The 57,671-nt window shown below is 44.3% G+C and carries 53 protein-coding genes (1 of these 53 running past the window's edge); 26 read left to right on the forward strand and 27 right to left on the reverse strand.

The genetic code is table 11. The features are described 5' to 3' along the window. Positions 1–100: 100 nt before the first annotated feature. The 7 genes from R7093_RS18730 to R7093_RS18760 form a co-directional block, all read right to left on the reverse strand. Positions 101–1,204 (reverse strand): phosphoribosylaminoimidazolesuccinocarboxamide synthase, encoded by a 1,104-nt coding sequence (locus R7093_RS18730; protein ID WP_005377963.1) that lies wholly within the window; start codon positions 1,202–1,204, stop codon positions 101–103. Positions 1,205–1,407: 203 nt separating this feature from the next. After that, positions 1,408–1,800, reverse strand: coding sequence for a SulA-like leucine-rich domain-containing protein (locus tag R7093_RS18735; RefSeq protein WP_109168452.1), 393 nt, complete (start codon positions 1,798–1,800; stop codon positions 1,408–1,410). Positions 1,801–2,213: 413 nt separating this feature from the next. After that, the gene (locus R7093_RS18740; RefSeq protein ID WP_005377960.1) at positions 2,214–2,396 is read right to left on the reverse strand and encodes a hypothetical protein; all 183 of its coding nucleotides are present in this window, start codon (positions 2,394–2,396) and stop codon (positions 2,214–2,216) included. 177 nt (positions 2,397–2,573) lie between these two features. Next, positions 2,574–3,548, reverse strand: coding sequence for a J domain-containing protein (locus tag R7093_RS18745; RefSeq protein ID WP_318146778.1), 975 nt, complete (start codon positions 3,546–3,548; stop codon positions 2,574–2,576). A gap of 76 nt (positions 3,549–3,624) precedes the next feature. After that, a complete protein-coding gene (locus R7093_RS18750) occupies positions 3,625–4,284 on the reverse strand; it encodes an OmpA family protein (protein ID WP_005377956.1) in 660 nt (219 codons plus the stop codon). A gap of 217 nt (positions 4,285–4,501) precedes the next feature. Next, on the reverse strand, positions 4,502–5,197 hold the full coding sequence (locus R7093_RS18755) for a DUF2786 domain-containing protein (RefSeq protein ID WP_005377954.1): 696 nt from the start codon (positions 5,195–5,197) through the stop codon (positions 4,502–4,504). A 208-nt stretch (positions 5,198–5,405) separates the two neighbouring features. After that, positions 5,406–6,086 (reverse strand): DUF3334 family protein, encoded by a 681-nt coding sequence (locus tag R7093_RS18760; protein ID WP_262638484.1) that lies wholly within the window; start codon positions 6,084–6,086, stop codon positions 5,406–5,408. 260 nt (positions 6,087–6,346) lie between these two features. Here R7093_RS18760 and R7093_RS18765 point away from each other — a divergent pair, with 260 nt between their 5' ends. Together R7093_RS18765 and R7093_RS18770 are read left to right on the forward strand one after the other, a co-directional pair. Continuing rightward, positions 6,347–9,382, forward strand: coding sequence for an FAD-binding and (Fe-S)-binding domain-containing protein (locus R7093_RS18765; RefSeq protein WP_064368092.1), 3,036 nt, complete (start codon positions 6,347–6,349; stop codon positions 9,380–9,382). A gap of 73 nt (positions 9,383–9,455) precedes the next feature. After that, on the forward strand, positions 9,456–9,917 hold the full coding sequence (locus tag R7093_RS18770; RefSeq protein WP_033905135.1) for a methyltransferase family protein: 462 nt from the start codon (positions 9,456–9,458) through the stop codon (positions 9,915–9,917). Between the two features lie 110 nt (positions 9,918–10,027). Here the strand turns inward: R7093_RS18770 and R7093_RS18775 are convergent, their stop codons facing one another. The 6 genes from R7093_RS18775 to hutC all read right to left on the reverse strand — a co-directional run bounded on the left by R7093_RS18775 (position 10,028) and on the right by hutC (position 17,506). After that, positions 10,028–10,753 (reverse strand): DUF3581 domain-containing protein, encoded by a 726-nt coding sequence (locus R7093_RS18775; protein ID WP_017821813.1) that lies wholly within the window; start codon positions 10,751–10,753, stop codon positions 10,028–10,030. A gap of 335 nt (positions 10,754–11,088) precedes the next feature. Next, positions 11,089–12,624 (reverse strand): histidine ammonia-lyase, encoded by a 1,536-nt coding sequence (gene hutH / locus R7093_RS18780; RefSeq protein ID WP_017821814.1) that lies wholly within the window; start codon positions 12,622–12,624, stop codon positions 11,089–11,091. Positions 12,625–12,635: 11 nt separating this feature from the next. Then, positions 12,636–14,333, reverse strand: a complete 1,698-nt coding sequence (gene hutU, locus R7093_RS18785; protein ID WP_025998636.1) for a urocanate hydratase — start codon at positions 14,331–14,333, stop codon at positions 12,636–12,638. Between the two features lie 73 nt (positions 14,334–14,406). Continuing rightward, positions 14,407–15,417: a formimidoylglutamase gene (gene hutG / locus R7093_RS18790; protein WP_086046654.1), complete on the reverse strand. Its 1,011-nt coding sequence runs from the start codon at positions 15,415–15,417 to the stop codon at positions 14,407–14,409. A gap of 1 nt (position 15,418) precedes the next feature. Further along, complete coding sequence (hutI, locus tag R7093_RS18795) at positions 15,419–16,669, reverse strand: imidazolonepropionase (protein WP_318146779.1); 1,251 nt, start codon at positions 16,667–16,669, stop codon at positions 15,419–15,421. 129 nt (positions 16,670–16,798) lie between these two features. After that, positions 16,799–17,506 carry a histidine utilization repressor gene (hutC, locus tag R7093_RS18800; protein WP_005385493.1) on the reverse strand — a complete coding sequence of 236 codons (708 nt, stop codon included), beginning with the start codon at positions 17,504–17,506 and terminating at the stop codon, positions 16,799–16,801. 248 nt (positions 17,507–17,754) lie between these two features. Between hutC and R7093_RS18805 the strand changes: the two genes are divergently transcribed. Continuing rightward, positions 17,755–18,498 carry a sporulation protein gene (locus R7093_RS18805; protein ID WP_065274406.1) on the forward strand — a complete coding sequence of 248 codons (744 nt, stop codon included), beginning with the start codon at positions 17,755–17,757 and terminating at the stop codon, positions 18,496–18,498. Positions 18,499–18,504: 6 nt separating this feature from the next. Here the strand turns inward: R7093_RS18805 and R7093_RS18810 are convergent, their stop codons facing one another. Beyond that, positions 18,505–19,482, reverse strand: coding sequence for a DUF3187 family protein (locus tag R7093_RS18810; RefSeq protein WP_054576442.1), 978 nt, complete (start codon positions 19,480–19,482; stop codon positions 18,505–18,507). A 403-nt stretch (positions 19,483–19,885) separates the two neighbouring features. Here R7093_RS18810 and thrS point away from each other — a divergent pair, with 403 nt between their 5' ends. The 12 genes from thrS to pheT all read left to right on the forward strand — a co-directional run bounded on the left by thrS (position 19,886) and on the right by pheT (position 34,222). Continuing rightward, positions 19,886–21,814 (forward strand): threonine--tRNA ligase, encoded by a 1,929-nt coding sequence (gene thrS / locus R7093_RS18815; RefSeq protein WP_005395892.1) that lies wholly within the window; start codon positions 19,886–19,888, stop codon positions 21,812–21,814. Between the two features lie 3 nt (positions 21,815–21,817). Further along, positions 21,818–22,369: a translation initiation factor IF-3 gene (infC, locus tag R7093_RS18820; RefSeq protein ID WP_080276913.1), complete on the forward strand. Its 552-nt coding sequence runs from the start codon at positions 21,818–21,820 to the stop codon at positions 22,367–22,369. A 121-nt stretch (positions 22,370–22,490) separates the two neighbouring features. Then, positions 22,491–22,685, forward strand: a complete 195-nt coding sequence (rpmI, locus tag R7093_RS18825) for a 50S ribosomal protein L35 (RefSeq protein ID WP_005377932.1) — start codon at positions 22,491–22,493, stop codon at positions 22,683–22,685. 40 nt (positions 22,686–22,725) lie between these two features. Beyond that, on the forward strand, positions 22,726–23,079 hold the full coding sequence (rplT, locus tag R7093_RS18830; protein WP_004727974.1) for a 50S ribosomal protein L20: 354 nt from the start codon (positions 22,726–22,728) through the stop codon (positions 23,077–23,079). 189 nt (positions 23,080–23,268) lie between these two features. Further along, positions 23,269–23,586 (forward strand): heavy metal-binding domain-containing protein, encoded by a 318-nt coding sequence (locus R7093_RS18835; protein ID WP_005377919.1) that lies wholly within the window; start codon positions 23,269–23,271, stop codon positions 23,584–23,586. Positions 23,587–23,952: 366 nt separating this feature from the next. Further along, entirely contained in the window at positions 23,953–24,762 is an 810-nt protein-coding gene (locus tag R7093_RS18840) for a helix-turn-helix domain-containing protein (RefSeq protein ID WP_005385480.1), read from the forward strand. Positions 24,763–25,210: 448 nt separating this feature from the next. Continuing rightward, entirely contained in the window at positions 25,211–25,999 is a 789-nt protein-coding gene (locus R7093_RS18845; RefSeq protein WP_005377913.1) for a TetR/AcrR family transcriptional regulator, read from the forward strand. A 249-nt stretch (positions 26,000–26,248) separates the two neighbouring features. After that, positions 26,249–28,627 (forward strand): efflux RND transporter permease subunit, encoded by a 2,379-nt coding sequence (locus R7093_RS18850; protein WP_047100713.1) that lies wholly within the window; start codon positions 26,249–26,251, stop codon positions 28,625–28,627. 18 nt (positions 28,628–28,645) lie between these two features. After that, positions 28,646–29,437 carry an outer membrane lipoprotein-sorting protein gene (locus R7093_RS18855; RefSeq protein WP_047100712.1) on the forward strand — a complete coding sequence of 264 codons (792 nt, stop codon included), beginning with the start codon at positions 28,646–28,648 and terminating at the stop codon, positions 29,435–29,437. Between the two features lie 10 nt (positions 29,438–29,447). Then, on the forward strand, positions 29,448–30,623 hold the full coding sequence (locus R7093_RS18860) for a hypothetical protein (RefSeq protein WP_047100711.1): 1,176 nt from the start codon (positions 29,448–29,450) through the stop codon (positions 30,621–30,623). 191 nt (positions 30,624–30,814) lie between these two features. After that, positions 30,815–31,798 (forward strand): phenylalanine--tRNA ligase subunit alpha, encoded by a 984-nt coding sequence (gene pheS, locus R7093_RS18865; RefSeq protein ID WP_005385470.1) that lies wholly within the window; start codon positions 30,815–30,817, stop codon positions 31,796–31,798. Between the two features lie 18 nt (positions 31,799–31,816). Next, on the forward strand, positions 31,817–34,222 hold the full coding sequence (gene pheT / locus R7093_RS18870; RefSeq protein WP_065274407.1) for a phenylalanine--tRNA ligase subunit beta: 2,406 nt from the start codon (positions 31,817–31,819) through the stop codon (positions 34,220–34,222). A 213-nt stretch (positions 34,223–34,435) separates the two neighbouring features. Here the strand turns inward: pheT and R7093_RS18875 are convergent, their stop codons facing one another. After that, positions 34,436–35,317: an AEC family transporter gene (locus R7093_RS18875; RefSeq protein ID WP_005377901.1), complete on the reverse strand. Its 882-nt coding sequence runs from the start codon at positions 35,315–35,317 to the stop codon at positions 34,436–34,438. A 534-nt stretch (positions 35,318–35,851) separates the two neighbouring features. Here R7093_RS18875 and ihfA point away from each other — a divergent pair. Beyond that, a complete protein-coding gene (gene ihfA, locus R7093_RS18880) occupies positions 35,852–36,148 on the forward strand; it encodes an integration host factor subunit alpha (RefSeq protein WP_005377899.1) in 297 nt (98 codons plus the stop codon). A 122-nt stretch (positions 36,149–36,270) separates the two neighbouring features. Here the strand turns inward: ihfA and R7093_RS18885 are convergent, their stop codons facing one another. Next, positions 36,271–37,050 carry a phosphoribosylglycinamide formyltransferase gene (locus R7093_RS18885; RefSeq protein WP_017821825.1) on the reverse strand — a complete coding sequence of 260 codons (780 nt, stop codon included), beginning with the start codon at positions 37,048–37,050 and terminating at the stop codon, positions 36,271–36,273. 315 nt (positions 37,051–37,365) lie between these two features. On the opposite strand from R7093_RS18885, the gene R7093_RS18890 reads away from it, so the two are divergent. Beyond that, positions 37,366–38,016 (forward strand): thiopurine S-methyltransferase, encoded by a 651-nt coding sequence (locus R7093_RS18890; RefSeq protein ID WP_021707633.1) that lies wholly within the window; start codon positions 37,366–37,368, stop codon positions 38,014–38,016. 72 nt (positions 38,017–38,088) lie between these two features. Here the strand turns inward: R7093_RS18890 and purT are convergent, their stop codons facing one another. From purT to R7093_RS18925, 7 genes are all read right to left on the reverse strand, one after another. After that, the gene (gene purT, locus R7093_RS18895) at positions 38,089–39,264 is read right to left on the reverse strand and encodes a formate-dependent phosphoribosylglycinamide formyltransferase (RefSeq protein WP_047100709.1); all 1,176 of its coding nucleotides are present in this window, start codon (positions 39,262–39,264) and stop codon (positions 38,089–38,091) included. A 143-nt stretch (positions 39,265–39,407) separates the two neighbouring features. Continuing rightward, positions 39,408–40,295 (reverse strand): cytidine deaminase, encoded by an 888-nt coding sequence (cdd, locus tag R7093_RS18900; protein WP_005377892.1) that lies wholly within the window; start codon positions 40,293–40,295, stop codon positions 39,408–39,410. A 430-nt stretch (positions 40,296–40,725) separates the two neighbouring features. After that, positions 40,726–41,403 carry an LrgB family protein gene (locus R7093_RS18905; protein WP_005377888.1) on the reverse strand — a complete coding sequence of 226 codons (678 nt, stop codon included), beginning with the start codon at positions 41,401–41,403 and terminating at the stop codon, positions 40,726–40,728. A gap of 1 nt (position 41,404) precedes the next feature. Next, positions 41,405–41,779, reverse strand: coding sequence for a CidA/LrgA family protein (locus R7093_RS18910; RefSeq protein WP_005397786.1), 375 nt, complete (start codon positions 41,777–41,779; stop codon positions 41,405–41,407). 55 nt (positions 41,780–41,834) lie between these two features. After that, positions 41,835–43,256 carry an exodeoxyribonuclease I gene (gene sbcB, locus R7093_RS18915; RefSeq protein ID WP_047100708.1) on the reverse strand — a complete coding sequence of 474 codons (1,422 nt, stop codon included), beginning with the start codon at positions 43,254–43,256 and terminating at the stop codon, positions 41,835–41,837. Positions 43,257–43,412: 156 nt separating this feature from the next. Further along, positions 43,413–44,786: an L-cystine transporter gene (locus tag R7093_RS18920; protein ID WP_047100707.1), complete on the reverse strand. Its 1,374-nt coding sequence runs from the start codon at positions 44,784–44,786 to the stop codon at positions 43,413–43,415. Between the two features lie 200 nt (positions 44,787–44,986). Next, complete coding sequence (locus R7093_RS18925; protein ID WP_047100706.1) at positions 44,987–45,676, reverse strand: NAD(P)H-binding protein; 690 nt, start codon at positions 45,674–45,676, stop codon at positions 44,987–44,989. 248 nt (positions 45,677–45,924) lie between these two features. On the opposite strand from R7093_RS18925, the gene cobT reads away from it, so the two are divergent. The 8 genes from cobT to btuD all read left to right on the forward strand — a co-directional run bounded on the left by cobT (position 45,925) and on the right by btuD (position 53,990). Then, positions 45,925–46,968 carry a nicotinate-nucleotide--dimethylbenzimidazole phosphoribosyltransferase gene (gene cobT, locus R7093_RS18930; protein WP_047100705.1) on the forward strand — a complete coding sequence of 348 codons (1,044 nt, stop codon included), beginning with the start codon at positions 45,925–45,927 and terminating at the stop codon, positions 46,966–46,968. Then, complete coding sequence (locus tag R7093_RS18935) at positions 46,968–47,774, forward strand: adenosylcobinamide-GDP ribazoletransferase (protein WP_047100704.1); 807 nt, start codon at positions 46,968–46,970, stop codon at positions 47,772–47,774. Before cobT ends, R7093_RS18935 begins: the two co-directional genes overlap by 1 nt. After that, positions 47,771–48,304: a bifunctional adenosylcobinamide kinase/adenosylcobinamide-phosphate guanylyltransferase gene (gene cobU, locus R7093_RS18940; RefSeq protein ID WP_047100703.1), complete on the forward strand. Its 534-nt coding sequence runs from the start codon at positions 47,771–47,773 to the stop codon at positions 48,302–48,304. Before R7093_RS18935 ends, cobU begins: the two co-directional genes overlap by 4 nt. 11 nt (positions 48,305–48,315) lie before the next feature. Beyond that, positions 48,316–48,930, forward strand: coding sequence for an alpha-ribazole phosphatase (gene cobC / locus R7093_RS18945; RefSeq protein ID WP_017820880.1), 615 nt, complete (start codon positions 48,316–48,318; stop codon positions 48,928–48,930). A gap of 128 nt (positions 48,931–49,058) precedes the next feature. Beyond that, the gene (locus tag R7093_RS18950) at positions 49,059–50,855 is read left to right on the forward strand and encodes a M3 family oligoendopeptidase (protein WP_047100702.1); all 1,797 of its coding nucleotides are present in this window, start codon (positions 49,059–49,061) and stop codon (positions 50,853–50,855) included. Between the two features lie 274 nt (positions 50,856–51,129). Then, positions 51,130–52,158, forward strand: coding sequence for a succinylglutamate desuccinylase (locus R7093_RS18955; protein ID WP_047100701.1), 1,029 nt, complete (start codon positions 51,130–51,132; stop codon positions 52,156–52,158). An 82-nt stretch (positions 52,159–52,240) separates the two neighbouring features. After that, the gene (gene btuC / locus R7093_RS18960) at positions 52,241–53,236 is read left to right on the forward strand and encodes a vitamin B12 ABC transporter permease BtuC (protein ID WP_053306934.1); all 996 of its coding nucleotides are present in this window, start codon (positions 52,241–52,243) and stop codon (positions 53,234–53,236) included. Continuing rightward, positions 53,223–53,990 (forward strand): vitamin B12 ABC transporter ATP-binding protein BtuD, encoded by a 768-nt coding sequence (gene btuD / locus R7093_RS18965; protein ID WP_017820884.1) that lies wholly within the window; start codon positions 53,223–53,225, stop codon positions 53,988–53,990. The genes btuC and btuD overlap by 14 nt, the downstream gene beginning before the upstream one ends. Positions 53,991–54,058: 68 nt before the next feature. Here btuD and R7093_RS18970 read toward each other — a convergent pair whose 3' ends face one another. From R7093_RS18970 to R7093_RS18980, 3 genes are all read right to left on the reverse strand, one after another. Next, positions 54,059–54,634, reverse strand: coding sequence for a nucleoside triphosphate pyrophosphohydrolase family protein (locus R7093_RS18970; RefSeq protein ID WP_005377875.1), 576 nt, complete (start codon positions 54,632–54,634; stop codon positions 54,059–54,061). A 110-nt stretch (positions 54,635–54,744) separates the two neighbouring features. Beyond that, positions 54,745–55,317, reverse strand: a complete 573-nt coding sequence (locus tag R7093_RS18975; protein ID WP_206969989.1) for a DUF1415 domain-containing protein — start codon at positions 55,315–55,317, stop codon at positions 54,745–54,747. 88 nt (positions 55,318–55,405) lie between these two features. Then, the gene (locus R7093_RS18980; protein ID WP_213911011.1) at positions 55,406–56,629 is read right to left on the reverse strand and encodes an MFS transporter; all 1,224 of its coding nucleotides are present in this window, start codon (positions 56,627–56,629) and stop codon (positions 55,406–55,408) included. 106 nt (positions 56,630–56,735) lie between these two features. Between R7093_RS18980 and R7093_RS18985 the strand changes: the two genes are divergently transcribed. Next, complete coding sequence (locus R7093_RS18985) at positions 56,736–57,605, forward strand: LysR family transcriptional regulator (protein WP_182016179.1); 870 nt, start codon at positions 56,736–56,738, stop codon at positions 57,603–57,605. Positions 57,606–57,632: 27 nt separating this feature from the next. Here the strand turns inward: R7093_RS18985 and R7093_RS18990 are convergent, their stop codons facing one another. Beyond that, positions 57,633–57,671: the final stretch of a glutaredoxin family protein gene (locus R7093_RS18990; RefSeq protein ID WP_005377871.1), read on the reverse strand. Its footprint extends 192 nt past the window's final position; the window shows 39 of its 231 coding nt (coding positions 193–231); its start codon lies off the right edge, out of view; its stop codon occupies positions 57,633–57,635.

The following is a 57,671-nucleotide window of genomic DNA, read 5'->3' on the forward strand; positions in this document are numbered from 1 at the left end:
TTAAAATACAAAACGCCCGATGAAGTACATCGAGCGTTTTAGTTAAAAAGTGTCAACCCATATCAGGACGGGTCAAGCATTTAGCAATCTAGCGACAGTGCTAGTCAATCAATCCGTATTCTTTGCTCAGAACTTCGATGATTTCCGCTTTCGGATTCTCACTCAAATGAATCGGCTTGCCTGTAATCTTCTCGGCAATACCAATGTAGGTGCTCGAAATCGCCATCAAAGATTCGACGGGTAAAGCATTATCACGAGCGAGTGCTTCACGCTCTGGCATACGTTCTTTATTTAGCAAGATATCTGGGTCAGGGAAGTGGTTAAGTAGGAACTGGCGGAAACCTTCTTTTGAGTTCTCTACGATGTGACCTGCTTGGTACTCTTTAGCATCCCATATACGAGACGAGTCTGGTGTACCCACTTCATCCATGTAAATCAGCTTTTCATTGCCAGCAGCATCATGAACATAACCAAATTCGAATTTGGTATCGACAAAGATTTGGTCGATTTCTTCTAACGCTTGGCTGATAACGTTAAAGCCTTCTTTCAGCAATTTTTCGTAGAGTGCGATATCGTCAGCGCTTGAGAAGTTAAATGCTTCGTAGTTGTCTACGATGTTTTGACGAGTAATATTTACGTCATCCGCTTCTGGCACACCGGGAATGCCTTTTAGAATGCCTTTTGTGGATGGGGTCATTAGCAACTCTGGCAGTGCTTTGTCTTTTCCTAACCCTTCAGGAAGTTGGATTCCACAAAACTCGCGCTCGCCATTTGCGTAAGCGCGCCACATCGAACCCGTGATGTATTTGCGGCAGATGGCTTCGATTTTTACCGGTTTGGCTTTTTGTACAATCCAAACAAAAGGGTGAGGAATGTCTAGAATATGGCTATCTGCTAAGCCATTTTCTTTGAACAGTTTGAACCAGTGATTAGAAATCGCATTAAGCGCAGCCCCTTTACCCGGGACACCATTAAGACCACCTTCAGCATGCCAAATACAATCGAATGCAGAGATGCGGTCGCTAATTACCATGATAGCCAAAGGCGCATCTGGAGCGACATTGTATCCTTTTTCTTTGATCAGTCGGGCGCTGTCTTCTTCAGTTAACCAGTAAACTGAACGAACTTTTCCACTATGAACGGGTTTATGGGTGCGAATTGGCAGGTCGTCATTGACGGCAAGTACTTGATTAGCAAGGCTCATTGCGACATTCCTATCATCTTAATCAAACGTCAGAAAGAGAAGATATTCAGCAAAATGTGGGCGCTGAATAAATCGAATGTGGGCATCATACCAGAACTATTTTAACTCGCCAGAGAAAAAGCAAACGTTTGCCTGTTTTCTTTAATACAAAAAAAGCCCCCTTAAAAAGGAGGCGAGATGCAGGATGGATAACGTCGATCTTGTTAGTGGTACTTATTAACTCTGCCTTCGACGAAAAAGACTTCACACTGATAGCGTTGCGCCATGTCGTGCAACATCGATTGATTCATAAGTGCAATTTTATTTGATGCGACAACAGCACTGGCATTACCTGATCGGATGGCTTTGATCACGATCTCGACTTCTGAAAGCTGTTGAGAAGGCTTCATTTGAATCACGTTTCTACAGCAAATATTAGAAGCAGTGAGTTGTTCAAAGTCAGGGCGAGGGCAGTCTGCTGTAAACAAAATCCATTGTTTCTGCTGCGATAAAACAGCCAGCTTAGATAGAAGCTGATCCGAAACGGCCATGGGCTGAGTTGCTTGTGCCAATACGTTGTAACGAGAGTATGTATGAGATTGACTTTGTAACTGCATCTTACTGTTCCTTTATACATGCTGTATGTGTATACAGTAGTTTGTTTTGGCGACCTGATCAACCCGTTTTTCAAAAGTTATTTGCGGTTTTTCGAGAAGGAAATAAAAGGGTTTTATTTTAAATTGTTGAATTTATTCGGTTATTTTATATTTCTGATATGTCTAACATCAATTTAAAAATGTGAGATGAGTAGAAAATTGGACGAGATACATACAGGGGTTTACTACTGTATATACAGGTGTTTTTTCACGGGCAGTGGTTTGTATACAGTAGGAGAGGGGCTGATAACCGATGCGACATGCTATGTAGGATAGGAGGGAATACGAGATAGAGATTGGAAATAGGGCTTGGCCGATCAAAAAAGCGCCTTAAAAGGCGCCTTTGAAAATCAGTTCCGTTGATTCCGTCTTGCTTAGCTCGCTCGTTGCAAGCGTTCGCGCATTTGTAATTCGCCTTGGTTAAATAGGCGCACGTCGATTTTCGCCATATCGTAGCAAGCTTTACATGAGTAGTGGTGCTTGCCATCTAAATAATCGTGACGAGTTACAAGGCTAGGTTTTTTACACCAATCACAGGTGCCTTCTTCAGTGAACATTGATTTTCTCCCCACCTAGATTAATTTGAGTCGTTAGGTGTTATTTTGCGCCGGGCATTATGGCATAAAAGCGCGACTTAAGTTAAATGTCTGTTAATTTGTTTGAGAGGGAGATCGATTGCGGCGCTTGATTATATAGGTCTAAAAGCATGCTAGCCAAAGTATCCTGACCTATTTTTACTGTTTTGTAACATTTTGTGAGACGAGCTTAAAGGCATGATTGAGTCGCTTCATTTCTTCTTCACTGCCTCTTGTGTCAGGATGATAAAGCTTTGATAGCTGTCTATAGCGTAGCTTGATTGCTTGTAAATCAGGGATGTGTTGTGGTGTGTAGCCAAACATAGCACACGCGACGCTTAGCTTATGGTTTTCTGCCTGAGTTTTGGATTTCTTAAATTCTCTGAATACTTTCTCTAACTGACGCTTCAGTTGCTTGTTCGTAAACTCTAGCTCTTTTATTTTTTCCGCCATTCGTTGATTTTGGCTTTCCTCTTTGGCTTCACGCGCTTTTCTATTCTGCTTAAGTTTTTTGATCACGAGGAAACTTAAGCCGCTGATGATGAGGATCGCCGCTAGCCAAATCAGCCATAGAAACTGCGAGTGTTTTACTTTGGGGGTTGCAACTGTGCTTTTCTCTTCTTGTGTTTGCTCTGCTTTTTTATCGAGCGACTTTATTTGCGAGACTTGTTTAGCTCGTAGTTGGTTGAAGCGCAGCTCTAACAGTTGATTATAAGTTTGTTCTGCTGCTGGATTATGCTGAGAAGCCATTTGATACAAGGCTTCAGTCAATTGAGAAGTTGTGACCTTACCTGGATTGCGCTGAATAAAATCGGCGAGAAGAAAGCCACGATCGGTTGGGTCATTGAGTGCGATAGAGGTTAGCCAATATAACGCTTGTGTTTCATTTTTTTCGCCATTTATCCCTTTAGCAAAGTCGTTCGCGAGCTGTTTTTGTGCAGGGAGGTAACCTTGGTTGGCGGATTGCTCTAGCCAGTAGCGCGTTTCTGGTGAGGCTTCAGCTTCGTTTGATGCCAATAATTGTTGTGCGTACTCGTATTGTTCGATGGGGTCATTTGGAGCTTGAGAGGCAAGTGAGTAGCCAGAAAAGCTGAGGCTAAATAAGCAGAGTAGGGCAGACGTTTTGACAGACATTAATATGTCAGGCCTAACGATAATGGTTAGGCCTGCTCCGGTAATTTTTTATTATTACCGTTATGGTGCAACCAAATTACTTCAGTGGCAAGATCTGGATTTCAACACGACGGTTGCACGCACGACCTTCAGAAGTTTGGTTTGAGCAAATTGGGTTACGTTCGCCGTAGCCGCGTGCAATTGCACGACCAGGTGCAACGTTTTGAGATACTAGGAATTGACGTACGGACTCTGCACGGCGCTCTGACAACGTTTGGTTGTATGACTCACTACCTGTGCTATCCGTGTAACCGTCAATAACGAGACTGGTATCTGGGTACTCAACTAGGATGCGAGCAACACCGCGTAGAGTATTATGGATACTAGCATCAAGCTGGTAAGAGCTTGAAGAGAAGCCGATACCGTTTTCCATACGCAGTAAAAGCTGATTTTCACCAACACGCTGAACTTGTACGCCAGAGTTTAGCAAAGCGCGACGTAATTCCGCTTCTTGTTGGTCAAAGTAGTAACCAACGCCAGCGCCAGTCGCTCCGCCTGCGGCTGCACCAATGAGTGCATGCTGACGACGTTCTTTAGCATCATCACCCGTTGCTAGGCCGATTGCTGCGCCAGCGATCGCACCAATAAGCGCGCCTTGCGTGGTGGAGTTAGTTTCGTATTCACCCGTTGTTGCATTTTGGCGTTGAGTGGCTTGACAGCCAGTAAGAGCTAGCACTAGAGCTAGTGCAATAGGCATCTTTTTCAAGGGAAAATCTCCGTATAAAACTGAGGCGAAACCATGCCTCATAATGGGATGCGAATTATGAATAAACAAGCATTAATATTTGTTATGAGAAAGTAAGATTGATAAGAGTTTCTGTAAGAAAATTCCTATCAATACTGCCAAAGCTCTCAAAGTAAGCCCCATAGACATCGAAGTCATTGCTGCTTATGTGAATCCTTTACTATCCTGGCTATTTCGATGAATCGCCCAACATTTTGCGTGCTTGTTCGCCGCCCACTCCACGGTTAACTGAAACCTTTCTACCTTTCTTTAAGCCCACTTCGTAGTCTTCAGTTAGGTTTTTCATCGCTTCTTTCAATTGCTTCTTGAACGTTTCGCGGTCAATGTTTTGGAATTCTTTATCAATATAGTCATTAATTTTATTGGCCGACTCTTCATCTGGAGAAATAATTGGCAATTTTTCAATCGCGCCTTCCACCCAGCCAGATACAAATGAGTTCACACGGCGAGTCACTTCCTGAGAAGAGGTGCCGGTGCCAGCAAAGCTGTTTCGGAATTGTCCGGTACTTTCGTTCATCTCGCGATAAACAATATCGAAAGCAAATGCAGCAAAAATAGCGCGATCTGCTTCACCGATAAATTCGACACGTTTGAGCCCTTTGTGATTCAACAATACTGCTTCGACACCGAATTTTGTGTTAATGCCGCGAATCACTCGCAATATGGTAGAACTGATGTTCGCTGGTAGCAGATGAGAAGATTGTGTTTTTCCCATTCTGATGAACTCAATATCGTCTTTATCGAGACCATATTTAAGCATGAGGCGATGTGCCATTTTGATAGCATTGGCAGCCTCATTAACATTAGCGGAATTGCCCAGTTCTAAGCACTTGGCGATTTTTTTCAGAGCTTTTTGTTTATCCATCGACAACCAGTAACGAAAGCAGAAAATTTATGAAGTCAGACATATTACCTTTTTTGACATAAAAACGAAATACAAGGTGGGACTGAAGATAATTTCAGCACATAAAAAGAAGCCTCGCATTAAGCGAGGCTGGCGTTTTAGTTCGTCGTAATCAGTATGAAGTCGTACTTGTGTCTAAGAAGCCATTCTTCATTAAGATTCGTTAGAATTACAACCCGAGCTGGTTGAGCAAGTCATGGGCATCATCGTTTGATCCCGACGATTTAGATTCTTTCTCAGCCAACTGTTTACGTGTTGCCTCTAAAATGTCGTCTGGGTTTTCGTCTTCAGCAACTTCAAACTCTTCCAGTTGGATGAACTCAGTTTTATCCATTGCTAGTTCGAGATAGAAAATATTGTTGTTTTCGGTGGAGAACGTCACTCTGCGCGCTTGAGGGCGGTCAAGGTTGGTATCAACTTGTAAGATAACTTGCTTATTCAGCGCCAGCATTTTTGGTTGGTTTTGTGTGATGTTCGTTTGCAGGTCTTTACGAATTTTATTAGTGAAGTCTCCGACCAGTTGATTCATGAGTTCACCCAGAACATCGCCTACCTCGTCAGAAGTATGAGATATTGCCAGTTCTTCTTCTGGCATGCCCATATTACGCATGTAGTTGGTGTAGATCTCCAGTGCGGCTTTTGCCGTAAAATTAATCACAACTAGCCCGGTAAATCCGCCATCAAACAGAACAAAACAGCCAAAATCTGGTTTGAGGCTAGTCTTGTGGATTTTTTGCACCATTGCTGAATAATTTACTTGAGAAGATGTCGCCGAAGTAAGTACGCCAGAAACAGACTGGCAAAGTTTGAGAAGGATATCTTCAGTGGTCACAATTTTATTTTTTTTCATTCTGAAAACTCATCTAGAAACGCGATTCGTTCCCCAATGTAGGCATCAAGCGTGAAAAAATAAAGCATAAGTTTAATTATTGTATCGAGATTCTGATTTGCTCGTCTTTTTAAATGTTGTAAAGTGACGAAATTCAAAGAATATTACTTCACTAACTCTTTTGTGGTGTTTTTTCGCTTAGCGCCAATTTGTATGAGAAGTGAGCAAATAATTACACAACCCGCAGCTGATCGGATCAGCGTCGTAGGGGCAGGAAGCAAATGTTACCAAGATTACACTCGCAAACTGATGTCGATCCTCTTGTTCTTAGTTTTCTGAAAGAGCTTGAGCACGCCGGATTCACTGGTGATATCGAAAGCCAATATTCAAGCCGACTAGCGGTTGCCACTGACAACAGTGTTTACCAGCAACTTCCTCAGTCTGTCGTTCATCCCAAAACGACAGAAGATGTTTCTCTCCTCGGGAAACTGAGCAATAAAGAAAAGTACGAACGAATTACCTTTTCACCTCGTGGTGGCGGCACAGGGACCAATGGTCAGTCGCTAACCAAAGGTATTGTGGTGGATATGTCTCGCCACATGAACAAAGTGCTTGAGATTAATGAGAAAGAAGGCTGGGTTCGTGTACAAACTGGTGTAGTGAAAGACCAGTTAAATGACGCTGTTCGCCCTTATGGCTACTTCTTCTCTCCAGACTTATCTACCAGTAACCGTGCAACGATTGGCGGCATGGTCAACACCGATGCTTCTGGTCAAGGTTCTCTGAAATACGGAAAAACATCCGATCATGTTTTGTCGCTACAAGCGGTGTTTGCTGATGGTTCAATTTTAGAGTCGGACTTGTCCCATGGTTACCCAAAAGAAGGCGAGTTTGCTGCCAAGGCGCTACGTGTAACGGAATCCGTATGTCGTGAAAAACGCCAGCAGATCGTAGATAAGTTTCCTCCTCTTAACCGATTTTTAACGGGCTACGATTTAAAAAATGCCTTGAATGAAGACGGTGACCGTTTCGATATCACACGAGTACTTTGCGGCGCGGAAGGTTCATTGGCATTTATTACCGAAGCAAAGCTGAACCTGACGCCAATTCCGAAAGCGCGTACGTTGGTTAACGTTAAATACAACAGCTTTGATTCTGCACTGCGTAATGCACCGTTTATGGTAGAGGCGAAAGCGCTGTCTGTAGAAACCGTTGACTCAAAAGTGCTTAATCTCGCGAAGCAAGATATCGTTTGGCACACCGTGAGCGATTTACTTACCGATGTTCCAAATAAAGAGATGCTTGGCATCAATATGGTGGAATACGCAGGTCAGGACGAAGAGGAAGTTGCTGCTCAGGTTGCAGCGTTGACCGCCAAGCTCGATACCATGTTGGAAACAGAAGAAGCGGGCATTATCGGCTACCAAGTTTGTAACGATGTAGCGAGCATTGGGCGTATTTACAACATGCGTAAAAAAGCGGTGGGTTTGTTAGGCGCAGCAAAAGGTCGTGCTAAACCGGTCGCATTCGCTGAAGATACCTGTGTGCCACCAGAAAACCTGGCGGACTTCATTGTAGAGTTTCGAGAACTGTTAGACAGCAAGTCTCTGAATTACGGCATGTTTGGTCACGTCGATGCTGGGGTGCTTCACGTACGTCCTGCGTTGGATTTGTGTGACCCGCACCAAGAAGCATTGATGCACGAAGTTTCTGATGAAGTGGTCAAGCTGGTGGCGAAATACGGCGGTTTGATGTGGGGTGAACACGGCAAAGGTTTCCGTTCAGAATATGGCCCTGAGTTTTTCGGCGACGAGTTGTTTACTGAACTGAGACGTGTGAAAGCGGCATTCGATCCACACAACAAAATGAACCCGGGCAAAATCTGTACACCGCTGGATAGTGATGCAGAGCTTGTCAAAGTTACCGATACCAAACGTGGTTACTATGACCGTCAGATTGACGTTCAAGTACGTGACAGCTTTAAACAAGCGATGGAATGTAACGGTAACGGTTTGTGTTTTAACTACGATACCAGCTCGCCAATGTGTCCATCGATGAAAGTAACAGCCGATCGTCGTCATTCACCGAAAGGTCGTGCGGGTTTGGTTCGCGAGTGGTTGCGTCAGCTTACTGAGCAAGGCATTGATATTCTTGACTTAGAAAAGCAAACACTAGAAAACAAAACATCAATCAAAACCATGATTGACCGCGTACGTCATTCTATCAATCGTCGTCACGAGTATGACTTCTCTCACGAAGTGTATGAAGCGATGAATGGTTGTTTGGCGTGTAAAGCGTGTGCGAGTCAGTGTCCGATTAAAGTCGATGTTCCGAGCTTTCGCTCGCGCTTTTTAAACATCTATCACTCTCGTTACCAACGTCCTGCAAAAGACTATCTGGTTGCGAACATTGAGACTATGCTGCCGATGATGGCGAAAGCGCCAGGTGTCGTAAATGGTGTTTTGAAGCAGTCGTGGGTGAAAAGTTTAACGGCATCTACGGTCGGGTATGTCGATGCGCCGTTGTTATCAGTACCCACCTTGAAACAACGAGTAGAGTCGCTGACAACGCCTTATGATCTGCAAGCGCTCAGTGGTTTGTCTTCGTCTGAAAAGAGCAAACATGTTTTAATTGTTCAAGACCCATTCACTAGTTACTACGACGCTGATGTCGTTGAAGACTTCGTTAAGTTATTGAAAAAGCTGGGTATGAATCCGGTGCTTCTGCCGTTTAAGCCGAATGGTAAAGCACAACACATTAAAGGGTTTTTACGTCAGTTTAAGGACACAGCAGCCGACACAGCGAAGTTCTTGGCGATGGTAGCGGATCTGGATATTCCATTAGTTGGCGTCGATCCTGCTTTGGTGCTGTGTTATCGAGATGAATACGCTGAAGTGCTTGGCAGTAAGCGAGGTAATTTCGATGTACTAACAGCCCACGAATGGCTTTACCCAAGACTAGAAGCGTTTGAAAGCGGAGAGCATAAGGCGCAGGAACCTTGGTATCTGTTTGCGCACTGTACTGAAAAAACCAAAATGCCAAATGCGGAAAAAGAGTGGGGCGCTATTTTTGCTCACTTTGGTGCAGTTTTGAATACGGTACCTGTTGGTTGTTGTGGTATGGCGGGTACGTTTGGTCATGAGGTTGATAAGTTGTCGATGTCGAAAGACATTTACAATTTAAGCTGGAAGCCAAGCTTAGATAAGTTGGATAGCGAGAGATGTTTGATTACAGGCTATTCTTGCCGCAGCCAAGTGAAACGCTTTGAAGGAACGAAGCCCAAGCATCCCGTTCAGGCATTGTTAACTTTGTTGTAATCGGACTAAATCAAGCCCAGTTTTACTGGGCTTTTTAGAAACCGTACTTAGACCCTTTCAAAGGATATGAATCTTGAGAAAACTTGAACTCAAAGTCCCACCTGTTGCGGTGTTTTTGCTAGTCATACTTTTGATGTACGGACTTAAAGTTTTGACGCCGAGCATGAACATTCGAGTACCCTTTGTTGAATTTGTAGTAGGTGTATTAACTTTGTTGTCTGGCTACATGGGCATTGCTGGCGTGTATGAATTTCGCAAGGTAAAAACCACAGTGAACCCAGTAAAACCTGAAGCGGCATCTTCTGTTGTAAGAACTGGTGTGTTTGCCTTTTCACGCAACCCTATGTACACGGCATTATTGCTTCTAATCATAGCAACTGGTTTGTGGTGGCAGCACTTGAGTGTGGTGCTTTGTGGCGTGATATTTGTCAGTTATATGAATCGGTTTCAAATCAAGCCTGAGGAACGCGTTTTAGAGCGATTGTTTGGTGAAGAGTATGTGGATTATAAAAATCATGTTCGTCGCTGGCTCTAAGCATTGCATTTAGTTTTGTTTGGATGAGACATAAAAAGAAAGCCCAACGGTAGACGTTGGACTTTCTTTTAGTAAACACGTTTTTTGTGCGCTTCTGATAGGGCAGTCGACTAGGCTGCCTTAACGAACTTTGCTAGGAATGCATCCTTACGTTCATTAAAGCGGCGTACAAGGTCGTCAACCGCTTCTTGGTCATATGGCTTCAAGCCACTTGCAACCATGCGCTTAATACCTTTACCAACGACTTCACCGTCTTCTTTGAACGCAAAGTTTAAGGTGACTACACCTCGTTTTCCTTCTACATCGAATGTTGCGCCAGTGAAATCCACCTCTGGATGCGTAAGGTCTAAGCGTGAAAATTCGACTTCCATGCTTTCATAAATAACTAATGGACGCTGGCAGTTAATCATCATTTGCTTCTCTTCCATAAGAGGAACCATGATGTGAGGGAAGTTCATACCAGAAAATTGCACGTAATTTGTCACTACATGCTCAATAAATGCCGGATCGTGGTTAGTTTCACCTTCACGGGACATGTGTAAGTATTCTTTACCTGCCTCGTCAACAACAGCGCTTTCTTTGTCACACTTATTTTCAATATGAAGTGCTACACCATCGTTTACCATGCCAGAGAAGTTAAAACGCATCTTTTGGCTAACGCCTTCTTTACTGAGAAGCACAGCGAAAAGTAAATCCCCAGGGACACAAAAGCGTTTGTTGTCTTCATCATGAATTGGGTTGTAGTCACCTGCGACACGTTTTGCAAAGTGGCTTGCTTGTTCGCGAGTGAACTGAAACTGGTGATTAGTGTTTGAAAAATAAGGTGTTAGAAACATAATTTTTACGTAGTAACCAAAACTGTGTGGGATTATATGCGAATATCTGCGTAGCAATGGTCCATCCAGTGAAAACTTCACCGTACCCTAACAATAAGAAATTATTTCGGCGGATAAACCGTTAAAAACGCATACTTTAGCAACGCTTTTATTTGTGAAAACAATAAACAACGACCTTTTCGCTCGCCTATCTTTTAAAGTATAGCCATCAAAGTAGACAGGCGTTCATAAATAGTGCCATCAATATGTTTAATCGTATATAAAAAGGCTCCACGCAGAACGTAGAGCCTTCAAGTCATTATCTGTTTATTCGATGAAATGCCAGTTATGCTTGGTTATTGAACACTTGGTAACAAGCTCTCTGGCATGAGCGTGTTGTGAATAGCCAGCTTAAGCAGAGTATTTGCCTGTTCAATGTCTGGAGCAAAGTAGCGATCTTTATCGTAGAACGATACTTTTTCACGCAACATTTGTTTCGCAATCTCAATACGCTCAGAGGACTTGTTTGGCGCTCTAAAGTCTAGGCCTTGTGCTGCTGAGAGGTATTCGACAGCCAGAATACCGCGAGTGTTTTCGCCCATTTCTTTCAATCTGCGAGCCGCGAATGTTGCCATTGAGACGTGATCTTCTTGGTTTGCAGATGTTGGCAAGCTGTCTACTGACGCTGGGTGAGCGAGTGTTTTGTTTTCACTTGCTAACGCAGCGGAGGTAACCTGAGCAATCATGAAACCAGAGTTCACACCACCATTGTCGACTAAGAACGGTGGCAGTTTTGATAGCGCGCTATCGATAAGTAATGCCATACGACGTTCAGACAAGCTGCCGATCTCGGCAATCGCAAGTGCTAGGTTGTCGGCTGCCATTGCAACAGGCTCCGCGTGGAAGTTACCGCCAGAGATGATGTCACCATCTTCAGCAAACACCAACGGGTTATCTGATACGGAATTCGCCTCTACTTGTAATACTTCGGCCGCATTGCGGATTTGCTGTAAACACGCGCCCATCACTTGAGGCTGACAGCGCAAAGAATACGGGTCTTGCACTTTTTCACAGTTAGTGTGCGAATCACCTATTTCACTCGATGTGTCTAACAAATGACGGTATGCGAGTGCTGCGTCCATTTGGCTGCGATGACCACGTACACGGTGAATGCGCGGATCGAATGGACGTCGGCTGCCGAGAGCGGCTTCAACAGACATTGCACCACAAACGGTTGCTGACGCGAAAAGGTCTTCCGCGATAAACAGGCCTTCCAATGCGAACGCTGTGGATGCCTGAGTCCCATTTAGTAGCGCTAAGCCTTCTTTTGGCGCCAGAGTGATAGGCTCTAGACCTGCGATTTTTAATGCTTCTTGCCCGGAAATGATTTTACCGTTGTGGCGAGCTTGTCCTTCTCCCAGTAATACAGTGCTCATATGGGCTAGAGGAGCTAAGTCACCTGATGCGCCAACAGAGCCCTTTTTAGGTACGCAAGGGTAAACTTGTGCGTTGACTAGGTCGGTCAGCATATTAATGACTTTTAGGCGAATCCCAGAAAAGCCACGAGACAGACTATTGATTTTTAATACCATCATCAGACGAACCGTTTCATCTGACATAAACTCACCGATACCTGCCGCATGAGAAAGAACGATACTGCGTTGCAGTGTTTCTAAATCTTCTGGTGCTATTCGTGTGTTAGCCAATAGCCCAAAACCAGTGTTAATTCCGTAAACTGTTCTATCTTCCGCGATGACTCGGTCTACGACCTGTGTGCTTTCTTCAATGGCCGGAATGGCTTCAGGATCCAAAGTAAGGTTGACTGGTGAACGGCTCACTTGGCGTAGTTCGTTTAAGCTAATATGACCCGGCTTTAGCGTTAAATTTAACATCTCTTTCATCCTTACTTGAGCTTCTTCAGTTCTTCGTTGAGCATTGGCAAATCTAGCCCTTGCTCTGCTGCACATTGTTTAGCGATATCGTATCCCGCATCAGCATGACGCATCACGCCTGTTGCTGGGTCGTTATGCAGCACGCGGGCAATACGTTGTGAGGCATCTTCACTGCCGTCACAGCAGATAACCATACCTGAGTGTTGCGAGAAGCCCATACCTACGCCACCACCGTGGTGCAGTGAAACCCAAGTTGCGCCGCCCGCCGTGTTGAGTAGCGCGTTTAATAATGGCCAGTCTGATACGGCGTCAGAACCGTCCATCATACCTTCGGTTTCACGGTTCGGGCTTGCTACAGAGCCAGAGTCTAAGTGGTCTCGACCAATGACAACGGGCGCCTTAAGTTCGCCATTTTTCACCATTTCGTTGAATGCTTGACCAAGACGCTCACGATCTTTAAGACCAACCCAGCAAATACGCGCAGGTAAACCTTGGAACTGGATGCGTTCGCGAGCCATATCTAGCCAGTTATGTAAGTGCGGATTATCTGGAATTAGCTCTTTTACTTTTTGGTCGGTTTTATAAATGTCCTCAGGATCGCCAGATAGAGCAGCCCAACGGAAAGGACCGATACCTTCACAGAATAGAGGACGAATGTAGGCTGGAACGAAGCCAGGGAAATCGAATGCGTTTTCTACGCCTTCTTCCAAGGCCATCTGGCGGATGTTGTTACCGTAGTCGAGTGTTGCGGCGCCGCGATTTTGCAGCTCTAACATCGCTTGAACTTGCACAGCCATGGATTTTTTCGCTGCTTTTACGACCATTGCTTCATCTTGCAAACGCATTTCTGCTGCGTGAGACATGCTCCAGCCTTGTGGTAAATAGCCATTGAGCGGGTCGTGTGCAGACGTTTGGTCTGTTACTACATCAGGCGTGATATTACGTTCTACCAGCTCAGAGAAAACGTCGGCTGCATTACCTAGTAGACCAACCGATACTGGTGTGTCTGACTCTTTAATGATAGCTAGCGCTTCATCTAAAGAAGTCGCTTTCTTATCGACATAGCCTGTACGTAGGCGGTAATCGATACGTGATTCATCACACTCTACTGCAATCATGGAGAAGCCCGCCATTGTACCAGCGAGAGGTTGAGCACCACCCATGCCACCAAGACCACCCGTTAGAATCCAACGGCCATTTGCATCACCGTCAAAGTGTTTTTTTGCAACAGATACGAACGTTTCGTATGTGCCTTGTACGATACCTTGCGAGCCAATGTATATCCAGCTGCCAGCGGTCATTTGGCCGTACATCATCAAGCCTTGTTTATCGAGCTCGTTGAAGTGTTCCCAGTTTGCCCAATGCGGAACAAGGTTTGAGTTTGCGATAAGCACGCGTGGGGCATTTTTATGAGTAGGGAAAACACCAACAGGCTTGCCTGATTGAACTAAAAGCGTTTGGTCATCTTCCAGTCTTTCAAGTACTTCAACAATCTTGTCGTAACATTCCCAGTTTCGCGCTGCTCGGCCAATGCCGCCATATACAACCAGTGAATGTGGATGTTCTGCAACATCAGGATCAAGGTTGTTCATCAGCATACGAAGAGGGGCTTCGGTTAGCCAAGATTTTGCGCGCAGTTTATCTCCGTGAGGTGCACGAATTGTTCTGCTTGTATCAAGTCGTGGATCTTGTCCCTGGCGCTGTGTCATTTCAGACTCCTTTAGTTTCTCGTGATGACCAAGTACTTGCTTGGTCGTAATAATCAGTGGCATCTGGGATGCATTATGGTTTGTGCTGTTTTTCCGCCATTGCGTTGGCGATATCCCAACACAAACGGGCAGCTAATCGTGCTGTTTGACTATCGAAGTCATAATTTGGGTTGTATTCGGCGATATCAGCCAGCATTAACTTATTTTTGTAATGAAGAATTCGATCTAAAAAGGGGGCAATTGTGTCGTAACTCACTCCCCGAGCTGCTGGTGCGCTGACTCCAGGTGCGGTTGCAGCAGGGAATACATCCAGATCAATAGTCAAATAGAGGTAGTCACAGTCGTCAATAAAATGCTGAAGCTGAGTTAAGTGATAACTGTGGTTTAAGTAGCAGAGCTGATTGTCCTCTACATACCAAACATTTAACGCATCTGCTTTTTCAAATAGCGCTTTAGTGTTGCTACTGCGGCTTACACCAATACAAGCGTAATGAAAGTCCCAATCGTTACGTTGACAAAAATGGTGAATTTGGTTGAAGGGTGTACCAGAGCTCGGTCTTATGTCGGCGAGGTTACTCTCGAATGCGCGCAAATCGAAATGCGCATCGAAATTGATAATGCCGATTTTAGGCTTCTTCTCTGGATGGTGCGCTTTAAAATATTCCGCTAAGCCGGAAAACGAGGCCCACGCAATCTCATGCCCACCACCCAGCACGATGACTGGCGTATGGGGCAGTGTGCTTGAAATGGTTGCTGCACATAGAGCTTGGCTCTCTTCCAGTAAGTCGTCTTCACACACCACAGTACCTAAGTCATATAGTGGGGCGTCTTGGTGCCATGCTAAATTAGCGAGTGCTCGTCGGATTAAGTCTGGCGCTTTTTTCGCGCCAATGCGTCCTTTGTTTCTCGCAACGCCAGCGTCGGTAGCAAAACCGAGTAATGAGACGCCATGCGCAACGGCACTCAACTCATCTGCTTTTTGGCGTTGAACAACGTGATGAATTCGCTGACCAAGCTTGCCGTCCTCGGCATCATGACGGCCTTGCCAATGAAATAGGGGAGAGTGTAGGTCGAATTGAGACATATTATTGGCCTCCGTGTGAAATGTATTCACCATTTACTATACGACCTACCAGACGTTTTGCTCCGACTTGATAGCTTAAATCCGCAGGGCTTTCGATATCCCATATAGAGAAGTCCGCATCAAACCCTACTTTGATTTCGCCACGTGAGTTTTGATAACCCAGAGCTTTGGCTGCATGTTGCGTTACACCACGCAGTGCTTCTTGCGGTGTAAGGCGAAATAGCGTGCACGCCATATTCAGCATGAGTGTGAGATCAGAAAATGGTGATGTACCTGGGTTGACGTCCGTAGCAATTGCCATCGGCACGTTATGCTCTCTCAACAACTCAATCGGTGGTAACTGAGTTTCTCTTAGAAAATAAAAAGCGCCAGGCAATAGAGTGGCGACGGTGTTTGATCGAGCAAGTGCTTTAACACCTTGCTCATCTAAAAACTCGATGTGATCCGCTGACAGACCGTTGTATTGCGCAGTGAGGGCTGTACCACCGAGATTAGAAAGTTGCTCAGTATGCCCTTTAACCTTTAAGCCGTGGCGTTTTGCAGCTACAAACACTTTTTCTGTTTGTTCAAGATTGAAACCAATCGATTCACAAAAAACATCGACACTCGTAGCTAATTCTTCCTTTGCGACAACAGGGATTATGTCCTGACAAATGTGCTCAATATAATCATCTGCACGACCTTGGAACTCTGGCGGAATGGCGTGAGCGGCGAGAAGTGTAGTGATGATTTTAACTTTGCGCTCTTGTTCAAGCATTTTGGCTGCACGGAGCATTTTTACTTCATCATTCAGTGTCAATCCGTAGCCTGATTTCACTTCGACAGAAGTGACGCCGCTCGCGAGTAGCCCGTCTAAACGTGGCAACGCTAACTCAACTAATTGCGCTTCGGTTGCTGAACGCGTCGCATGCACCGTTGAAAGTATCCCACCGCCTTGTTTGGAAATTTCTTGATATGGCACGCCGTTTAAGCGCATTTCAAATTCGTTGGCACGATTGCCCGCGTAAATAAGATGAGTGTGGCAGTCGATCAAACCTGGCAGAACTAACTTGCCTTGAAGGTCGATACTCTGAGCGTAATATTGGGCAGACAGCAGAGACTCGGTTTGCGGTGCGTCTTCACCAATGGCACAAGTACTGATCGCAACGATTTTTCCAGATTTAATACCAATGCGCGCTGGAGGCGTTGGAAGGTATCCGCATTCTCCCGATTGCATGGTAACTAGACGTGCGTTTTCAATCAGCAAATCCATGTTTGTGTCCCTGTGTTTATTTGTATCATTAAATGTATATACAAATAAATAGAGCAAAATAAGAACACTGACAAGATTGATGTTGCTAAAATGTGATCAAAACGTAGATCTAGAGGATAAATCTTGTCCTTAAATGAGCACTTTTGAGCTCAGCTTATATTTGTTACCAGGGTGATAAAGTAGGGCGGTACTGACTAACTTATCTTGGCTCCACGTTCTGCGATTCAAGAGAAGGCAAGGTTCATTGGCTTGCATTTTTAAGTCTTGCTTAATACGGCTTTCAGGCACAATTGCCTCTACAGTATGTTCTATCGCGCTGAGTGGGCAATTATCTGACAGGTATTGATTTGGAGTGATTTGTGTGAAGTCTTGATTTAAATAACTCGGGGCATATTGGCTATTCACCCAGCGGAGCTCCAGTTGAATCGGCGTTTGGTCTTCATAGTGAATAATTTCACTGTAAAACACTGTCGTGCCTAGCATAACGCCGAGTTTTGTCGCAATGTTGTCATCTGCTTTTATGGCAATCTGTTTGAGCACTTTACTGCCATACTTTCGCCCTCTATCGCTGACTTCTTCGGCAATGTTTCGAATGTCTAGCAGGGGAGATTCTGACTTTTCACCAGGATCACACACGAACGTGCCTAAGCGTGGGCGACGTTGTAATCGGCCCTCATTTACTAAATCCCGAATTGCTTTGTTCACTGTCATTCTACTGACACCAAATTGCTCGGTAAGCTCAATCTCGGTGGCGATGCGATGACCAACTACCCACTCTCCAGCATCAATTTTATCCAGGATAAATTGTTTAATTTGAATGTAGAGTGGTGCAGACATAATGATCTCCCTTTATTTGACTATACAAATACTGCTTAATTTAGGTACAAATTGCAAACATTTCTCGACGAATGTACCGCTTAGTGACCGAGCAATCCTATTGCAGAGCTGAATGACTCTTGCTGCTGAGCATTATTTGGATTGATGATTGAATTCAAACATTTTCTTGTGGTCTATTGCTTGCACAGCAGAAAACAATTGTGTAAACAAACGATTATTAGAAGAAAAATCGCTAAAAAAGGAAAAGTATGTTTAAAAAATTGAAAGCATCACTGGGGATCGGCTCTGCAAAAGTAGATACCATTTTGGACGAAATGAGCGTGTTTCAAGGAGCGACGCTGAAAGGGCATGTTCATATCAAAGGCGGAGACGTCGAACAACAAATTGATGCTATTACGATTAAATTGAACACGGAAATGAAAGTCGAAGTGGATGATAGCGTAAGTTACCAAACCTTCACTATTGATCAATTGAAAGCAGTTGACCCTTTTGTGATTCGACCTAATGAAGAAAAGCAGGTTCCGTTTGAGCTAAAATTGCATGATGAAACGCCAATTACTGCGGTTAGCGCACTTAAGAATCAATGTCATGTTTGGGTCGAGACGACGTTAGATATTGATTTTGCAATTGATCCGCGTGACCGTGATTATATTGAAGTGAAACCACTACCAGTAGCATCTCGGGTTATTCAAGCGATCGAGCAAGCTGGTTTCACAATGGTTAAAGCCGATGTTGAAAAAGGCTTTTTGCGCGGTGGCTCGTTTGCCTCTCGCTCTGGTATTTATCAAGAGCTAGAGTTCCGTAACAACGGCTTTATCTCATCAAAAGAAATTGAGCTCTCTTTTATTCTGGAAGGGCAGGTCGTGCATTGTTTGGCAGAGATTGACCGTTCGCTCAGTTTGGCTGGTGACCAATATCGCTCGTTTACGTTGCCGATCAATGCAACCGATGCTCAAGTCGCAGCCGCAGTTGCACCAACGCTAAATCTATAGCTCTCATCAACTTGATGAAAATATGTACCGATATCCTATTGTGAAAGCGATATCGGTACTGTTATCCATGTTTCTTGCGTTCTCTACGGCTAAAAACTCAAGCGCTGAATTTTCCATTAGATATCGATAGCCTAATACCAGTTCATTAGAGGCATCAGCAAACTCTGTGGGCCCTTCTGTTGAGCCTTGATACCAATGATATTCCAACATCAGGTGATGGTTATCTTCTAAGGCATAACGGTACCCACCCGCAATGGCAATCGTATTATGTCGATAGGGCAGATCGAGCAAGGCACGGTCATCCGAGCGAAAAGTCATGCCAATCATCGAATAAAATGCATGAGCATCACTTAAGTAGCTGTAGTTTAATTGGAAGCCTTGCTCGAAACTGCTACCTTGAAAAGTGCCGTGAGCCACATCGTTAAAATACAAACTGCCGCCAATCGATAGGCCGTGATGTTCATTTTGGAACACTTGATACTGTAAGTAAGTAGATAGGTTATTGGCCAGTGTTTGTCCTTCGAAATCATCTTCAAGCACATCATATTGCGGCATTGAAATGTAAAAACGATCTCTGTCTACTTTATCCCGCCCATTTTGTCCGATACCGAAAAGTTTATGGAAGCTTTTCGTCAGTCCATCTAAATGGTTGTCAGCGGCAAAGACCCATCGATAGTTGAGCTCCCACTGCCAACGGTTGCTGACTTGCCATTTGCTGCCTAATTCGATTTGATTGTGGTAATAGTCCAGTGCGTATTCATCAGTATGAGCCCAAACACTTGCCACGGTTCCCGAACCATAAGCTTCGACAAACCCAGAGGGCAGACTGTGTCCTGAACGTAGTATGTTGGTGTGACTAACCACTTGCATTGGGGATTGTGCGTAAGAACGCAGCGGGCCATATAAGTCACTTGATGCGAAGGCTTGCAAAGAACATATCGAGGTGCTTAGAAGCACCATAAAGCGCGATTTGAAATAGACCATGATGAATACCTACATACAAACTACTCTATAAAACAACTATATACCTAAATCGCACGTTGAGCTCTCGCCCAGCGTGTTAGGCTTTGTATCGGTTCACACGTAATAGGGGATATTGTAATTTGTTGTGTAAGTTCATCGAGGGGCAATTCCATTCATCAGCTATGCGGTCTCTTAAAAAAGCATGATCAGATTGTCGTGACGGGTCTGCGGTTAAGTTCTTATGACAAAACAAAATCGCGCTTTGCATTCTAAATGTGAGCTAGGTACAATCCCATTTTCGATAACGGTCCGGTATTCGTGTTACCGAGAGGCCTTTATTGACTCTCAACTATTTTCTACAAATAGCTTCTAATTTGAATAACATGTGTTGCTTGGTGTGCAACACCACTGTAAAGGACATAGCATGCCTATTATTACTCTTCCTGACGGCAGTCAGCGTCAATTTGACAACCCAGTTTCTACTATGGAAGTTGCGCAATCGATCGGTCCTGGTCTTGCAAAAGCAACTATCGCTGGTCGTGTAAACGGTAACCGCGTTGATGCGTGTGATCTAATTGAAGAAGACGCAAGCCTTGAAATCATCACAGTTAAAGATGAAGTAGACGGTCTAGAAATCGTTCGTCACTCTTGTGCTCACCTTCTTGGTCACGCTCTTAAGCAGCTTTACCCTCAAGCTAAAATGGCGATCGGTCCAACCATCGACAATGGCTTCTACTACGATATCGACCTAGACGAATCTCTAACGCAAGAAGATCTTGAAAAGATTGAAAAGCGTATGAAAGAGCTAGCGAAAACCAAGTACGAAGTGGTTAAGAAAAAAGTAAGCTGGCAGGAAGCGCGTGATACGTTTGAATCACGTGGCGAACCATACAAAGTTGAAATCCTAGACGAAAACGTATCTCGTGATGATCGTCCAGGCCTTTACCACCATGAAGAATACATCGACATGTGTCGTGGTCCTCACGTTCCTAATATGAGCTTCTGTCAACACTTCACTTTGCTGAATGTTGCAGGTGCTTACTGGCGTGGTAACAGCGACAACAAAATGCTTCAACGTATCTACGGTACGGCTTTCCACGACAAGAAAGCACTGAAAGCGCACCTAACTCGCCTAGAAGAAGCGGCGAAGCGTGATCACCGTAAGATTGGTAAGCAACTAGACCTATTCCACATGCAGCAAGAAGCACCGGGTATGGTGTTCTGGCATCACAATGGTTGGTCTATCTTCCGTGATCTAGAAGTATTCATCCGCGCTAAGCTAGATGAGTACGGTTACCAAGAAGTGAAAGGTCCACTTATGATGGACCGTGTTCTTTGGGAACGCTCTGGGCACTGGGACAAATACGCTGATGCAATGTTCACAACTTCTTCTGAGAACCGTGAATACGCGATTAAGCCAATGAACTGTCCAGGTCACGTACAGATCTTCAACCAAGGTCTAAAATCGTACCGCGACCTACCGCTACGTATGGCTGAGTTTGGCTCATGTCACCGTAACGAACCATCTGGTGCACTACACGGTATTATGCGTGTACGTGGCTTTACTCAGGATGACGCTCACATTTTCTGTACTGAGAGCCAAATTCAAGAAGAAGTAACAAACTGTATCAAGATGGTGTACGATACGTACCAAACATTTGGTTTCGACAACATCGTAGTGAAACTGTCTACTCGTCCAGAGAAACGTGTAGGTTCAGATGAAATCTGGGATCAATCTGAAGAAGCATTGAAGCAGTCTCTTGAATCGATGGATATCCCATACGAAATTCAAGAAGGCGAGGGTGCGTTCTACGGTCCTAAGATTGAATTCACACTATACGATTGTCTAGACCGTGCGTGGCAGTGTGGTACTGTCCAGCTAGACTTCAACCTACCAGGTCGCTTAGGTGCAACTTATGTAGGTGAAAACAATGAACGTCTTGTACCGGTAATGATTCACCGTGCGATTCTAGGTTCACTAGAGCGCTTCATCGGTATCCTTATCGAAGAATATGCTGGTTTCTTCCCAACTTGGTTGGCGCCAGAACAAGCAGTTCTTATGAACATTACTGATAAACAGTCAGGTTATGTTCAAGAAATAGTACAAAAACTACAAAAAAGTGGAATTAGAGCTAAAGCGGACTTGAGAAATGAGAAGATTGGCTTTAAAATCCGCGAACATACTTTGAAGCGTGTACCGTATATGCTTGTTGTTGGTGACCAAGAAATGGAAGCTGGCGAAATTGCAGTGCGTACTCGTAAAGGTAAAGATCTTGGTAAATTTAAAGTGGATGATTTTATTGCATACATCCAAGACGAGATCTCTAGCCGTAAGCTCAATCTGGAGGAATAAGCTATTAAAGGCGGAAGACGTGGCCAACAGCCGGTAAAACAAAACCCGCACCGTATCAACGGTGAAATTCGTGGTATTCGTGAAGTTCGACTAACAGGCGCTGACGGTGAATCAGTTGGTGTTGTATCGATTCAAGAAGCCATTGCAGCTGCTGAAGAAGCTGGTATGGATCTCGTTGAGATCAGTCCTAACGCCGAGCCACCTGTTTGTCGTGTGATGGACTATGGTAAGTTCCTCTTCGAGAAGAGCAAAACTGCTAAAGAGCAGAAGAAGAAGCAAAAGCAGGTCCAGATCAAGGAAGTAAAATTCCGTCCTGGAACTGATATTGGAGACTATCAGGTAAAACTACGCAACCTGACGCGTTTCCTTGAAGAAGGCAACAAAGTGAAAGTAACAATTCGCTTCCGTGGCCGAGAGATGGCACACCAAGACATCGGTGTTGACGTTCTAAATCGTCTTAAGGAAGATACTGCAGAAATTGCTGTAGTTGAATCTTTCCCTAAGAAGATTGAAGGTCGCCAGATGATCATGGTGCTAGCCCCTAAAAAGAAGTAATTAACGGCTCATCAAGTAATTAAAACCTAGCCGCTTTCCTTTCGATAAAGGCATAACGGCTGGGTTTTGTTCGCCCTAATTACGTTGTTTATTAAACCTACTCAATGCGGAGTTATTCATCATGCCTAAGATGAAAACCAACAAAGGTGCTGCTAAGCGTTTTAAGAAAACTGCTGGTGGTATTAAGTACAAGCACGCTACAAAACGTCACATCCTGACTAAGCGTACTACTAAGAACAAGCGTCAACTACGTCCAAATGCAATCCTTCCAAAATGTGAAGTGGCTGCAGTAATCCGTATGTTGCCATACGCTTAATTCTTTTTAGTTATCAATCGTTTAGTTTAGGAGAAGCATAATGCCTCGCGTAAAACGTGGTGTACAAGCTCGTGCACGTCATAAGAAAGTTCTAAAACAAGCTAAAGGTTACTACGGTGCGCGTTCACGCGTTTACCGCGTAGCTTTCCAAGCAGTTACTAAAGCTGGTCAATACGCTTACCGTGACCGTCGCGCTAAGAAACGTCAATTCCGTCAACTATGGATTGCACGTATCAATGCGGCATCTCGTCAAAATGGTCTATCTTACAGCCGTTTCATCAACGGTCTGAAGAAAGCATCTATCGAGATCGACCGTAAGATCCTTGCGGACATCGCAGTATTCGACAAAGCTGCATTTGCAGTTCTAGTTGAAAAAGCGAAAGCTGCTCTTTAATTAGCAGTTTAGGATTAAGAGAAGGAGAGCATTAGCTCTCCTTTTTTATTGCTAAAATTTATACCCAAATGACTTTTAGCTTGGCTATTTAGAGTATTGTTTATCAGTCTTCTCAATTTATTGGTTAGCATCTTATGTTAGTTATAAGGTAGCTTGGGTATAAATTTTTACGTTTATAAGGGATTAAAAATGATCTACACAACGACCGAAAGCATTCCTGGCAAGCAGATCTCTGAAATCAGAGGGGTTGTAACTGGTAATGTTGTTCAATCAAAGCATATTGGCCGTGACCTCATGGCGGGTATCAAGAGCATTGTTGGCGGCGAAATTCGTGGTTACACGGAAATGATGACCGACGCGCGTGATATTGCTATACAGCGCATGGTGGCGGACGCTGAATCTAAAGGTGCCGATGCAATAGTAGGGATTCGATTTACCACAAGCTCAATCGTAGATGGTTCTTCGGAAATTTTGGCATTTGGTACTGCAGTGAAACTAGCGGACTAGTCTACTTGAATAGCATTGCAAAAATGCTAATAGAGAGCGGTGAATTATTATGCATTTACCGTTCTGTTCCTTTTAGGTTAATTATTCTAGATTTTTGTGGAGAGAATAGGTTTATATTCTCAACTTTACGTTACTATTAAAATTAATCACGATGATTTAGAGTAATTGCTTCACTTTTATTTTGCATATTATTTTATATCTATAATGAAATTGAATTCATATTGAATTTTTCATTTGTTGTGTGAATTCTCTTTTCGGTATATTAATTCATGTTTTTCTTATAAAAATATGAACTTATACCTTGCCAAGCGGTTCTAAATTGTTACAAATACTATACAGCTGTAACATTGCCAAAAGGAATTGTAGATGAGAGATCTGACTCCCGAATACTTGCTAGCCGCATTACGCCAAGCGATTAAAACAAAAGGGCTAACATATCGAGAGCTATCTGAGAAAATGGGTATGCCACTATCTACCTTTAAGAGACATCTTACAAGCACGAATCTCGCTTTAGATAAGTTGCTGGAATATTGTAGAGCGGTTGATTGCACGTTAGATGAACTACAAAAGCTCGCAAATCAATTGCAAGGTGAAGACGAGGATTACTTTAGTCGCACACAGGATGAAGTATTCTTTCAATTCCCTCACCTTTACGACTTTTATCGTGAATTGAGAATGTTACGAGGTAAAGACGGCTATTCTATTTTAAAGAAAAAGTATGACTTGTCTGAGCAGAGCATGTCCGATTACTTAAAAGCATTAGAGTTGTTGGATCTCGTTTACGTTGATGAAGATAAAAATATAACGCTGCACGGGCCTTTATATTATAGCTATGCAGAGAACTCCAAGCTCAACGACAAATATACAGAAATCATAAAAGAGCAGACGACTACCCACGATAAGTGTGTTCGCGTTGCTTTGGCGCGTATGAAAATTACCGAAGAACAGCTTTTGTTACTGGAAGATCAAGTCGCAAAGACCGTCATCGATTTTCATTCCAAAAATGTTGTAGCAGAGAACTTTAATGTCTCTGATTTTACTAATATTGTTCTACTTGCTGGGCCACATCAGCCAGTCACATTCTCTGACGGCATTATTGAGACAGAGGGGCGATTTATTGATGATATTCGTTATGCCATCGCAGCTGCAGGTGATAAGCCAAGCCTATCGATATAGATTTTGAGCCTTTTTTGAAGAGAGTTTCTGAAAGGGCGTTGCAAAAGAAAAAGCCTAAGACAGCAAATACTTTGTAAGTAGGGCATTCAGCGGTGTTTGCTCTTAATTCAGACTTAAAGTGTTTTGGGCTTATTTCGAATAATACCTGTTCAGCATCTACTTTCGTTATTTTTAACATGCTGATTTCCTTCGTTGTTCCTCCCAAAGCCTCTCTCGCTTCCTCTACAAAGAAACCATTCTCGTTGAACCAAGCATCCAGTAGCTACTTGGGTATGCATAATTGGTAGCTATTTATCTTCTAATTATAAATTCATACTTGAAATGTTTGTTTTTTGATCTATTATGACGAAGTGTCATTTATGACGGTTCGTCAACTTTGGTTGCGTTCCTGTATTAAAGAATCGTGTTACAATTATTGGGAGTGTGTTGGTATACGGATCAAAGGATTATGTTTAACTTTCGCTGTAAAAAATATAGCAAGCAAGACGGATGTCGTGTGTCTTCAGGGCTAACAAAAAAGCAACAGGCGATTGCTGATCGTGAGATAGAGCTTATTCAATTGGCTAAGTCTTTAGTTCAAGAGCAAGGCTTTGCCAACTTAACGATGGACAAGCTTACAGCGTCAAGCCCTTATTCTAAAGGGACGATCTACAATCATTTTTGCAGCAAAGAAGATGTGATTCTTGCGCTTTGTATTCATTCGCTGAAAAGCGAAGCAATATTTTTCGAACGTACCGCCAAATTTAATGGTAATACCAGAGAAAAAATCATTGCGATGCATGTAGGTTATCGTATTTACGCTCGTATGGAGCCAGTACTATCAACCTGTGCGATTGTTGCAAAGACGCCTTGGGTTCTAGAGAAGGCTTCGCCTAAACGTGTGAATGAACTGAATAACTTGGAAGAACAAGTAATAGATGGTGCTGATGCACTGGTGAACAATGCGGTAGAATGTGGTGATCTTAAGTTTTCTCCCGCAATTGGTTCTGATGCTATTGTATTCGCCAACTGGTCTATTGCATTCGGTTCAAACGCTTTGGCGCAAAATGCATCGAACAGTCGATGTATTCAGCGAATTCAGGACCCATTCTCAGTACTGCACAACGCGAATATGTTACTTGATGGTTTAGGTTGGTCGCCTTTATCTACAGAATGGGACTACCGTAAAACCTGGCGTCGAGTGGAGCAGGAATTATTTAGTGAAGAGCTTGCTTATTTAGAGTCAGTGAATCGCTAATAAACTGGAAAGGCCAATCTGACGTTATGGTTGGCTTTTTTATCGCACTATTGTGACGAATCGTCATTAAATCTCGAAGGTTGGCGTTCAGCCAATGATCACGAGAAGCATAGGAAGTTACTAAAAACTAACTTATGTAGCCAAATTCATTCGATCTAAAGTTTGCATGTCGAGTTTGTCTGGTTATTTACAGCATTTGCTGTTTTTTTAGTTTTCAAATTTGACGAAACGTCACAAAAGGAGAGTGTGATGCCACATCACAACGTTCAACAATACGCCCGTTCAGGGTGGGGTAAGCTACCAACGAATTACAGTGTATTGGTGATGCTTGCTACCGTTTTATTGATTGTCATAGCAACTATTGGAGGAAAAAATCTTTACTTTAGAGGAGATTACGACATCTTCTTTGATGGAACAAATGAGCAGTTACTTGCGTTTGATGAAATTCAAACCACCTTTGCAAAATCTGACAGTCTTGCTTTGGTTATAGCGCCAAAGAGCGGCACTGTTTTTACTCCTAGCACATTATCTCTTATTCAGCAGATCACTGACGAGGCGTGGCAAGTTCCATACTCGACCCGCGTTGATTCCCTCGCCAACTACCAGCATACCGAAGCGTTTGAAGATGATCTTCTTGTCGAAGATTTACTGTATAGCGAATATGAATTGACACCTCAACGAATAGAGAAAGTCAAAAGTATTGCGTTGAGTGAGCCGGTTTTGAAAAGTTCACTGATTTCTGAAAAAGGAGATGTCACGGTCGTAAACATTACGGTCCAACTCCCTGAAATAGATAAAACTGCTGAAGTACAAGAGGTGGTTGCTCACATAAACGGAATGATTGAGCGTTATCAGCAAGTGTACCCAGACACGGAATTCCATAAGGCTGGTATTATTGCAATGAACTACGCGTTTATGACCGCAGCCCAAGATGATAGCACAACATTAGTGCCTACTATGTTACTAGTGATATTGGTGTTTCTGACCATCATGTTGCGCTCATTGCTTAGCGTCATCGCGACACTCATCGTTATTATCGGCTCGGTTATGGTGACAATGGGCTTGTCAGGATGGACTGGTATGTTCTTAAGCACGGCGACCGTTAATGTGCCTACCTTGGTGATGACGCTTGCCGTCGCAGACTGTGTACACATCATCGCGACAATGCGTCAGTCTATGCAAAACGGCTTTAGTAAAGCCCACTCTATTGAGCGAAGTATTGCGCTCAATTTCATGCCTATCTTGATTACCTCCATTACCACCGCGATCGGCTTTTTAATGATGAATATGTCGGATTCTCCAATCCTGAGAGATTTCGGCAACCTATCAGCCCTTGGCGTCATGGTTGCTTGTTTCCTTTCCATCACGTTACTTCCCGCCTTGCTTAATATCCTTCCGGTTACGGTGAAGTCGGATACTTCTGATGAAAGAAAGCGCTTTATGGATCATTTAGGAGATTTCGTGGTGTCAAAGCGACATGCGTTATTGCCGTTGTCGGTGCTTGTTATTGTCGCGAGTGCGAGCTTGATTCCACTGAACAAAGTCAATGATGAATCCGTCGAGTACTTTGGCCATAGCAATGAATTTCGCCGAGCGGCTGATTTTATGGAAGAGCGAATCAGTGGCATGGCGAACATCAGTATCGCGATAAAAACCAACGAATCGCAGGGCATTGCCGATCCTAATTTTCTCAATTCCGTGGGTAAATTTACTGACTGGCTAAGGTTGCAGCTAGAAACGGACCATGTTGCGACCTTGAGCGATGTTTATAAGCGCCTAAACAAGAACATGCATGGAGATGATCAGGCTTATTACTCGCTCCCTCAAGACAGAGAATTAGCGGCTCAATATCTGCTGCTTTATGAAATGTCACTACCGTATGGTTTAGATTTGAACAACCAAATCAATGTAGATAAGTCGTCGATCAAGATGGTTCTCACCGTGGAGAACTTGGGCAGCGTCGAGCTTGTTGATTTGGAAAATCGCATTTACCAATGGTTTAACGAAAACGCGCCTCAATATGATGTTGTTGCGTCTAGTCCTTCACTGATGTTTGCGCATATTGGTGAAACGAATATGGCCAGCATGCTGTCAACCTTGCCCATTACTCTTGTCTTAATCTCTGCATTACTGATCTTTGCCTTGCGTTCGTTCAAGCTTGGCTTAATTAGTCTTGTCCCGAATATTGCTCCTGCGCTTATTGGTTTTGGTATTTGGGCGCTGGTTTCTGGTGAGATTAATTTGGGATTGTCTGTCGTTGTGACATTAACGCTTGGTGTTGTTGTCGATGACGCCGTTCACTTTCTTTCTAAATATCAACACGCTCGTAAAGATGGCCACAGTGCGGAGCAAGCGGTTCGCTACGCCTTTCGTACCGTGGGGCGCGCACTCTGGATTACGACGGTCGTGCTTGTTGCTGGTTTCTCTGTTCTGGCGATGTCGAGCTTCCGTTTAAATGCCGATATGGGACAGCTGAGTGCCATTGTCATCTTTATTGCTCTTGTTGTGGATTTCATCTTCCTACCGACTCTACTGATGTTGTTTGACAAAGGCGTTTACGACGAGGTGGAGCGCCGAAATAAGCTTAAATCAACTGACTCTCAAACCAAGACTGTTACTCAGTCATAACGAATTAAAGGATTGAACATGAATTTAGTAAAAAATGCCTTAAAAGTATCAGTACTTTCTGTCTCGCTTATTATGAGTCATGCGGTGTTGGCGGATGAAGCCAGAGGACTAGAAATTGCCCAAGAGCGCAAAGCCCGTGATGAAGGGTGGGGGGATTCTGTTGCTACGATGCAAATGATTCTGCGAAACGCGCAAGGAGAAAGCAGTACACGTTTAATGCGCTTACAATCACTCGAAGTTGATGGCGATGGTGATAAAGGTCTCACGATATTTGATGAACCGAGAGATGTAAAAGGCACGGCGTTTCTCAATCATTCTCATACGGTGGGTGCCGATGACCAATGGCTTTACCTTCCTGCACTGAAACGTGTGAAACGTATTTCCTCGCGTAACAAATCAGGTCCTTTTATGGGCAGTGAATTCGCGTATGAGGATCTCAGTTCCTTTGAGATTGAAAAATACCGTTTCAACTACCTAAAAGATGACAGCATAAATGGGCAAGATGTTTTCGTCGTAGAGCAAATTCCGACCGATAAGAACTCAGGTTATACCAAGCAAACGGTGTGGTTAGATAAAGCGCATTATCGTCCACTTAAAGTTGAGTTTTACGATCGCAAAGGCTCTTTGTTAAAAACGCTTTCTTTTTCCGATTACAAGCAATATCTCAACCAATATTGGCGCGCGCACACTATGGCGATGACAAACCATCAAACAGGAAAAAGTACTGAGCTAACGACTAGCGAAATGCGTTTTAACATTGGATTACAAGACAATGACTTTCATAAGAATGTGTTGAAGCGAGTGAGGTAGTGGAGGAAAAATGAAGCGATTAAATGCTGGGTTGTTGCTTAGTGCAGCAGCCTTTTTTTACTCGATGCCTCTGACTGCCGTCGAGCTTGCAGGACAAGTCAATATTGAGCATCGTCAGTTTTTTGAAACGGGCTCTCAGGGTCAGAGCAAAGCGCAAACGTCATTGGTTTTGCAGCCAGAATTTTACTGGGAGATGCAAAATGGTGATGCAAACTTTACTTTCACACCTTTCTATCGTCTGGATGGTCTAGACGATGAGCGAAGTCATGGTGACATACGAGAGGCACTTTATCTGACTTATTGGGATGATTATGAGCTTCGAGTTGGGATTAGTAAGGTCTTTTGGGGAGTGACTGAATCAGCCCATTTAGTTGATGTAGTAAACCAAACAGATGCCATTGAAGCCGTCGATGGTGAAGATAAACTCGGTCAGCCGATGTTACATTTTACCTCTTTCAAAGACTGGGGCACCGTCCACGCAATGTTGTTACCTTACTTTAGGGAACGAACGTTTGCGGGTACAGATGGCCGCTTGCGAACCGAACCCGTTGTCTCTGATGATGCTATCTATGAATCAAGCAGAGAAGAGAAGCACGTAGATGTGGCTTTTCGATATTCGAAAATGCTTGGCGATTGGGACGTAGGCCTAAGCTATTTATATGGAACAAACCGGGATCCTTACTTTCGTTTAGAGTACGGAGAATTAAAGCCTTACTACGCTCTGATGAGTCATGTCGGTCTGGATGTGCAAGGAATTGTTGGCGATTGGTTATGGAAACTAGAAAGTGTTTATCGAGATAGCGCTGATAATCATGTCGGTCTTGTGACGGGTTTTGAGTATACCTTCGTCGGTGCATTTGACACGGTTTGGGATGTGGGAGTTATTGGTGAGTACCTCTATGACAGTCGTGGGAACAACGCACAAACTATCGGTCAAAATGATGTGTTTGCAGGTATTCGTTGGGCGCTCAATGATGAGGACGGAACGGAAGTATTGACGGGAATTACGAAGGATTTAGATAACGATGATGTTTACAATGCTAAGTTAGAAGCATCGAGCCGAATATCGAATCACGTTAAGTGGCAAATTGATGCTTGGTTGTTTAAAAATGAAACACCAAATGATTTGCTCTACTTCGCTAGAGATGACGATTTTATCGAGCTATCTATTCAATACTATTTCTAAAACAAAAGGGCACAACTAAACGGCAGATTAACTAAAGATGACATTTTTGACGTTTTTGTGCTCTTTTTATTCAATAACCTCTTCTTTTCGTAATTCAATTTGGCATTGGTGCCCGGTTTGGCTACTATGTACAGCTATCAAAAAACCAATCACTCCCTTATGGACACTACCTACAGGTAGATGAGGAAACGATGCAACATCTAGAAGAGATCATTGCTAGCGCGAGCACTGCAATTGAAGCTGCCGAATCGCTAGTCGCACTTGATGAAGTGCGTGTTCAGTATCTGGGTAAAAAAGGTGAGCTAACTGCTCAACTTCAAAGCCTAGGCAAACTACCACCAGAAGAACGCCGTGAAGCTGGTCAAGAGATCAACAAAGCGAAAGGCGTAGTTCAGCAAGCTATCGCAGCTCGTAAAGATGCACTACAACGTGCTGAGCTTGAAGCGAAACTAGCAGCAGAAACAATCGACGTAACACTACCAGGTCGTCGTATTGAAAACGGTGGTTTACACCCAGTAACTCGTACTGTAGAGCGTATTGAGAAGTTCTTTGGCGAACTTGGTTTTAACACCGAGGCTGGCCCAGAGATCGAAGATGCATTCCACAACTTCGATGCGCTAAACATCGCAGCTGATCACCCAGCGCGTACTGACCACGATACTTTCTTCTTCAACCCAGACTTGATGCTTCGTACTCATACGTCAGGCGTACAGATCCGTACGATGGAAAATGGTAAACCACCATTCCGTTTCATCGCACCAGGCCGTGTATACCGTAACGACTACGACCAAACGCACACGCCAATGTTCCACCAAGTGGAAGGCATGCTGGTTGATGAGAACGTAAACTTTGCTCAGCTGAAAGGCATCCTGCACGATTTCCTATGTAACTTCTTCGAAGAAGAAGTAGAAGTACGTTTCCGTCCATCTTACTTCCCATTCACTGAGCCTTCAGCTGAAGTAGACGTGAAAGGCAAAAACGGTAAATGGTTAGAAGTACTAGGCTGCGGTATGGTTCACCCGAACGTGCTACGTAGCGTAGGTATCGATCCTGAAAAATACTCTGGTTTCGCATTCGGTATGGGTGTTGAGCGTCTAACAATGCTTCGTTACGGCGTGAACGACCTACGTGCGTTCTTCGAGAACGATCTTCGTTTCCTAAAACAGTTCAAGTAATCCAGAGGGTTCATCAACATGAAATTCAGCGAATCATGGCTTCGTGAGTGGGTAAACCCTGCGGTTACTACTGACGAGCTAACTCACCAAATTACAATGGCCGGCCTAGAGGTAGACGACGTTCTTCCTGTTGCTGGTTCTTTTACTGGCGTTAAAGTCGGTCACGTTGTTGAATGTGGCCAACACCCAGATGCAGACAAACTGCGCGTAACTAAAGTTGACGTGGGTGAAGAAGAGCTTCTAGACATTGTTTGTGGCGCACCTAACTGTCGCCAAGGTCTGAAAGTAGCAGTCGCAACAGTTGGTGCTGTTCTTCCAGGTGATTTCAAAATCAAAAAAGCGAAACTACGTGGCCAGCCATCTCACGGCATGCTTTGTTCGTTCACTGAACTAGGTATCGACGTTGAGTCAGACGGCATCATGGAACTAGCAGAAGACGCAGTAATCGGTACTGATTTCCGTGAATTCCTAGGTCTAGACGACGTAACAGTAGACGTAGACCTAACAGCAAACCGCGCTGACTGTTTCAGCATTCGTGGTCTAGCTCGTGAAGTTGGCGTACTAAACCGTGCTGACGTGACAGAGCCATTAGTAGAAGCAGTTGCCCCTTCAATCGACGATAAAGTGTCTATCGAAGTGAAAGCGCCAGCTGCGTGTCCACGTTACCTAGGTCGTGTAGTTAAGAACGTAAACGTTCAAGCTGAAACGCCACTATGGATGCAAGAGAAACTGCGTCGTTGTGGTATTCGCTCTATCGACCCTGTGGTAGATATCACTAACTACGTTCTTCTAGAGCAAGGCCAACCAATGCACGCATTCGATCTAGCGAAGATCGAAGGTGGCATCGTAGTTCGTATGGCTGAGCAAGGTGAGAAGCTAACACTTCTTGACGGCAGCGAAGCAGAACTAAACGCAGATACACTAGTAGTAGCGGACCACAACAAAGCACTTGCAATCGCAGGTATCTTTGGTGGTGAAGAGTCAGGTGTAACAACTGAGACTAAAGACGTTTTACTAGAGTGTGCATTCTTTGCACCTGACCACATCCGTGGTCGCGCTCGTAGCTACGGTCTGCACACTGATTCTTCAATGCGTTTCGAGCGTGGTGTGGATTACGCACTACAAGTAAGCGCAATGGAGCGTGCAACTCAGCTTCTAGTTGAGATCTGTGGTGGTGAAGTAGCACCTGTTGTTGCAGTAGAGTCTGAAGCAGACCTACCTAAGCCAAACAAAGTTGCTCTACGTCGTACTAAACTAGACAACCTACTAGGTCACCACATCGCTGATGCTGACGTAGTAGAAATCCTAGAGCGCCTAGGTTTGACTGTTGAAGCTTCTGAAGAAGGTTGGGTGGCAGTAGCGCCAACATGGCGTTTCGATATCGCTATCGAGCAAGACCTGATTGAAGAAGTTGGCCGTATCTACGGTTACGACAACATTCCTAACCAAAACCCAGCAGCAGCACTTAAGATGCACAACCACGTTGAAGCGGATCTTCCACTGAAACGCGTTCGTGATCTTCTTGTTGACCGTGGTTATCACGAAGCAATCACATACAGCTTCGTTGAGCCTGAGCAGCAAAAGCTAGTTGTACCTGGTGTTGAGCCTCTCGTACTTCCAAACCCAATTTCTGCAGACATGTCAGCAATGCGTCTTGGTCTTATCCAAGGTCTGTTGAACACGGTTGTTCACAACCAGAAGCGTCAACAGCCACGCGTTCGTCTATTCGAATATGGCCTACGTTTCATCCCATGTGAATCTGCAGAAAACGGCATGCGTCAAGAGCCTATGCTTGCAGGTGTTATTGCTGGTACTCGTGGTGAAGAGCACTGGGATATCGAAACCAACACTGTTGATTTCTTCGACCTTAAGGGCGATCTAGAAGCGATTCTAGAGCTATCTGCGAACGAAAAAGCGTACTCTTTCGCTGCACTGTCACCTGAAAGCAAAAAAGCTAACCCAGCACTTCACCCAGGTCAATCTGCGGCAATCATCGTAGACGGCAAAGAAGTGGGCGTGATCGGTACAGTTCACCCTGAGCTTGAGCGTAAGTTCGGTCTAAACGGTCGTACTATCGTATTCGAAATCGAATGGTCTGCAATCAACAGCAAAGTGATCCCAGAAGCGGTAGCACTTTCTAAATTCCCTTCAAACCGTCGTGATATCGCGGTAGTAGTGGATGAAGCTGTTGCATCTGGTGACATTGTTAACGCTTGTCTAGAGCAAGGTGGCGAGTTCCTTAAAGATGCGAAACTGTTCGACGTTTACGTAGGTAAAGGCGTTGAAGATGGTAAGAAGAGCCTAGCAATCGCTCTGACTCTACAGTCACTTGAGCGTACGCTTGAAGATGCAGATATCGCTGGTGCGGTTGACGCTATCGTTGCTCACGTTTCTGAGAAGTTTGGTGCGTCTCTGCGTGACTAATCTCGCGTAACGTATCTTCTTAAGAAATGAAAACCCTGCCAGTTTGGCAGGGTTTTTTATTTTTAGGATTACCTTATCGTTGTTCAAGTTCCTTACTGCTCGCACCATCCCTCATTACTTTAAAATACTAGACCAAACTAGGGATGGCCCTTACCCGAGATTAGGAACGTATTGTTTTTCAGCTAATACACGCTAACGATAGCTTGTTGGCGGTTAGGCAGCGAGTGAGAGGGTATAGCTAAGCAGAAGAGGTAGCGTAAGAATGCTGAAAAAGTTGCCAAATAGTACCATTGACGCCACTTTCATGGGTTCTATATTCAGCCTTTCCGCAAATAGGTAATTCATGACGGCTGGCGGCAGCATTGTGAAGAGCACCATCATTTGCAATTGCATCGTTGGAAGGGGAATTAACCAATAAATAAGTGCAAAAGCGACAGCACCAGTTGCCAGTGACTGCACGGTACACAACACACCAATCTTTAAACCGTCCAACCTTAAATGACACATTTGTGCCCCCAGAGATAAAAGCATCACGGGTACGGCCGCTTGCCCAAGTAGAGCCGTGGCTTCGTATAAAGGCGCCCATGCACCCACATTTGACACGTTGAGAAACAGAGCCAGCGACGCTGCTAAAAAGATTGGCATCTTGACTATTTGCTTAAAAGGGTTGCCATGACTAAGCAGCATTACGCCTAAGCTGATATGCAAGCATGCTGACACGACAAATAAAAGCACTGCTGACGACAGCGCAATTTCTCCAAACGTATAGGTAAACAAAGGAATAGCTAGATTTCCGCTATTGCGAAACATATGTGGTGGCGCCCAGGTTTTAAACGAGAGTGACGTCCATCGACATACCGGGATCATGAGTAGTGCGGGAATTAAAACCGCGACAATTGCCGCCAAAAGAAGCGGCCCCTGATTTGAATCGAGCGGCATGCTAACGAGTGACGAAAATACCAGTGCTGGCGTAAATACCTCAATATTAATGCGGTTTATTGGGCGAAAGTCAGGCTTGATGTAACGACCGACCAAATAGCCAACTCCGACAAGAGCAAAAACAGGGAAAAGAATATTTATGATTTGATTAATCATGGTCGCCTAGAAGCAGTGTAAGAAGCTAATGAGGAAATACACGAACTTCCACATTATCAATCTTTATATATGGCGTCATCGTTAAACAGCGAGAAGCGTGGGTTTAATCAAGCTTTCTAAGCACAGTTGCAAAGTACAGGTGGTCATACCTTTTAATCTAATTGTTACGTATCGAGTTACATACAAATCACTGAATTTACGACAAGTTCTATGTCAAGTGTCTGTTAAATAACCAATATCTGATATTTTTATTAAATAGTGTTTAATGTTGATATTTAAACTACTTTTAGTTTTATAATCTGGATGTTTTTCCTGATAAAGATGAAACAAAAACAAAAATATCAAATTCCTGGCGTTTAACAATAATTTACGTAGTGCTATTCCTTTTGTTCGCCAAGAAAAAAGTTGGCGAAAATCATAAGCTTGTCATACACTTCCTGATGTAACCCCGATATGTTGTTGAATTGGTAGGGTAAAACTGCTCTGGCGCTACACTAACGTAGCATTGTTTAACATAGCTTTGAGGAAAGTTTTATGGCGCTCACAAAAGCCGAACTGGCAGAAAACCTGTTTGATAAATTAGGATTTAGTAAGCGGGACGCCAAGGAAACGGTGGAAGTGTTCTTTGAAGAGATTCGTAAGGCACTGGAAAGTGGCGAACAGGTAAAACTGTCAGGTTTTGGTAACTTTGATCTTCGTGACAAGAATGAACGACCTGGTCGTAACCCGAAAACTGGTGAAGATATTCCAATTACTGCTCGACGTGTAGTGACTTTTCGCCCGGGTCAGAAGTTAAAAGCTCGTGTAGAAAACCTGAAGAAAGTACAGTAAGCCGAATAAATGGATCACGCTAAGGCGTGGTCTTTTTTTTGCGTAAAATTCGTGTGCATACAAATGAAAACCACCGCAATGCGGTGGTTTTTCTGTTTATGAGAGACGCCTAATGATATCGGTTACGCCGCTTCTAGATGCGTTGTTAAGTATGGTTGCCATGCTTGTTGGTACAAGTTCTTAGACTGTGTACGCATGTTGCGAATAGAAGCAAGCTCTATTTCGCTTAGCTCACGTTTTTCCAACATCGCTTGACGTTCTAGTTTCTGGATTTTTTCGTATAGGTCGTGTTCGGGACCGCTTTTTACATCTGCGATTGCTTTCAAGTGCAGTTGAACTTCGGCTACTAGGTTTGTTTTTGGTAAACGAACGAGCAAGTTCAAGTCTCTATATCCTGAAGGGCCAGGTTTTTTGAATCGATTTTTTACTTTCACAATCGTTGTTTCACGCTCTAACGTTTCATAAATGGAGACTAAGCTGGCGACGTCTTCAGCTACAATCGTTGCACGTGCTAGGTCAGTAATACGTTCAACTTTCCCACCTAATTCTAAAGCTATCTTTTCTTCTGCTCGTTGTTTGGATTTTACACCTGCGAAGTATGGCTGAGCGTCATTAAGAAGTGCGGTACTTTTACAGATAGTTTCAAGTTCAAATTGTGCTTGGTGTGCTTTGCTGTAAAGAATGTCGAAGTCAGAATATGGCTGAGTTGGCGTGGTGTCGATTGACTGAATGCCGTATAAACCGCTAAGGCTGTGTTTAAAAAGTTTCGAACAAACTTCGTTTTGGCTGGTTGAACGATTTTGTTCGCCACTAGGTGCAGGGGTAATTGGAAGTGCGGCAAATGCCGGTGCACGGCTAAGTACCAAAAGCATCAATGCTGTAGTACGAAGAAATAAGCTCATTCACTCTCCTTAACTTGCTTGTACTTAGAAAATAGGGAACATAAAGGTCGCTAAGTTCGGCAAATCAGGTACTAACTTATAAATGGGGCCATTACGAAAGATTCCAAGGTTTCAGTTTTATCTTGAAGTAGAATCGTGCGTTAGATCACCATTTCTCTTTTCTTTATTCTGATTATCAGATAAAGGCGCGTCTCCTATGAGACCGATTACATCCTATCACCGCAGTATTAACCAAAGATGAACGGCATAGACAAATTGAAAAAAAACGTTAGTCTTACCTCTCAAAATGAAAACAGCCGACAAGTAGAAAGTAAAATGAGAGACCAAGAATTTTGGCATAACAAATGGGCCAGCAATCAAATCGGATTTCACTTGGAAGATGTAAACCCGCTATTACCAGTATATTGGAAACACACTAATCCAAAGCGTGAAGATAAAGTGTTAGTTCCTTTATGTGGAAAGTCAGAAGACTTGATTTGGCTAGCGATGAAGCATGATTCGGTTGAAGGTGTTGAGCTAAGCCATATTGCTGTGCGTGCCTTTTTTGCTGAACATTTTTACACGCCAACGGTAACGCCTCTTAATGGCATGCACGAGCTTTATCAATTTGATGAGCTCTCTATTTATACTGGGGACTTTTTCACTGCACCAGTATCTCAAGCCGATATCATTTATGATCGCGCCGCGTTGGTTGCTTTACCGCAAGATATGCGAGAGGAGTATGTAGAGCGTCTCAAGCAACTGCTGAACCCAGGCGGTCGTATTTTGCTTGTCACACTCAACTATCCTCAAGAAGAGATGGCGGGGCCTCCATTTAGCGTGCCGGTCGAAGAGATAGAGCAGTTATTTTCAGGTTACAAAGTTACTTGTTTGAACGTAGATGAAGCTGACGAGAATCATCCTAAAATTGCGAAAAAAGGCTTAAGTCGCTTCTCTGAAGAAGTGTACTTAATCGAGAGTGAATAGGCTCTCTTCGGTTTGGAACACGAAATAGCGCAGCAATTTGAGCTGCGCTATTTTTGTATGAGTGGTTCGTATTTAATAAATGATATTCACTTTTGAAGCACTTTCAACAGCATCTTGAACGGCTTCTTCGGTGGTTTTTCGTCGCGTAAGGACAACACCTAAACGGCGGCGACCATCGATTTCTGGCTTACCGAATAGACGAACTTGTGTTTGAGGTTGAGCTAAAGCTTTGCTTAGGTTTTCAAAGCGAATGTTTGTGGAAGTCCCTTGTCCAAGAATAACAGCAGACGCAGATGGGCCATATTGCACAATATTATTAATTGGCATTCCGGTAAACGCGCGCACGTGGAGAGCAAACTCAGACATTTCCTGCGAAATCATTGTAACCATACCCGTATCGTGAGGGCGAGGAGAGACCTCATTGAAAATGACTTTATCGCCTTTGACAAACAGCTCTACACCAAAGATGCCGTAGCCACCGAGCGCGTTTACCACTTTCTCAGCCGTGTATTCAGCTGCTTTTACTGCGTTTTCTGACATAGCTTGCGGTTGCCATGATTCGCGGTAGTCGCCATCTTCCTGACGATGACCAATTGGAGCACAGAAATGCACACCGTCAACGGCTCTGATGGTCAATAAAGTGATTTCGTAATCGAAGTCGATAAAACCTTCCACGATAACGCGACCTGCACCCGTACGTCCGCCTTCCTGAGCGTAATCCCATGCTTTTGTAACGTCGTCTTCGGTCTTGATAACACTTTGCCCTTTACCGGAAGAGCTCATCACTGGCTTCACCACGCACGGAATACCCACATGTTCAACCGCGGCTTTGAAGTCTTCAAAGTTATCTGCAAAACGATAAGGTGAAGTCGTCAATTCCAGTTCTTCTGCTGCCAAACGTCGGATACCTTCACGATTCATTGTTAGCCTGGTTGCCTTAGCGGTTGGAACAACATTCAGTCCTTTTTCTTCAAGCTCTACCAGTTTGCCGGTTGCGATGGCTTCAATTTCTGGTACGACGTAAGTAGGTTGTTCCTTCGTAATAACTTCTTCTAAGGCGTTCCCATCTAACATGTCGATAACATAACTACGGTGAGCGACTTGCATCGCTGGAGCATTGGCATAGCGATCACAAGCAATCACTTCTAAACCAAGTCTCTGGCATTCAATGGCGACTTCTTTACCGAGTTCGCCAGAGCCTAAAAGTAATATACGGGTAGCATTTGCGCTAGTTGCAGTGCCAAACATAGTGTTCCCTTACAAAATAGAGTGATGAGACAGAAATTGCAGGAGATCATACTGAAGTTTTATGACAAAGCAAACGTTTGCTTTTGGTTTTTAGGTAATAAAAAAGCTCTACATGTTGTAGAGCTTTTTGTTGAATTTGTCGTTTATACGTTGACAAAACTAAGCGGAATATCTGGATTCAACGCTTCCAACGTTGATTGCGTATCGGCTAAGTGACTGATCTTACCTTCAGAGTTTTCTACCAATGCAGCGGCTTTGATGCTGTCAAAGGTTTCACCCGCAAGTAAAACTTGGATTAGCGCAACTTGTAGCGGTGGCAAGCTAGGATTAAACGCTGCATTTTCTGCATAAGCGCCTTGGAATACACGGCCGCTAGTCATCTCTAATGCTAAACCACTCAAGTTGTTGGTGTATGGAGAGTGGCTCATGTTCATCGCTTCAACTGCACTTTGGATGAGTGCGTCTTCATCATCACATGAGAATTGGTGTTTAACTTCTGCCATTAAGCCGGACTCGATACCGAGATCGTTTGGTCCAAAGGCTTCAGGCAGGTATTCATGAAGTGACTTTTCTTCGCGTTCTGGGAGCTGGATTTTAAGCTCGTTTGCGGTAGATAACTCATTCATGAACTGGCGGCAGTGACCACATGGGCTGAAGTTGATAGTGATATCCTTAACACCACGTTCGCCTTTCATCCAAGCATGGCTAATCGCAGACTGCTCTGCGTGAACCGTTTGACCCAACTGTACACCAAAGAATTCCATGTTGGCACCGAAGTAAAGGCGACCTGAAAGACCACGAACGATAGCGCCGACATAAAAGTCAGAAAGGGGAGCATAGGAGTACGCTGCGGCAAAAGGAAGTAGCGCAACACGAAGCTCTTTGTCTGATAGACCGGTAGCTGAAAGCAACTGCTCAAATTGTTGAACTGAAAGCGTAGCATCAAAATCATCAGCTTGGATGATAGGAGCAAGTTGTTTGGAAAGTGCTTCTGGAGCGCCTGCTAGCGCCTGTTCAATGCGACTTTTCATGTTGAATCCTTGTTATTGCATGGACAGTTATTCTATGTGAAAGATAGAAATGTTCCGTGCGTTAGATCACGATAAATAATGCAATTGATAATTCTGTTACATAATTAGAGTGAGCTCACACATGTATTCGATTGCACAGGTGTGAAGCGTTATCTCCGTCTCACAATTAACCATATCAGTATATATTCATATGACCAAGGAGCAGGAGTATGTTACCAACGCGACTTTTACCGCTATGCTACTTTATACTTACGTAATCTAGAGCGAGTGGTAGCAGCTAGAATGCTAATGCTATGAATGTATATCTCAGTCAAGTCCCTTCACGATATTACTGGGTGAGGTTGATAGATAAGATAGGGTTTTGAAAAGGGTAAGGAAGAAGCGGAAAGGCTACGGCCTGCCGGAAGGAGGGCAGACCGAGAGCGCTTAACTATTGATATAGCCAGACCGCCAAAGCAAAAAAACTTGGAGCCAAAATAGAAGTTATGATCCCACATAAAACCAATGCGAGTGATGAGAACGCGGCATCTATGGGTTGTTTCTCTGCACAAGTAGCGGTGCCTAAGGCATGAGAGACTGTACCCATTGTCAGACCACGTGCAATCGGGTGTTTAATTCCAATCAAATTGTAAATTGGGTATGCCAAAATTGCGCCCAATAAACCGACAATCAGAACCAAGATCGCCGCAACGGCAGCTTCACCACCGAGGTGACTCGAAATTTCCATTGCTATTGGCGTAGTGACGGATTTACCCACTAGACTTGCGATTAAACTGATATCCGCTTTGAAAGCGACTGCGATCAAGGTGGTTGTCATCATCGACATCACACTGCCTACTGTGCAAGCAAAAGTGATGATTCGCCAGTTTGCTTTAATTTGTGGTAGTTGTTCATATAACGGGTAAGCCAGAGCAACTACGGCTGGTTGAAGTAAAAAACTGATCCCTTCGTTATCCGCATAATACGTTTCAAACGGTACATTTAAGTAAGTAAGCAAAGGAATGAGCACTGCAATACTGATCAGCAAAGGATTTGCTAGAGGATTATTCACTTTGATTGCAATTTGGCGCGCGACAAGAAAAACCGCAATGGTAACAACTAACCACATATCAGTGCTTCTCCTTTAGCAAGTAGTCCAGCAGCCAAGCGAGGCTGACTAGTACAATGAGTGAGCCTCCAACTGCGCTAGCAATGATAGGGAGGGCATTAGCGAGTAGCATATCGAAATGTTGCATTAATCCGACGCTAATAGGAACGAACAATAAGATCATATAGCGGATAAATAGCGTGGCGCCCGGTTTGACCCAGTCGACTTTTACAAGCCCAAGAGTCATGGAGAAAAACAGTACGAGCATACCGATGACACTTCCTGGAACGGAAACGCCAGTGAACTTTTGAATGGTAATTCCGATGCCAAGTGCTCCCATGATGAGGAAGATTGAAATGAGCAGTTGGATCAGTTGTAAGAATCGTTCTTTAATCATTTTGACAGTATATAAACAACAAGCACACCATAAGGTGCGCTTGTATTAGGAGGAGTTAGGAAGCTAAGCTCTCTACATAACAGTACACGGATTTTAATATCGCAATCTTCTTTTCGTCACTTTCATGTTCGTGAACTAAGTTTTCTAAATTCAGCATGTACTCTTCAATTTGGCTTTCAAACACTTCTCGACAGTGTAGTGCCCAGCGTCTTTGTTCTTGCTCGTCTAATGTGCCTGGGAAGTTACGCGCACGATAGCGGAACAATAGAGGTTTAATGCGCTTGTCATCAAATTCAATGTCTAATGCAGCAAGATTATTCGGGTCGGTTTCTCGAATGATATCCATAGCTGCGCGATCAGCCGGAGAAAAGAACCCGTCGTAAAGCTGTGTATCGACGTCATCACTTTTATCGAATTTACGCTCGACTGAAAAGAGGCTAATCAGCTTTTCTCTAATTTCAGGATGTTGGCGCAACAAAGCGAGATTAGCGAGACATTGCTGGCGATCAATGCCAATAGACTCCGCATTTTCAGCCGTTAACGTTTTTGCAGGGGCGAGAATAGGGCATTTGTTCAAATGAACTAGTTTAACTGGCACTGGTAGCAATTCACCAAGATCTTCGCGCTTAGTGTAGAGTCTTTCGTGCAGCTCTTCTGCGGATAGCTCAAGAATAGGTTGAGGGTCTTTCGCTAAATCGATGGTGATAACGGCGTTATTATTGGTTGGATGCCAAGCAACAGGCACAATCCAGCTAGTGTACTGGCATTCGCGCCCTAGCATGCCTGAAACGTGCATCAACGGTGTCATGTTGACGATGTCGACTAAATCATTGAGCTTGCGCTTTTGGCGCATAGAAAAAAAGTAATCAAACAATTTTGGTTGCGCTGCTTTTACTTTCTTTGCCATTTCGATAGTCGCAATCACATCTGCCATGGCATCGTGCGCGTTACTATGTTCTATGCCGTTAGCCACAGACAAGTGTTCTAATTTAAAGCTAGTGAAGCCATCTTCGTTTTCTGGCCATTCTACGCCTTCTGGGCGAAGGGCATGGCACGCGCGTAGTACATCGAGTAAATCCCAACGCGAGTTACCGTTTTGCCAACTCCATGCGTATGGATCGATAAAGTTGCGATAACAAGTATAACGGGTCACTTCGTCATCAAAGCGAATGCTGTTGTAGCCTAAACTGGTGGTATTTGGTCTCGCGAGTTCAGCGTGAATCTTAGCGATAAACTCTGGCTCAGAAAGGCCTTCTTGAACCGTTTTTTGCGGAGTAATACCAGTAATAAGCGCAGCTTCAGGAGACGGAAGATAATCAGCTGGTGGTTGACAGTACATGACTAAAGGCTCGCCGATGATATTAAAGTTTTCATCTGTACGAACACCAGCAAACTGGCTTGGGCGATCTTTCGCGGGGTTGGTTCCCCATGTCTCATAATCAAAGAAGAAAAAAGTGGGCTGATTATCTTGGTGCATTCTGCTTACCGTTTACAAAACCGATGACAGTATTAGACCATTCAACGCCTTGACTAGCAACGAAAGATGCAAGTTGAATTTTTGAAAATGAAAAAAGCCGATGGCGAACCATCGGCTTGATATTTTACGTTTATCGCTTTGGAAGGAATTTGAGTTCTATGCTCGTGTTTCTTCCAATGTTGCTTCACTTTCTGGTGACTTCAGCACTCGGCTAGCAATTGTACCCGCAGTCATTGAGCCTGAAACGTTTAGTGCGGTACGTGCCATGTCAATCAATGGTTCAATAGAGATAAGTAGCGCCGCGATGGTCACAGGTAAGCCCATTGCAGGAAGAACAATCAAGGCTGCAAACGTTGCACCGCCGCCAACACCTGCAATACCAAATGAACTGATGGTGATAATCGCAATCAATGACAGGATAAAGTGTAGATCAAGTGGGTTGATACCCATTGTTGGAGCTACCATCACTGCAAGCATTGCAGGATAGATACCCGCACAGCCGTTTTGGCCGATAGTGGCACCAAACGATGCTGATAGGTTTGCAATCGCTGGTGGTACGTTAAGCTTCGTGATTTGCGCTTCTACGTTTAGTGGAATTGTTGCTGCTGAGCTACGAGATGTAAACGCGAAGGTCAGTACAGGCCAGATTTTCTTAAAGTATTCCGCAGGGCTAACGCCGACAAAAGAGACTAATACGCCGTGAACAACAAACATCAGTGCGATAGCAACATAAGACGCCACAATAAAGCCAAGTAGGTTTAGGATGTCGCCTGCGCTTGATGTCGCTACCACTTTTGCCATCAGTGCTGCGATGCCGTATGGCGTTAGGGCCATGATCATCTTCACTAATCGCATAACGATAGATTGAGCAGCTTCTACGAAAGTACGAATCGGTGATTCCAACTCTGCTTTTTCCATCATCACTTTACGAGCGGCGATACCAGTTAACACGCCGAAAATCACTACAGCGATAATCGATGTCGAGCGAGCACCTGTTAGATCAGCAAATGGGTTGGTTGGAATGAAACTAACTAGCATTTGAGGAATAGTTAGGTCACTTACTGTACCGGCACGGCTTTCTAGAACGGCGATACGAGCGGTTTCACGCGCACCTTCAGTTAACCCTTCTGCTGAAAGGCCAAATGTTGTTGTCACCAAGATACCGATAAGTGCAGCAATTGCAGTCGTTACTAGAAGAACAGAGATGGTCAGGCCAGAAATTTTACCTAAAGATCCACCTTTCTCCAATTTAACAACTGCAGAGATCATCGATACCAATACTAGTGGCATGATGACCATTTTCAGTAGACCAACGTAGCCACTGCCTACAATGCCTACCCATTCAAGTGTTTGAGCAATTGCGCTGTTGCCTTCACCGTGAATGAGTTGCAAAGCAAGACCAAAAAGAGAACCGGTAACAAGACCGATCAAAACGAGACGTGAAAGAGTATGTTTCTTTTGTTGCTGACTAAATAGAAAGAACAATATGCCAACAAAGACGGCTAGAGAGGCTATCACTGCAAAATTCATAATTTGACCTTATCAACCAACCGAAGTGGCGGTTGTTTTTTATACGGGGTTTTATACGGATGTATTTATGGAGCGTAAGATAACGCTCGTGATATAACTTTAAAAATGACAAACGGGTATTAGCTAGATCTAAAATGAATATAAAAACGAGATCTAAGTCGCGTGAGAGCGTGAATTAGCACGTTAATTGTACAAAATGGTTATTCGTAGTGATGCAGTAAGTCACGCATTTCTTTCCTTTGTAAGTAAACCACCGAGTCTTCTTGATAACTGAAAAGTTGATAAATCATCGCTTTGGCGACATCTTCTGCTCGAATCGGTAAAAAGTTGGACAGTTTGCCAAGCATGAATGGGCGAATTACCTTAAACAGAGTTTGTACTAACTTCTCGTCCATTCTTGGGCTTTGACGTTGACCAACAAGCGGGCCTGGGCGAACAAATACGATTTCCTCAAAATCCATAGCTTCGATTCGTTGTTCCATTTGTCCTTTACAAGCTAAGTAATGGGATGGCGATTTACTATTTGCACCGAGGCTAGAAACAACCGCAAGGCGTTTAACTCCGATTGTTTTCATCTGCTGGGCGACTTTACACACCAGATCAACATCTACTCTACGCAAATTATCCTTACTGCCTGCTTGCTTAAGGGTCGTGCCTAAACAGATAAAGCCGATGGTTGGTGTTGGTTGGTTCTCATCCCATTGGTGGATAGAAAGGTCTGCATCAATGAGAGGAATAAGCTTGTTTTCCACATCTAGGACGCCATCGAGTGGGCGGCGAGAAAGATAATATAGGGTTCCAACACCTGATTGATTTATGAGGTTTGCAATGACTTTTGAGCCTACTAAGCCAGTTGCACCGGCGATGATTGCGCAGGTGTTGTTATCCATATCTTTTCTCCTATATGGGAACATAGTCTAAGCTATTGTAGCGGATTTCAACGAGTTACTTATAATCTCGTGCAAGAAAGGTGAGACGCTCTGCGAACTCGGCAGACTATCCTGAGATAAACTTGATTAGCGCTGCCCCAATTGGATGCAAGTGTATACAATAGTGGGCGCGCAAAAACTGTCGCTGAACAAGACCTCTTGAACAACAGAACACCTCTCACCCAGACAACATCAAAGGAACGTAAAAAATGGATGACTCTTTTGCTGCGGAGATACAAGCACGCATAGATAACAAAACCAAACCCGTCGGTTCTTTAGGCTTATTGGAAAAGGTGGCACTGCAGTTAGCTCTTATTCAAAGTCAGAATAAACCTCAGCCAGTTGATTCCATCGCTATCTGCAAACCAAGCATGCTGGTATTTGCTGGAGATCACGGCGTTGCAGAGGAGGGCGTGAGCATTGCGCCAAGCGAAGTCACTCAGCAAATGGTGGCTAACTTTCTCGCTGGCGGCGCAGCCATCAACTGTTTTTGCGACATTAATGGCATTCAACTCAAAGTAATAGATTGCGGCATGTTGGCTCCTATTGATGTGCTGGTTCCAGAATTTAAATCCCATCCCAACTTGGTTGAACAACGGTTGGGTAACGGTACGGCTAATTTTTCTAAACAATCAGCGATGTCCCCAGAACAAGTGGCGTTAGGTTTAGAATATGGTGCGAAGATTGCTGAGCATACCATTTTGCATGGTTCAAACCTCTTAATGTTCGGCGAGATGGGCATCGGTAATACCAGTTCGGCCTCAGCACTGTTATCGGCGCTGAGCTCATTAGATATTGATTATTGTGTTGGCGTTGGCACCGGAATCAATCAACAGCAGTTGAGCCGCAAATATAAACTGGTAGCACAGGGGGTAAACCGATGTCGAGGTCTTGATACCAAAGCGATTCTCGCACAGGTTGGGGGCTTTGAAATCGTACAAATGGTGGGCGCTTTTTTAGAAGCCAAGCGGCTTAAAACTCCAGTTTTAGTGGATGGGTTTATCGTATCGGTAGCGGCTTATATTGCGACGTTGTTAGACGAAGAAACGCGTGAATACATGTTGTTTGCCCATCGCTCTGAAGAAAATGGACATAAATTTGTATTGGAACATCTTAAAGCCGAACCTCTGCTCGACCTTGGTTTACGGCTAGGGGAGGGAACAGGAGCCGCTCTTGCCTTACTCTTGTTAAAAGCTGCCGCCCAGTTTTACAACAAAATGGCGAGCTTTGAGAGTGCAGGAGTTACAGTTTAGTGTCAGTCCCTGATAATTCTGAGAAAGTCACGTCGTCATCGTTAAGATACCAGTGGGAGTTATTTCTATTAGCTACCAGTTTTTTTAGCCGCTTACCCGTGCCCCAAGCGTTGCCTTACAGTGAAGAACGCATGAATCAGGCAGGCCGTTACTTTGCGTTAGTTGGTCTCGTGCTTGGAGCACTTTGCGCTTTGGTATTCTCGCTCACCTCAATTTTTTTTCCAGAGTCGGTTGCCATAGTATTAACGATGGTGTTTAGCTTATTGTTAACTGGGGCTTTTCACGAAGACGGCTTGACCGATATGGCGGATGGCATTGGCGGTGGCATGACCGTAGAGCGACGCCTCTCTATTATGAAAGACAGTCGTATTGGCACTTATGGTGCCGCCACTCTCATTATGGCGTTATTGGCTAAGTATGTTTTTTGGAGTGAACTGGCTAACTTGCCGCACTTTTGGTTGGTCATTGTCGTCGCTTACACCGCAAGCCGAGCACTAGCAGCGACGCTTATTTATGACATGCCTTATGTCAGTGACAGTGATACGTCGAAAAGTAAACCGCTAGCAAGTCGCCAGTCTTCTCTAGAAGTCTCCATTTTGTTGTTTACTGGTGGCGTAACATTGCTTGTGCTTGGTTTCGCGGATGCGATCTTGATATCGCTTGTTCTCGTGGTATTTCGTTTGATGTTCAAACGTTGGTTAACCAAGAGAATTGGCGGCTTTACGGGGGATTGCCTTGGCGCAGCGCAACAGTTGTCGGAACTGCTTATTTATCTCACTATGATTGGGTTGTATCACTCCTCATGAAGCAATTGATACTCGGTGGCGCGCGCTCTGGGAAGTCGCATTTGGCAGAAAAAACAGCTAAGCACTTATCGGTCGCTTCTCATCGATCATTACACTATGTTGCAACCGCGCTGCCATTTGACCAAGAAATGCGAGAGCGAATAGCGCATCATCAAAAGCAACGCGGGGGCGAGTGGCAAGAGCATGAATGCCCCCTTCATTTATCTGAGTTACTGACAAATTTCGCTACCACCGATGTTGTATTGGTCGACTGTTTAACCTTGTGGCTCAACAATTGGATATTTGAGTTAGGTGATGAATGTTCCAATGAGAAGCTAGAAGCAGAAATTGAAAAGCTTATAAAGATGGTACGTGGCTCAGATGCGACGTTAATATTCGTCTCTAACGAGGTTGGAATGGGCATTGTGCCTTTGGGGGCGGTTAGTCGTTATTTTGTGGATAATGCAGGACGGATGAATCAAAAACTAGCCAGTGTTTGCCATCGCGTTACCTTTGTTGCTGCTGGTTTGCCGTTGGTTCTTAAAGAGTAGGATGGAACAAAATGAAAACACTCAATATCTATCTTGTGCGTCATGGAAAAGTAGACGCTCCACCAGGACTCCATGGCCAAACAGATGTAAAAGTTACGCCTGCTGATCAAGAGAGTATTGCTCGGGCTTGGGCCGAGAGTGGACGAGGTGTGGGTGGAATAATTTCTTCTCCGCTTTCACGCTGTCAAGAACTGGCAAACATCATTGCTGAACAGCAATTATTACCAGTAATGACGGATGAGTCTTTACAAGAGATGGCATTTGGTGATTTTGATGGTATGCCTTTTGATATGCTCACTGAGCAGTGGAAAAAGCTAGATGCTTTTTGGCAATCGCCAGCACAACATACGTTGCCGAATGCTGAGAGCTTAAGCACATTTTCTGAGCGCATATGTCGCGTTTGGTCTCAAATCATCAACGATATCAATGACAATCTACTTATCGTCACGCATGGTGGCGTCATTCGTATGATTCTTGCTCATGTATTGGAGTTAGATTGGCGTAACCCAAAGTGGTATTCGACGTTGTCGATAGGAAACGCTTCTGTCACGCATGTAACAATTACCATAGATGAGCAAATTTACGCCTCGGTGCGTTCGATTGGCGTACCTCTTTTAACTCGTTAATTTATAAATATTAAAATGCCCAGAACGATATTGCTTACGGGCATAGTCACGGAAGATGTCAGTGGAAGCCCATCTGCTAGGTGCAGGAAGCGAAAATTGACTCAGTTACATAAAAAGGAAATATAGAAATGACAACGCCGAGTTGGGATTTGTCCATCGTTTATAACGACCTTTCTGACCCACGAATTCAAGACGATATTGCTCTTGTGGAACAATGTATTGATCTTTTGAATAAACAATCAGCAGATTGTGGCAACGTAGAGATCATGCAAAATGCGATTTTAACCAATGAAGCCGCGAGTCGTTTAGCGGGTACAGTTGCAAATTTTGCGAGTTGTTATGCTTCTGTTGATGCAACAAACGCCGAAGCGAAATCGTTACTTGGTAAAATGACCCGCATCTTTTCGGAGCTTTCCCAAGCGTTCAGTCCCTTTGATTTGACATTAACTCATGCCGACGAAGAGTTTATCTTGCGCGTGTTAGACCATGAGAATCCTGATATCAGTGGGCAAGCTTTTTCTATCTTGAATTCTAGAAAGTTGGCGGATACTCGTCTTAGCAACGCAGAAGAACAGTTACTGGCTGCGATGAGTGTGGATGGCAAATCGGCTTGGGGTAACCTATACGATAACCTGACTGGCTCATTGAAAGTGAAGCTTAAGTATGTAGATGGTAAGAGTGAAGAGCTTGGGTTTTCTCAAGCGGCAAGCATTCTTTATGGTTCTGAATTCGAGCGTCAAGAAGCCGCGTGGCGAGGCGTACAAGATGCAATGCAAACGCATCAAGAATCATTCGCTGCGATTTTGAATGCGTTAGCAGGATGGCGCTTAACTGAAAACAAAAAGCGTTCTACGAAGCGTGAAGTTCACTTCCTAGAGCCGAGTTTGCATGGTAGCCGAATCCAAGCTGAAACTTTAAATGCGATGATGACCGTAGCCAAAGACAGTCGAGCTATTGGTCAGAAAGCAGGTTTATTGATGGCGCAAGTACATGGTCTGGATGAGATGAAACTTTGGAATCATCTGGCGGCTATGCCTGCTTTGAGCGGTGAAGCGAAGGTTTACGATTTTGATGAAGCGATTGATGTTATTTGTGAAGCATTTGAAACAGTAAACCCTGAGATGTCGGAGTTTGTCCGTTTGATGGTACAAAATGGTTGGATTGATGCCGCGCCAAATGCTAACAAGCGTCTTGGCGCATACTGCACCAAACTGCCAGCAACGCGAACACCACTTGTGTTTATGACTTGGAGTGGCAGCCGTTCAGACCTTATGACTCTGGCACATGAACTTGGCCATGCGTTCCATAACTGGGTTATTCGTGATTTGCCACTTTGCCAAACTTACTACCCAATGACGTTAGCAGAAACCGCCTCTATCTTTGCAGAAAACATCGTTCGTGATCATTTGATTTCGAAAGCTGAGAGCGTTGATGAAAAGCTCGAGATGTTGTGGGAAGAGTTGTCATCTGCGCTAGCTTTAATGATCAACATTCCGGTTCGCTACGAGTTTGAAAAATCGTTTTATGAACGCCGCCAGGATGGAGAGTTAACCGCAGATGAATTCTGTGAGTTGATGTCAGAAACTTGGAAAGAATGGTATGGCGACGTAATGAGCGAACCGGATCCGTACTTCTGGGCAAGCAAGCTGCACTTTTCTATTGATAGCGTGAGCTTTTATAACTACCCATACCTATTTGGTTTCTTGTTTAGCAAGGGTATCTATGCACAGCGAGAAACCAAAGGCGAAGCGTTTTACACCGATTACATCAATTTGCTGCGCGATACAGGCTGCATGATGGCGGAAGATGTCGTCGAAAAGCATCTGTCGATGGATTTAACCCAGCCAACGTTTTGGCAGCAGAGTGTTGAGCTAGTGCGTGAAAAAGTCGATGAGTTTGAGCGTTTGCTCGCACAGCGCGGCTAAGTTTTTCGCAGTGTTGATGCATAATCTGCTTTATAGCTACAAAAATTTGATCAAATCATAATGATCTTAATCAGGGCTGTGGTAAAGTTCACAGCCCTAACACTTTGTAATTGTTTGAAAATTAAACGCCTCAATGCTTGATTTGAGTGCCTGGCGCGAAAAGGCATCGGATTTTCGAGGGAAATAGTGATTTCTACTCATAAGTGAGATCGCAGCAACAAAAATCCTTTGTACAATTTATTAACATATCCGCCGTGCTATTAAGGAGTAACGCATGACGAAGTATCTCTTTCGCCAATCGTTTTTAACTGACACGTTAGATGTTCATATTGATGTTGCACCAGCGGAGCAGGTGCTTTCTAACGGTGTAAAACTTAAACTCTATCAGCGTGGTGTATTAGAAGTAATCCCTGCGAATTATACTCAGGATACGAAGAACATCATCATCTCTTGTGGGGTTCACGGAGATGAAACCGCACCGATGGAGCTGGTGGATTCCATTATTCAAGACATAGAATCTGGGTTCCAGACGGTCGATACCCGTTGTCTGTTCATTATCGCTCACCCAGAGTCCACTCTGGCGCACACGCGATTCCTTGAAGAAAACCTCAACCGTTTGTTTGACGAAAAAGAACACAAACAGACAAAAGAGCTTGTTATCGCCGATACGCTTAAGCTACTTGTTCGAGATTTTTATCAGGATACCGACCCGACAACACGCTGGCACCTTGATTTACACTGCGCGATTAGAGGCTCGAAGCACTATACGTTTGCAGTAAGTCCTAAGACTCGTCATCCTGTGCGCAGCAAAGCATTGATCGATTTCTTGGACAGTGCACACATTGAAGCAGTGCTCCTGTCAAACTCACCATCGAGCACGTTTAGCTGGTACAGTGCCGAGAACTTTGGTGCGCAGGCTCTCACAATGGAGCTTGGCCGTGTGGCTCGTATCGGTGAAAATGACCTCGATAAACTGACCGCGTTTGATTTGTCTTTACGTAATTTGATTGCGGAAACGAAGCCAGAACACCTACCAAAACCATGCATTAAGTATCGCGTAAGTCGCACAATCGTTCGTTTGAACGAAGACTTTGACTTTATGTTCGACGACAATGTTGAAAACTTCACCTCATTTGTTCACGGCGAAGTGTTTGGTCATGATGGCGACAAACCATTAATGGCGAAGAATGAAAACGAAGCGATTGTCTTCCCGAACCGCCACGTCGCAATAGGTCAACGTGCAGCTCTGATGGTTTGTGAAGTGAAAACCCGTTTTGAAGAGGGTGAGTTGGTTTACGATTAATCCAACATTGCTTTGAGAAGTTAATTGCAATTTACCGAGGCTTAACTGTAAGGTTAAGCCTCGTTTGTTTTTATCGGCCGCTATGGATTTTCAACAACTTATCCTGAACAAGGAACGACGCTGGCAACGTAACCTGATGGTTATGTCGATCGTGCTCGCTGTACTCTCTGCCATTCACTTGATGGTCGGAGAAATTTTCCTTTCTCCTTTTCAATCCTTATCTGCATTTGAACAGAAGTTATTGGTGGACTTGCGTTTACCGAGGTTAGTGTCTGCGGCAATTATTGGTGCTGCGTTAGCGGTATCTGGCGCGACGTTACAAGTGTTGCTTGGGAACGTGTTGGCTGAACCCGGCGTACTCGGTATATCTGGTGGTGCAAGCTTAGCAATGGTCTTAATCATGTTCGCGTCACCTGTTCTTCCTACCCCGATTGTTTTTATGTTGGCAGCGATTGCAGGCTCGATGGTATTCACGTTTGTTTTGGTGGCGATAGCAAGGGCAATGCACCTGACGACGGCTCGATTGCTTTTGGTTGGGGTCGCATTGGGTATTTTATCGAGCGCGATTGTGACCTGGGCATTTTACTTTAGTGATGATCTCAGTTTACGCCAACTGATGTATTGGTTAATGGGCAGTATTGGCGGTGCAAGTTGGTATCAACATACCGTTACTTTGGTGATGTTACCGGTGCTTACCTGGTTATGTTGTAAAGGCAAGTCGCTTGATAAATTGATGCTGGGTGAGATTCATGCGACCCAATTGGGTGTCGATGTGCATCAAATGCGTTGGAAATTGATCCTCGCCATTTCTGTTTTGGTGGGTAGTTCAGTCGCTTTGGGTGGCATCATCAGTTTTGTTGGTTTGGTGGTGCCGCACTTGTTGCGTTTGGCTTTTGGTACGGAAAACCGTTATTTATTGCCACTTTCTGCAATATCTGGTGCTGCGTTGCTTGTATTTGCTGACATCGGCGCAAGACTGTTATTGGACTCCGCAGAGTTACCTTTAGGTGTCATGACAACATCGATTGGCGCACCTATTTTCATCTGGATGCTGGTGAAGAGTCATGATGCACGTTAAACATATGTCGGTTGGTAGTCGATTATTGCCTCTTTCTTTTGAATGCAAAGCTGGCGAAATCGTACATATCGTTGGGCCTAATGGTTCCGGTAAGAGTACTTTATTGGCTGCGATTTCTGGTACGTTAAGTCACCGAGACGGTATGAGTGGTGAAGTGTACGTTGGCAACAAAAACTTGCTTACTTTACCGTTGTCAGAGCAAGCTCATGTTCGAGGTTATTTGTGTCAGCAATCGCGCCCAGCGTTTAATGTTGATGTGTTTCAGTATCTAGCACTATCTCTGCCTAGTGGCGCTGAGATTGCGGATATCAAAGTGCGTGATGCTGTCAATATGGTGGTGGAGCTGGTACAACTGCAAGATAAGCTTCATCGCAGTATTCAAACATTATCCGGTGGTGAGTGGCAGCGTGTCCGATTAGCAGGTGTATGTTTGCAGGTGTGGCGTACCATTAATCCTTTTTCGCAGTTTTTAATTTTGGATGAGCCAGCAGCACCGTTAGATATTGCGCAAGAGGGTCTGCTCTATCAATTGATTAACGCTATGGCGGCGCAGGGAATTGGAGTATTGGTTGCTAATCACGATCTCAATCGCACATTAAAGCACGCAGATAAAGTATTGCTGCTTAACAACGGTGTGCTGCACTCATCAGGAAGTGCCGATACTGTGCTAACGGAAGAAGCTCTCGGGGAAGTGTTCAATACTCAAGTCAAAAAGGTCATTGTAGATGAGCAACCTTATTTAATCTTTGATTAGTATTTAGGGACAATAAAAAACGACCTACTTGAGGTCGTTTTTTTAATCGAGATAGCCAAACTCAACGCTTATTGAGTTAACGGTTTTAGATCTGCTGGGCGGTAGTAAACAGATTTGAGTACTTTGCCTTTGCGAATGGTTTTACCTTCCGATACGAAATCTTCGGCGCATTTCGCGATGATGTATTCACCTTTCTGCACCGCCATCAACTTGATGCCTTGTTCCGCGTAGAATGCCTCTGTTTCTGAGTACTCTTGCTCGTTACGGCATACTTTGCTCATGTTGCTTGAGTGCACTTCATCCCAGCAAGGAATAAATTCAATACCACGGTTTACTGCAACGTTTAATAGAAGATCGATTAAGTAGCTGATCGCCAGGTTGTCTTCTACTTTGCTGTGGCCAAGATGAACGAGACGGCCCATTAATACATACACGCTGTCTACGATGGCATCTGCTTGCTCAGTTTTACAATCTGCTTCTGCTAGCTCTGTTAGCTCTTCGATCGCCAAAGAGGTGTGTAGTGTGTCTGCTTGCGTATCAAGGCTTGCAGCGTCTGCGACTGGTAAGTCGAACGTACTACGGAACTCGGTGATATCACGGTATAAGTGATCAAAAATCTCTTGGGTTAGCTTTGACAGTTGCATTCTAATTTCCATTGAATCGATTGAAGCGGCAATGATACCAAACCGCACTTTGAACCCCAAGGGCATTGCATCTAACTGGTGATAAATCTGCCTTTGGGGAATAGTGGTGCTTAACGAAATAGGTAAGGGAACAGCTTTTTACGTTCTTCCTCTGAAAGGGCGGAAACACGAGCGATGTTCGTATCGGGAATGGATTCAGGATCAGGATAGTGTTTTAGTACCTTTTCCATACTCTCTTCGCGAATCAAATGGAAGATTGGGTAAGGAGAACGATTGGTCAGGTTTTCGTCGTCTTCAGGCCTTGCGCCACCAAAACAGTAATCAGGATGGAAAGTCGCTACTTGGAAAATACCTTCCCAGTTTTGCTGCTTAATTAATCCTTCAACCCAATCTATGCAAAAGTTGTAGTCCCAGAAATCTTGTAGCATGTTGGGAACCACAACCAACGTGGTCTCAAGTTGTTCGGGCTCTGTGTTACTCAGCTCAATCAGTTGCAATAAAATATCTTCAAGAAGCGTTTCTTCTTGAGTCGCTTCACTAACAAAGATTTTGATTTGTTTATTACGTTGCGGCTTGGCAGCAAACGGACAAAGGTTGAGCCCGATTACCACATCGTTGAGCCATTGGTTGACCTGTTGAGTGATCGCTTCGATATCTGTGTTTTGTGTTGAACGCGTTGACATACGACTTTCTGGTTTTATTAAAGTAGCGCAAGCATAACAGAGTTGGTTATCCAAGTAACCAGAGAGGTATTACGTAAATGAGCGTACCTTAGCTACTCTTTAAACTCGCCGCGTCAGGTGTTTGGTCAGTGTGCTTTCTTTCGGCAATGTGTTTCAAATACGCAATTGCAGCAAACATTGCTAGGTAGACTGCGCTTCCCCCCATAAGAACACTCGACCAACCACCATGTTGCCAACAATAAAGAAGTAAGAATCCTCCCAAACTACCGCCTACATAGTAGTGTACTAAGTAGAGCGCAGTCGCGGTGGCTTTGGCGCGAGTGGCATTCTGACCGACCCAACCGTAGGCGAGGGTATGAGTAAAGAAGGCACCAAAACTTATCAGCAACAACCCAAATAGCATTGCAGTCAAGCTTTCAACCGCCGCAATCCACATCCCCGTCATGCTCACTATCGCGCCTAAGAACATACCTAGGATTGATGAATAACGTTTACTCCAGTGGCCTGCGCAACGAGAGGAGAAAGTTCCTCCCAAGTAACAAATAAAGATCAGTGAGGCCAACCCGACGGGCACATTGTGAGGTTCACTCACCAGACGGAACCCCATTACGGAGTAAAGGTTGACGAACAAAGCAAAGTTGAGTCCTCCTATCAGCATCGCGAACCACACGCGTTGGTTTTTAAAATGACCAATAAGCGCACGATTTTGATGGCGCAAGCTGCTTGATGACGGGGTGAAGTTGCGCTGTGTTGGCAATAAATAGTGAACGCCAATGACACCAAGAAGAGTGAACACCATCATAACTTCAATGGCAACATCAACATTGAAATTGTCCGCCAATAAGCCGCCGCTAATACGTCCTGCAATACCGCCTAATGAGTTAGCCGCAATGTACGTTCCAATTGCCATCGAGAAAGCGTGCTTGTCGAGCTCTTCTGCCATGTAAGCCACGGCGACCGCAGCAAAAGCGGCGAGCGCGACACCGATCAGTGCTCGACATACCACCAAAAACAGAAATGAGTCACCAAATAGCATCAAAGCGGAAAGGGTAGGAATCGAAAACAGACCAGCCATCATGATTGGCTTTCGTCCCACTGATTCTGACAACACAGCCATCGGAACGAGGCTAAAAGAGAGAGCGAGTGTTGAGGCCGCAAATAACCAGTTCACTTGCGTTTCTGAGATCGTGAAAATTTGGGCAAAAGTGGGCAGCATTGGCTGTAGTAGGTATAAATTTGAAAAAACCAAGAAGGAACCAAGCGCTAGCGAGAGCGTAATGCGTTTGTATTCCGGTGTGCCAAAACTGACCATGAATCCTGCCTAATGTGAGCAAATGGAGAGACTGTGATCAATCTATCAGTTCGTTGTAAATTAAAAAAATATATTAAAAATATGGACACCATATATTTTTGATCTAATGGAATCGAAACAACTTAAACATTTTCTGGCGGTCGCTGAACATGGAAACATTACCCATGCGGCGAAAGCCCTGCATATTGCCCAGCCCGCATTAAGCATTTCTATCAAAAAGTTTGAGCAGTCTTTGGGCGTTACCCTATTTCGCCGTGATGATAAAAAAATCAGCTTAACGAAAGAGGGCGAAACGCTACTTATACATGCCAAGCGGGTGATTCAACAGTTGCACGACGCGCAGCTCGCGATTGATGAGTTGAAAGGCTTAGCGAAAGGAGAAGTACGACTCGGAACGCCATCAATGATGGGCAGTTATTTCTTTCCACGAATTGTGATGGCGTTTAAAAGCCAATTCCCGGAGTTAAAATTGACCTTGGTCGAAGCTGGGACTCAATCGATTCGTCGTATGCTGCTCAATGGTCAACTCGATATCGGTGTGATCAGTTGTGATAATGTGCCTGATGACCTAGAAACTGACCATTTGTTTACTAGCCAAATGGTCGCAGTTGTTTCACCTGAGCATGAGTTAGCCCAGCGACACGCTCTTACTTTTGATGAGTTCTTTGAACACGATTTGGTTATGTTTCAGCATGGCTATTTTCACCGCGAATTTTTGGATCAGGTGAGTGAGGAGCATGGGTTTACCATGAAGTCATCATTCGAGACCAACTTACTGCCTTTGATTTTGAGTATTGTGAAACAAGAGTTTGCGATTACCGCGTTACTGGAATTGGTGACCCAACATGAGTCAGGCGTTGTTGGCGTGCCGTTTGAACCACCAGTGACGCTGGATCTGGCACTTGCTTGGCGCAAGCAGGGGTACTTATCAATAGCAGATCGAACGTTTATCGACTTTATCAAGCGCTACGTTTAAACGCAGCGCAGATTCATCGTCCGAGCACTAGTCGCCTTTGTACATCTTCTCGAAGTTCTTTGGGTT

The sequence above is a fragment of the Vibrio sp. 1580 genome, assembly GCF_033340055.1.

Bases quoted from the DNA above. Each gene is read 5' to 3' on its own strand.
- R7093_RS18730 (WP_005377963.1), bottom strand. From the start codon at position 1,204: ATGAGCCTTGCTAATCAAGTACTTGCCGTCAATGACGACCTGCCAATT.
- R7093_RS18735 (WP_109168452.1), bottom strand. From the start codon at position 1,800: ATGCAGTTACAAAGTCAATCTCATACATACTCTCGTTACAACGTATTG.
- R7093_RS18740 (WP_005377960.1), bottom strand. From the start codon at position 2,396: ATGTTCACTGAAGAAGGCACCTGTGATTGGTGTAAAAAACCTAGCCTT.
- R7093_RS18745 (WP_318146778.1), bottom strand. From the start codon at position 3,548: ATGTCTGTCAAAACGTCTGCCCTACTCTGCTTATTTAGCCTCAGCTTT.
- R7093_RS18750 (WP_005377956.1), bottom strand. From the start codon at position 4,284: ATGCCTATTGCACTAGCTCTAGTGCTAGCTCTTACTGGCTGTCAAGCC.
- R7093_RS18755 (WP_005377954.1), bottom strand. From the start codon at position 5,197: ATGGATAAACAAAAAGCTCTGAAAAAAATCGCCAAGTGCTTAGAACTG.
- R7093_RS18760 (WP_262638484.1), bottom strand. From the start codon at position 6,086: ATGAAAAAAAATAAAATTGTGACCACTGAAGATATCCTTCTCAAACTT.
- R7093_RS18765 (WP_064368092.1), top strand. From the start codon at position 6,347: ATGTTACCAAGATTACACTCGCAAACTGATGTCGATCCTCTTGTTCTT.
- R7093_RS18775 (WP_017821813.1), bottom strand. From the start codon at position 10,753: ATGTTTCTAACACCTTATTTTTCAAACACTAATCACCAGTTTCAGTTC.
- hutH (WP_017821814.1), bottom strand. From the start codon at position 12,624: ATGTTAAATTTAACGCTAAAGCCGGGTCATATTAGCTTAAACGAACTA.
- hutU (WP_025998636.1), bottom strand. From the start codon at position 14,333: ATGACACAGCGCCAGGGACAAGATCCACGACTTGATACAAGCAGAACA.
- hutG (WP_086046654.1), bottom strand. From the start codon at position 15,417: ATGTCTCAATTCGACCTACACTCTCCCCTATTTCATTGGCAAGGCCGT.
- hutI (WP_318146779.1), bottom strand. From the start codon at position 16,669: ATGGATTTGCTGATTGAAAACGCACGTCTAGTTACCATGCAATCGGGA.
- hutC (WP_005385493.1), bottom strand. From the start codon at position 17,506: ATGTCTGCACCACTCTACATTCAAATTAAACAATTTATCCTGGATAAA.
- R7093_RS18805 (WP_065274406.1), top strand. From the start codon at position 17,755: ATGTTTAAAAAATTGAAAGCATCACTGGGGATCGGCTCTGCAAAAGTA.
- R7093_RS18810 (WP_054576442.1), bottom strand. From the start codon at position 19,482: ATGGTCTATTTCAAATCGCGCTTTATGGTGCTTCTAAGCACCTCGATA.
- thrS (WP_005395892.1), top strand. From the start codon at position 19,886: ATGCCTATTATTACTCTTCCTGACGGCAGTCAGCGTCAATTTGACAAC.
- rpmI (WP_005377932.1), top strand. From the start codon at position 22,491: ATGCCTAAGATGAAAACCAACAAAGGTGCTGCTAAGCGTTTTAAGAAA.
- rplT (WP_004727974.1), top strand. From the start codon at position 22,726: ATGCCTCGCGTAAAACGTGGTGTACAAGCTCGTGCACGTCATAAGAAA.
- R7093_RS18835 (WP_005377919.1), top strand. From the start codon at position 23,269: ATGATCTACACAACGACCGAAAGCATTCCTGGCAAGCAGATCTCTGAA.
- R7093_RS18840 (WP_005385480.1), top strand. From the start codon at position 23,953: ATGAGAGATCTGACTCCCGAATACTTGCTAGCCGCATTACGCCAAGCG.
- R7093_RS18845 (WP_005377913.1), top strand. From the start codon at position 25,211: ATGTTTAACTTTCGCTGTAAAAAATATAGCAAGCAAGACGGATGTCGT.
- R7093_RS18850 (WP_047100713.1), top strand. From the start codon at position 26,249: ATGCCACATCACAACGTTCAACAATACGCCCGTTCAGGGTGGGGTAAG.
- R7093_RS18855 (WP_047100712.1), top strand. From the start codon at position 28,646: ATGAATTTAGTAAAAAATGCCTTAAAAGTATCAGTACTTTCTGTCTCG.
- R7093_RS18860 (WP_047100711.1), top strand. From the start codon at position 29,448: ATGAAGCGATTAAATGCTGGGTTGTTGCTTAGTGCAGCAGCCTTTTTT.
- pheS (WP_005385470.1), top strand. From the start codon at position 30,815: ATGCAACATCTAGAAGAGATCATTGCTAGCGCGAGCACTGCAATTGAA.
- pheT (WP_065274407.1), top strand. From the start codon at position 31,817: ATGAAATTCAGCGAATCATGGCTTCGTGAGTGGGTAAACCCTGCGGTT.
- R7093_RS18875 (WP_005377901.1), bottom strand. From the start codon at position 35,317: ATGATTAATCAAATCATAAATATTCTTTTCCCTGTTTTTGCTCTTGTC.
- ihfA (WP_005377899.1), top strand. From the start codon at position 35,852: ATGGCGCTCACAAAAGCCGAACTGGCAGAAAACCTGTTTGATAAATTA.
- R7093_RS18885 (WP_017821825.1), bottom strand. From the start codon at position 37,050: ATGAGCTTATTTCTTCGTACTACAGCATTGATGCTTTTGGTACTTAGC.
- R7093_RS18890 (WP_021707633.1), top strand. From the start codon at position 37,366: ATGAGAGACCAAGAATTTTGGCATAACAAATGGGCCAGCAATCAAATC.
- purT (WP_047100709.1), bottom strand. From the start codon at position 39,264: ATGTTTGGCACTGCAACTAGCGCAAATGCTACCCGTATATTACTTTTA.
- cdd (WP_005377892.1), bottom strand. From the start codon at position 40,295: ATGAAAAGTCGCATTGAACAGGCGCTAGCAGGCGCTCCAGAAGCACTT.
- R7093_RS18905 (WP_005377888.1), bottom strand. From the start codon at position 41,403: ATGTGGTTAGTTGTTACCATTGCGGTTTTTCTTGTCGCGCGCCAAATT.
- R7093_RS18910 (WP_005397786.1), bottom strand. From the start codon at position 41,779: ATGATTAAAGAACGATTCTTACAACTGATCCAACTGCTCATTTCAATC.
- sbcB (WP_047100708.1), bottom strand. From the start codon at position 43,256: ATGCACCAAGATAATCAGCCCACTTTTTTCTTCTTTGATTATGAGACA.
- R7093_RS18920 (WP_047100707.1), bottom strand. From the start codon at position 44,786: ATGAATTTTGCAGTGATAGCCTCTCTAGCCGTCTTTGTTGGCATATTG.
- R7093_RS18925 (WP_047100706.1), bottom strand. From the start codon at position 45,676: ATGGATAACAACACCTGCGCAATCATCGCCGGTGCAACTGGCTTAGTA.
- cobT (WP_047100705.1), top strand. From the start codon at position 45,925: ATGGATGACTCTTTTGCTGCGGAGATACAAGCACGCATAGATAACAAA.
- cobU (WP_047100703.1), top strand. From the start codon at position 47,771: ATGAAGCAATTGATACTCGGTGGCGCGCGCTCTGGGAAGTCGCATTTG.
- cobC (WP_017820880.1), top strand. From the start codon at position 48,316: ATGAAAACACTCAATATCTATCTTGTGCGTCATGGAAAAGTAGACGCT.
- R7093_RS18950 (WP_047100702.1), top strand. From the start codon at position 49,059: ATGACAACGCCGAGTTGGGATTTGTCCATCGTTTATAACGACCTTTCT.
- R7093_RS18955 (WP_047100701.1), top strand. From the start codon at position 51,130: ATGACGAAGTATCTCTTTCGCCAATCGTTTTTAACTGACACGTTAGAT.
- btuC (WP_053306934.1), top strand. From the start codon at position 52,241: ATGGATTTTCAACAACTTATCCTGAACAAGGAACGACGCTGGCAACGT.
- btuD (WP_017820884.1), top strand. From the start codon at position 53,223: ATGATGCACGTTAAACATATGTCGGTTGGTAGTCGATTATTGCCTCTT.
- R7093_RS18970 (WP_005377875.1), bottom strand. From the start codon at position 54,634: ATGCAACTGTCAAAGCTAACCCAAGAGATTTTTGATCACTTATACCGT.
- R7093_RS18975 (WP_206969989.1), bottom strand. From the start codon at position 55,317: ATGTCAACGCGTTCAACACAAAACACAGATATCGAAGCGATCACTCAA.
- R7093_RS18980 (WP_213911011.1), bottom strand. From the start codon at position 56,629: ATGGTCAGTTTTGGCACACCGGAATACAAACGCATTACGCTCTCGCTA.
- R7093_RS18985 (WP_182016179.1), top strand. From the start codon at position 56,736: ATGGAATCGAAACAACTTAAACATTTTCTGGCGGTCGCTGAACATGGA.